Raw genomic sequence first — 56589 nt, 5'->3', positions numbered from 1 at the left:
AACTCGGCGGCATTGGCCGCCTTGACACTGCCGCCATAAAGCAGCCGAGTCAGACGGGCAATCATAACATCTTCCTTCTGAAGTTGGCTACGGATGAACGCGTGCACCTGCTGCGCCTGCCCGGGTGTCGCAGTGCGGCCGGTGCCGATCGCCCATACCGGCTCATAGGCGATCACGGCCGTGTCGAACGCGGCGATGCCGCCATCGGCGAGCACGGCTTGCAGCTGGCGTGCGATCACCGTCTCGGTTTCACCGCTTTCGCGCTGCGCCAGGGTCTCGCCCACGCAGAGGATGGGCGTGAGGCCGCCGGCACGCGCCGCGTTGAACTTGCGCGCCACCAGCTCGTTGCTTTCGCCGTGGTACTGGCGTCGCTCGGAATGACCCACGATCACCCACTGCGCGCCGCAATCAGCCAGCATCGCAGCGGACACTTCGCCGGTGTACGCGCCCTGCCCTTCGTGCTCACTGAGATCCTGGGCGCCCACGCCGATGTCGGCATCGGCGCAGGCCGCGGCCACGGCGCTCAGATAGGGAAACGGCGGACAGACCACCACGTCGATGCCACCCGGGCCGGCGGCGGCGACCTCGCCGCACAGGGCGGCAGCCATCGAGCGGCTGCCGTGCATCTTCCAGTTCGCCGCGACGAGCTTCTTGCGCATGTTCGACGTCATTCCATTCGTACAAAACCGAGATTTTACAGGACGATAGCAAGACTGGTATTGCTGCAGCGCAACGTTCAAGATGCAGGGATATTCCCAGGAGAAACGCATGGCGCCTGCCCGCCCCCTCAGCCTCGTCACCGGCGCCTCTGCCGGCATTGGCGCCTCCTTCGCGCGGGCACTGGCAGCGCGCGGCCACGACCTGGCGCTGACTGCGCGTCGACGGGAGCGGCTGGAGAGCTTGGCCGTGGAGCTGCACCAGCAGCATGGTTGCACGGTGACTGTGCTGGCGGCCGATCTCGCCGATCCCGCCGCGCCAAAGGCCCTGTGCGAGGAACTGGCGCAGCGCGGGCTTGCAGTGGACTGGCTGATCAACAACGCCGGCTACGGTGTGCCAGGCAGCTTCGCGGCGAGCGACTGGCGCACGCACGCGGACTTCCTGCAGGTGCTGCTGAATGCTCCCGTCGAACTGGCCTGGCGCCTGCTGCCCGGCATGCATGAGCGCGGCTATGGCCGCATCGTCAACGTGGCCTCGCTGGCCGGCCATGTGCCGGGTACCGCGGGACACACGCTGTATGCGCCTGCCAAGGTCTTCCTGATCAAGTTCTCGCAGGGGCTGGCACTCGAAAGCCGCGAGCGCGGCGTGCACGTGTGTGCGTTGTGCCCCGGCTTCACGTATTCCGAATTCCACGACGTCACCGGCACCCGCACGCTGATGAACAAGCTGCCCGGCTTCATGTGGCAGAACGCCGGCGAGGTGGTGGCCGAGGGCATCGCCGCGGTGGAGCGCGGCGATGCCGTGCATGTCACCGGTCGCGTGAACCGCCTCATCAAGGGCATGTTCAAGCTGATGCCGGACCGGCTGGCGTTCCGCCTGTCGGCGCGGCAGGGACGACGCTACCGCCAGGCGGATTGACGAAAGCCCTCCCCCAAACCGTGCTGGGGGAGAGGGAACAAACCGTCAGATCAGCTTGATCTCGCGCAGGCGCTGCTGCAGGTACTCGTGCGAGGTGATCGACGTGTCGTAGCGCTTCGGGTTGTCCGGCGTCACGCACTGCGGCAGCGGGTCGAGCACCACGTCCGGGTTCGGGTGCAGGAAGAACGGCACCGAGTAGCGCGGCTTGCGCGCGTTCGCGTTCCGCGGATTCACCACGCGATGGGTGGTGGACGGATACACGTGGTTGCTCAGGCGCTGCAGCATGTCGCCGATGTTCACCACGATGGCATCGCCCTCGGTGGTGATCGGCAGCCACTCGCCCTCGCGCGTCAGCACTTCCAGCCCTTCCGCGCTCGCCCCCACCAGCAGGGTGATGAAGTTGATGTCCTCGTGCGCGCCGGCGCGCACGTTCGGGATGTTCTCTTCGGTGATCGGCGGGTAATGGATCGGCCGCAGGATGGAGTTGCCCTGGTCGGTCTTGTCCTCGAAGTAGTGCTCGGGCAGGTCGATGTGCAGGGCCAGCGCGCGCAGCACGCGGGTGCCCAGCTGGTCCAGCGCCTCGTACAGGCCGTAGCCGTACGGGTGGAACTCCGGCACCTCCGCCGGCCACAGGTTGGGCGCCATCACGTCGGCGAACTTCGAGTTCCGCGCGAGCTCGCGGCCGACATGCCAGAACTCCTTGAGGTCAGGATGCTTGCTGTCCTTCGCCGTTTCCACCTTGAACGGGGTGTAGCCGCGCGCGCCGCCGCTGCCCGGCACGTGGTACTTCATCTTGGTTTCGGCGGGCAGCGCGAAGAAGCGGCGGAAGGCGTCGTAGGCACCGTCGACCAGCTCGCGCGGAATGCCGTGGCCGCTGATGCAGCAGAAGCCGAATTCGCGGTAGGCCGCACCCAGCTCGGCAACGAAGGCGTCGCGGTCGGTGTCGTAGCGGCGGATGTCAAGAGTGGGAACGTTCTTCATGGGTTCAAGTCCGGTCGGTTGCGCGGTCGATTTGTGTACCGCCACCGCAGGGACGGTTCACGTCGGGCCATTCCTTGGCGACCGGATCCGGGTTGACCTGAGGCAGGCGCGGCGCGCCTGCTGGTTCACGAGCGTTCTGCGGAGGATTTTACGACGTCGGCCAGGCTTTGCGCCAACTGCTGCACTTCGGTCGCGTCGGCGCCCTCCACGGTGACCCGCACCAGCGGCTCGGTGCCGGAAGGGCGCAGCACCACGCGGCCACGGCCGCGCAGGGTCTGTTCCGTGGCAGCCAGTGCCTGCCGCACGGCGTCGCTGTCGAGCGCCTCGCGCGCACCGTCGGCGCGCACGTTGATCATCACCTGCGGCAGCTTGTCCAGCCCCTGCCGCGCCGTGGCGAAATCCTCGCCGGCCAGCGCCTCCAGCACGGCCAGCGCGGAGACGATGCCGTCGCCGGTGGTGGCGCGATCCAGGCACAGGATGTGGCCGGAAGTCTCGCCCCCCAGCACGCCGCCGCGCTCCTTGAGCTGCTGCAGCACGTAGCGGTCGCCCACCTTGGCGCGCACCAGCTCGATGCCGAGCTTTTCCAGCGCCAGCTGCAGGCCGTAGTTGCTCATCAGGGTGCCGACCAGTGGCCCGTGCAGCAGGCCGCGCGCCTGCCAGGCGCGGGCGATCACGTAGAGCAGGTCGTCGCCGTCGGCGAGCACGCCGTGGCGGTCCACCAGCTGCACGCGGTCGCCGTCGCCGTCGAAGGCGATGCCGAGGTCCGCCCCCTGCTCCAGCACCGCACGTTGCAATGCCTGCGGATGGGTGGAACCCACGTCGCGGTTGATGTTGAAACCGTCCGGCCTGTCGCCGATCGCCATCACCTCGGCTCCCAGCTCGGCGAAGACCTTGGGCGCGACCTGGTAGGTGGCGCCGTTCGCGCAGTCCAGCACGATCTTCAGGCCGTTGAGGTTGAAGTCCTCGGCCACCGTGCTCTTGCAGAACTCCGCGTAGCGGGTCACCGCGTCGTCGATGCGGCGGGCCTTGCCCAACTGCTCGGAAGGCACCGTGATGAAGGGCGCGTCGATCTCCGCCTCGATGGCCTGCTCCATCGCGTCACTGAGCTTCTCGCCCTGCGCGGAGAAGAACTTGATGCCGTTGTCATGGTGCGGATTGTGCGAGGCGCTGATCACGATGCCGGCTTCGGCGCGCAGCGAACGGGTGAGGAAGGCCACGGCCGGTGTCGGCATCGGCCCCAGCATGCGCACGTCCACGCCGGCGGAAACCAGGCCGGCTTCCAGCGCGGCCTCGAACATGTAGCCGGAAACGCGGGTGTCCTTGCCGATCAGCACGCCGCGCCGCGCCCCGCCTTGCCGCCGGAGCACCGCGCCGAGCGCGCGACCGAGGCGCAGCATGAATTCGGCGTTGATCGGCCATTCGCCCACCCTGCCACGGATGCCGTCGGTACCGAAATACTTGCATTGACTCATGGATACCTTCCCGAAAGGATTCCCTGTCCCGGCGACGACGCTTCAGTGCACCGCCGTCCTGTCGCTTCTCTCTGTTCCGGCTAGTCGTCGTCCGGCCAGCGCGGCGCCTTCGGCTTCGGATTGCGGCGCGGCGCCTCGTCGCCCGCGTGCACGCCCTGCCACACTGCCAGCGCATCCACGGTCGCAGCCACGTCGTGCACGCGCACCATGCGCGCGCCCCGCTGAACTGCGATCAACGCGGCGGCGACGGAGCCCGCAGCGCGCCCGGCCGGCGCCTGGCGACCGGTCAGCGTGCCGATCATCGACTTGCGCGACAAACCCGCGTACACGCCGTTGCCCAGGTCCGCGAAGCGCTCCAGCGCGCGCAGCAAAGCAAGATTGTGTTCGAGGTTTTTGCCGAAGCCGAAACCCGGGTCGACCATCACCTTGCGTTTGTCGATGCCCGCCAGCTCGCAGGCGAACAGGCGGTCGGCGAGGAAGCGGTGCACCTCGCCCACCACGTCGTCGTAATGCGGCTCGTCCTGCATGCTGCGCGGTTCACCCTGCATGTGCATCAGGCACACCGGCACGCCCAGTTCGGCGACAGCTTCCAGCGCGCCCTCGCGGCGCAGCGCATACACGTCGTTGATCATGCCGGCGCCCGCGGCCACCGCGGCACGCATCACCTCGGGCTTGGAGGTATCGACGGCGATCGGCAGCACCGTGCGCGCGACCAGTTGCTCGATCACCGGGATCACCCGGCGAAGCTCCTCCTCCACCGGCACCTCGGCCGCCCCCGGGCGGGTGGATTCGCCGCCCACGTCGAGCATATCGGCACCCTGTTCCGCCAGCGCGAACCCGTGCGCCACGGCCGCTTCCGTGGTGGCATGCTCGCCGCCGTCGGAGAACGAGTCGGGAGTGACGTTGATGATGCCGGCCACGCGCGGGCGGTCCAGCACCAGTCGTCGACCAGCACAGTCGAGCACGGGCGCGAACATGGCGTCGAGCGCATTCATGCCAGGTCGTGCCCGCCCAGCGCACCCATGTAGCGGCGGTAGTAGCGCAACTCCTCGATGGAGTCGCGGATGTCCGACAGCGCGGTGTGCGCGGACTCCTTGCCGAAACCCTTGCCGACTGCCGGCGCCCAGCGTCGTGCCAGCTCCTTCAGCGTGGACACGTCGAGGTTGCGGTAGTGGAAGAAGCGCTCCAGCCGCGGCATCTGCCGGTGCAGGAAACGGCGATCCTGGCAGATCGAGTTGCCGCACATCGGCGACTTGCCCGCCGGCACCCAGTCGCGCAGGAAGTCCAGCGTGGCCTGTTCGGCGACCGCATGGTCGGCGGTGGCATCGAGCACCTGCTGCCACAGGCCGGACCTGCCGTGCTGGTTGCGGTTCCAGGCGTCCATCGCCTCCAGCCGGTCCAGCTCGTGGCGGATCGCGAACACCGGCCCCTCGGCCAACACGTTGAGTTCCTTGTCGGTGACGATGGTGGCGATCTCCAGGATCGAATCGGCATCCGTGTCGAGGCCGGTCATCTCCAGATCGATCCAGATCAGGTTGTCGTCGTTGGCTTGGCTCATGCGCCCTCCTGGGCGCGCAGTCTATCAGCACGCCATGCGATCATCGGCCCATGCAGACTTTCTTCTGGCACGACTACGAGACCTTCGGCGCCGACACCCGGCGCGACCGTCCGGTGCAGTTTGCCGGCATCCGCACCACGATGGACCTGGAAATCGTCGGCGAGCCGGTGATGTTCTTCGGCCAGCCGCCGCGCGACAGCCTGCCCCAGCCCGAGGCCTGCCTGATCACCGGCATCACGCCGCAGCAGGCCGTACGCGAAGGCGTCGGCGAGGCCGAGTTCGCCGCCCGCGTGCACGAGCAGCTCGCCGCGCCGGGCACCTGCGGCGTGGGCTACAACTCGCTGCGCTTCGACGACGAGGTAACGCGGCAGCTGCTCTACCGCAACTTCTTCGAGCCCTATGGCCGCGAGTGGGAGAACGGCAACTCGCGCTGGGACCTGATCGACCTCGCGCGCATGTGCGAGGCGCTGCGGCCCGAGGGCATCGTCTGGCCGACCCGCGAGGACGGCACGCCCAGCTTCAAGCTCGAGCACCTTGCCGCCGCCAACCACCTGCAGCAGGAACGCGCGCACGACGCGCTGTCCGACGTGCACGCGCTGATCGACCTGGCCCGGCTGATCCGCGTGCGCCAACCCAAGCTGTGGGATTGGTTCTACGCACTGCGCCGCAAGCAGCGCGTGTTCGAGCTGCTCGACGTGGCCGGCATGACGCCGCTGGTGCACGTGTCCTCGCGCTACCCGTCCAGCCGGCACTGCCTCGCGCTGATCGCGCCGCTGGCGCTGCACCCCAGCCGGCCCGGCGAGGTGATCGTCTGCGACCTCATCGACGATCCGGCCGAGTGGCTGCAGCTCGACGAGGACGAGATCGCCGACCGCGTGTTCACCGCGCGTGCCGACCTGCCGGAGGGTGTCGAGCGCATCCCGCTGCGCACCGTGCGCGCGAACCGCGCCCCGGCACTGGCGCCGCTCTCCGCGCTGAAAGGCGTGGACCTGGCGCGCCTGCAACTCGATCCCGGACGCTGCCTCGCCCATCGCGATGCGCTGGCCGCCGTCGACGGACTGGCGGCCAGGGTCGCCCGCGTGTTCGCCCGCGCCGCCGAACTGCCGCCTGCGGAAGATCCCGAACTGGCGCTGTACGGCGGCTTCCTGCCCGACGCCGACAAGCGCCTCCTGCGCGAGGTGCGCGCCACGCCGCCGGAACAGCTGGCCACGCGCGCCTTCCCGTTCCGCGATCCGCGCTATGCGGAGCTGCTGTTCCGCTACCGCGCCCGCAACTGGCCGGAAACCCTGGACGCCGACGAACGCGAACGCTGGGAAAGCTTCCGCCGCCGGCGCCTCACCCGCGAGACGCCGCTGACCACGCTCACCCTTGACGACTACTTCGCCATGCTCGCCGCCCTGCGCGCCGATCCCGCACGGCAGGACAAGCTGCCCCTGCTGGACCGGTTGCAGGCCTGGGGCGAGCAGCTGGCCGCCGAACTGACCTGACCGAGCCCCCATGCCCCACGCCTACTTCAGCCCCGCCACGTTCAAGTTCCTGCGCGCGCTCGACCGCAACAACAGCCGCGAGTGGTTCCAGGCCCACAAGAGCGACTACGAGCGCCACGTTCGCGAGCCGTTCCTGCAACTCATCACCGACCTGCAGGCGCCGCTGGCGAAGATCAGCCCGCACTATCGCGCCGACCCGCGCAAGAACGGCGGCTCGCTGTTCCGGATCTTCCGCGACACCCGCTTCTCCAACAACAAGCTGCCGTACAAGCCCTGGCAGGGCGCGCGCCTCTTCCACGAGCGCCGCCACGAAATCCCGGCGCCCTCGTTCTACATGCACATCCAGCCCGGCGACTGCTTCGCCGGCGGCGGCATGTGGCATCCCGAGCCCGATGCGCTGAAGAAGATCCGCGCCTTCCTCGCCGACAACCCCGCCACCTGGAAGAAGGCCACGCAAAGCCCCGCCTTCCGCGAGCACCTGCAATTCTGGGGCGAGTCGCTGAAGCGCCCGCCGCACGGCTACGACCCCGGCCACGAGTTGATCGAGGACCTGAAGCGCAAGGACTTCGCCTGCGGCGAAGCCTTCGACGAGGCGCTGGCCTGCTCCACCGAGCTGCTGCCGTGGACAGTGGCCTGCTTCAAGCGCGTGGCGCCGATGGTGGACTACCTCTGCGCCACGCAAGAGCTGGAGTTCTGAAGCCCCGGCCTCGATCCTCAGGCAGGCTCAGGAACGACCGGTTCTCGCGGCCAGCAACCACGCGCTCACGCCCACGCTTACCAGCGCCGTGATCGTCACGTACTGCGCCGGCGCCATGCGCCCGGCGTGCACGGCGAGCCAGCCGATCATCGCGGCGGTACTGGCGCCGAACACGGCGTAGGCCACGTTGTACGAGAACGACAGGCCTGAGAATCGCACTGGCGGCGGGAACGCCTGCACCATCACCACCGGCACCACGCCGACCACGCCCACCAGCAGGCCGGCCAGCGCGTACAGCGGCAGGAAATGCGCACCGCCCGCGGCGAGGTCCGCGAACAGTGTCCAGGTTCCGGCGATCAACAGCAGCGAACCGGCGAGCAAGGTCTGCAGCGAGCCAAGGCGGTCGGCTAGCCAGCCGTAGAGCATGCAGCCCACGGTGAGTCCGCAGGCGGCCAGCGCATTGCCGAGGAAGGCCAGCCGCGAGGGAATGCCGAAGCTCTTCGGCGCCAGCGACGGCAGCAGCAGGATCAGCACCACCACGGCGGCGGTGAGCATCCAGGTCACCAGCATCGATACCGCGACGCCGCGGCGGTGTGATGCCAGCACCACGCGCAGCGGCAGTTCGCGGCTGAGCTGCCGGCGCTCGCGCATTTCGGCGAATACCGGCGTCTCGCTGAGCCAGCGGCGCAGCCACACCGCCACGAAGCCGAACACCCCGCCGAGCAGGAACGGCAGCCGCCAGCCCCAGTCCAGCAGTTGCGCCGCGCCCAGCCGCGCATTGAGCCACGCGGCCAGCAGCGAACCGATCAGGATGCCCACGGTCAGTCCCGCGGTGAGGCTGCCGCAGGCGAAGCCCACCCGGCCGGCCGGCACGTGCTCGGCCACGAACACCCAGGCGCCCGGCACCTCGCCGCCCACCGCGATGCCCTGCACGATGCGCAGCAGCAGCAACAGCAGCGGCGCCAGCATGCCGACCTGGGCGTAGGTGGGCAGCAGGCCGATCGCCAGCGTGGGCAGCGCCATCAGGAACACGCTGAGCGCGAACATGCGCTTGCGCCCGGAACGGTCGCCGAAATGCGCCATCACGATGCCGCCCAGCGGACGTGCCAGGTAGCCGGCGGCGAAGATGCCGTAGACCTTGATCTGGGCCAGCCAGGGCGTCGTGCCCTGCGGAAAGAACAGCTCGCTCAATGGCATCGCGAGGAACACGAACACCACGAAGTCGTAGAACTCCAGCGCGCCACCCAGCGCGGACAGCAGCAGGGTGCGCGCATCGCGGCGGTCCAGCCGGCGCGCTGCCGCGTCTGTCACATCCGGTGTCGACAATGTCGTGGCTTCGCTCATGAGGGGAACCGCGGCCCGATGCAGAAAGGATTCGGCAACATAGCTCAGAGCCTGTTCGATGTCTCCGCATGACCCGCGTTGCGGAGACATCGAACAGGCTCCCAGCACACGACACTACGCGATGCCGCCCGCATCCCCTATGCTCGCCCGGTCCGGCAGGATGCCGGGCCACAGGGCGAGCCGGTCAGCCTGCGCGCGACCCGCCCGGCGCCGTTTTCAGGGGAGAGGAAACGTCGTTCGACCCTGGCCTCCGGCCAGTCATCCGGCATGCGTCGCACGCGGCGACGCTCGTGTCCAATCACGCAATCGAGAAGGAGTTTTCGATGAACCTGGGCAAACGCATGGCCGCCGAATTCTTCGGCACGTTCTGGCTGGTACTGGGAGGCTGCGGCAGCGCGGTATTGGCTGCGCACGTCGCCGGTGCAGACGGTTATCCATTCGGCATCGGGTATGCCGGCGTGGCGCTGGCCTTCGGCCTCACCCTGCTCACGATGTGCTACGCCATCGGCCACATCTCCGGCTGCCACATCAACCCGGCGGTGACCTGCGGCCTCGCCGCCGGCGGCCGCTTTCCGGTGAAGGAAGTGATCCCGTACATCATCGCGCAGGTGATCGGCGGCCTCGTGGCCGGCGCGGTGCTGTACGTGATCGCCTCGGGCAAGACGGGCTTCGACCCCGTCGGCGGCGGCTTCGCCTCGAACGGCTTCGGCGCGCATTCGCCGGGCGGCTATTCGATGGGTGCCGCGGCGGTATGCGAGATCGTGATGACCGGCTTCTTCATCTTCATCATCATGGGCGCCACCCACAAGAGCGCGCCGGTGGGCTTCGCCGGCATCGCGATCGGCCTCGCGCTGACCCTGATCCACCTGATCAGCATCCCGGTCACCAACACCTCGGTGAACCCGGCGCGCTCGACCGGCGTGGCCCTGTTCCAGGGCGGCTGGGCGGTGGAGCAGCTGTGGTTCTTCTGGGTGATGCCGATCATCGGCGGCATCATCGGCGGCCTGATCTACCGCTACCTGTGGAGCGACCGCCCCGCCCTGCCCGATATCAAGGGCGACCAGGTCTGAGCGAAGCATGCGCGCCACGCGGCCTCCGGGCCGCGTGGCGCGATCATGGCCTGGCTACGCTTCGTAAAGCTCGATCGGCAATCCGTCCGGGTCTGCAAAAAAGACGAAGCGCCTGCCGGTGTATTCGTCCACCCGCGCCGCTTCGCAGGCCACGCCGCGCGCAGTCAACTCCGCCACGGCGGCGTCCACGTCCGCCACCGCGAATGCGAGGTGGCGCAGTCCCTGCGCCTCCGGCCAGGAAGGGCGCGGCGGCGCATCGGGAAAGGAGAACAGCTCCAGTTGCACGCCGGGGCCGACTTCCAGGTCGCACTTCCAGGAATCGCGCGCCTCGCGGTAGACCTCGCGCACGATGCGCAGCCCCAGCGTCCCACCGTAGAACGCCTTCGAACGCGGATAGTCCGAGCAGATCAGGGCGACGTGATGGATGCCGCGCAGCAGGGGCTCCGGCACGGATCAGGCCTCCGCAAAGGGAAACGCCAGCACGTCGGCAATGGCGTCGGTGCCGGCCAGGCACATCAGCAGGCGTTCCACGCCCAGCGCCACGCCGGCGCAGTCGGGCATGGCTCCCAGCACGGCAAGCAGGTTCGCATCCAGCGGCAGCTCGCGCTGGCCGCGTTCGCGGCGGCGCGCGTTGTCATGCTCGAACCGCGCCCGCTGCTCCGCCGTGTCGTTGAGTTCGTGGTAGCCGTTGGCCAGTTCGTACGGGCCGAGGTACAGCTCGAAACGTTCGGCCAGCGGCGGATCTCCGGGGCGCACCCTGGCCAGCGCGCACTGGCTGGCCGGATAGTCGTGGATCACCGTGATGCGGTCGCGCGGGAACCCCGGCTGCAGCTTGTGGGTGAGCAACAGATCCAGCCAGTCGTCGCGGGTGAGCCCGGCGGGATCGATGCCCTGGCCGGCCAGCGGCGCGCGCAGCTCGTCGAGGGGCGCGTGCGCCGGGTCCAGCCCCAGTTCGTCGATGAACAACTGGCGGTAACCCTCGATCAGTACCTCGGCGCGACGACCCAGCATCGCCAGTGTCGCCGCCACCAGTTCGATGGTCTCGTGCATCAGGCGGCGATGGTCCCAGCCCACCCGGTACCACTCCAGCATGCTGAACTCGGGATTGTGCCGTCCGCCCGCCTCGCCGTTGCGGAACACCCGCCCCAGTTCGTAGCAGTCGCCCACGCCCGCGGCGAGCAGGCGCTTCAGCGGATATTCCGGCGAGGTGCGCAGCCAGCGCTCGCGCGCGCCGGCATCGACGTGGCCGCTGAACTGCGTGCTGAAGCTCTCGATGTTCGGTTCGGTGTTGCCGGCGGCGGAAAGGATCGGCGTTTCCACCTCCAGCACCTGGCGTTCGGCGAAGAACGCGCGGATCAGCGCGTAGATGCGTGCGCGCAAGCGCAACGCCTCGTGCAGGCCCGGGCTTTTCATGGCGTGACTCCGTGCTTGGCCAGCAGGGCCAGCAGTTGCACCTCGTCCCATACCGGCACGCCCAGCTCGTTCGCCTTGTCGAGCTTGGAGCCGGCTTCCGCGCCGGCCACCACGAAGCTGGTCTTCTTCGACACGCTGCCCGCGACCTTCGCGCCCAGGGCTTCGAGCTTCTCCTTCGCCTGGTCACGGCTCATCGTGGGCAAGGTGCCGGTGAGCACCGCGGTCTGGCCTTCCAGCGGCAGGCTGGCCGTCCGCGCCGCCTGCGGGATGACATCGAGCAGGCGCTGCATCGCGGCCTCGGCCTCGCGCAACGCGGCCAGCCGCGGTGCGTCAGCCAGATGCGCTTCGAGGTTGATCGCCGCCGCCTGCGGCAGGCCGGCGGTGATCCACTGCGCCTGCCCCGCGCCGAGCAGGCGTTGCATCGTCGGATACTGCGCGGCCAGCAGCGCCGTGCTCTTGGGTCCGAGCTTGTTGACGTTCGCCATGTCCAGCAGCACGGCCAGGCCCAGCCGCTCGCGCAGTTTCGGCGAGGGCTCGCCCTCGTCGCCGAAATGCACGCCCTCGGCAAGCAGCGCGTCGACCACCTGCTGGTTGCCCGGCTGCGCGAAGAAGCCGGCGATGGACGCCGCCACCTCGCCGCCGATGTCCGGCAGCACGCGCAGCACCGGCGCCGGCATGCTGCGCACGAACTCCAGCCGGCCCAGCCACGCGGCCAGCGTCTTCGCCGTGCTCTCGCCGATATGCATGATGCCCAGCCCGAACAGGAAGCGCGCCAGCGTGGTGTTCCTGCTGGCCGCGATGCCGTCGAGCAGGTTCTCCGCCCACCTGGTGGCGATCTTGCCGGCCTTGACCGTCTCGGGCGTAGTGTTGTCGCGCTCGTCGGCGCGGCGCTTCATTTCCAGGAAATCGTCCAGCCTGAGCCGGTAGAGATCGGCCGGCGTGTGCACGTAATCGAAATCCACCAACGCATCGACGTAGCGTTCGCCGAGGCCGTCAATGTCCATCGCGCGGCGCGAGGCGAAGTGGATCAGCGCCTCCTTGCGTTGCGCGGCGCAAATCAAGCCTCCGGAACAGCGGTACGCCGCCTCGCCCTCTTCGCGCAGCAGCGCCGAGCCGCATACCGGGCAGTGTGCGGGCATCGTCCACGGTCGCGTGCGCGGCGGGCGCAGTTCGGGCATCACGCGCACCACCTCGGGAATCACGTCGCCCGCGCGGCGCACGATCACGGTGTCGCCCACGCGCACGTCCAGCCGCGCTACCTGATCGGCGTTGTGCAGCGTGGCGTTGGTGACGGTGACGCCGGCCACCTGCACCGGTGCCAGCCGCGCCACCGGCGTGGCGGCGCCGGTGCGGCCGATCTGGATCTCGATCGCCTCGACCGTGGTGGTCTGCTCCTGCGCCGGGAACTTGTGCGCGATGGCCCAGCGCGGCGCGCGCGCCACGAAACCCATCTCGCGCTGCCCCGCGTAGTCGTCCAGCTTGTAGACCACGCCGTCGATGTCGTAGGGCAGGCTGTCGCGCTTCGCGCCGATGCGCCTGAAATAGGCGATCAGCCCCGCGAAGCCGCGGGCCGTGCCTGCCTCGGGCGACACCGGGAAACCCCACTCGCGCAATTGCTGCAGCGTGGCCGAATGCGTGGACGGCAGCTCGCCATCTTCCACGATGCCCACCGCGTAGGCGAAGAAACTCAGCTTGCGCTTCGCGGTGATCGCCGGATCGAGCTGGCGCAGCGAACCCGCCGCGCCGTTGCGCGGGTTGGCGAGCGTCTTCTCGCCATGCGTGCGGGCGTACTCGTTGAACGCCTCGAAATCCTTGCGCAGCATGATCACCTCGCCGCGCACCTCCAGCACCCCGGGCCAGCCCGCGCCACGCAGGCGCAGCGGAATGGCGCGCACGGTGCGCAGGTTGGCGGTGACGTCCTCGCCGGTCTCGCCGTCGCCGCGGGTGGCGCCCTGCACGAACACGCCGCGCTCGTAGCGCAAGCTGATCGCCAGACCGTCCAGCTTGGGCTCCACCGAGAACAGCGGCTCGCTCCGGTCCAATGCCTGCTCGATGCGCCGCTCGAATTCGGCCACCTCGTGGAAGCGCATGCGCTCGTCCTCGCCCGGCTGCTCGAAGGCATTGGACAGCGACAGCATCGGCATCGCGTGGCGCACCTCGGCGAAGCCGCCGCTGGCACGCGCGCCGACCCTGCGGGTGGGCGAATCGGGCGTGGCCAGTCCGGGATGCGCCGCTTCCAGCGCCTCCAGCTCGCGCATCAGGCGGTCGTACTCGGCGTCGGTGATCTCCGGCTCGTCGAGCACGTGGTAGCGGTAGTTGGCCTGCTCGATGCGCTCGCGCAGGTCGGCGGCACGGGTTTTGCTGTCGGCGGGGACGGGGGATGCGCTCATGCAGCGAAGTTTAGCGATCCGCGGCTCCGCCGGGCGCTCGCGATAAGCGAATCAAAAGCCGGCGGGCGCAGGCTGTCCGCTCAAGGCGGTCCCGCGCCTGGCCGCCGGGAGGGTAATCCGATGCGCAGCCTGCGTGGTGCGGCCGGCCTGCTGACCTTCTTCATGCTGTCCGCCCCAGCCTTCGCCAGCGGCGGTCCGCTGGGCATCGATCACCGCCTGCATTACGACAACAGCGGCATCTGGAAGCGCAGCAATCAGAACATCCTGATGTACGGCAGCATCGTGACGGTGGCCGGCGGTGCGCTGGCCTTCGGCGACCAGGACGAGCTGGGCGACACGTTCTGGCGTTCGGTGGACGCGATGGTGATCTCCGGCATCGGCGCGCAGGCGCTGAAGTACACGTTCCAGCGCGAGCGCCCCTCGCAGACGTCCGACCCGGACCGCTTTTTCCAGGGCATCCACGCGCAGAGCTTTCCCAGCGGCGAGGTCACCGCGATCACTGCCGCGGTGACGCCGTTCATGGTGAACTACGGCCCCGACCACCCCGCGGTCTATGCGCTGGCGCTGCTGCCGGCCTACGACGCCGTGGCGCGCATGAAGACGCGCGGCCACTGGCAGACCGACGTGCTGGCCGGCGCCGCGCTGGGTGCGGGCGTGGGCATCTGGGCCGCGCACCGGAAGTCGTCACTGATCATCGGCTGGCTGCCGGGCGGCTTCCAGGTCGGTTTCGTGCACCACTTCAAGCCGTAGGGGCGGCTGGCACGTCATTCCGGCGCAGGCCGGAATGACGCCGGGCGCCCTCAGCGGTGCAGCTCCCCCGCCGCCTCGGGCTGGTAGTCGACCGACAGCACGGTGAGGCGACGTTTGCGGCCGTCCGGCGTGGGCCAGTCGATGTGCCTGCCCTTGGCCAACCCCAGCAGCGCACTGCCCACCGGCGCCAGGATCGACACCGTGCCGGGCTTGCCGGCCGCGTTCGGGTAGACCAGGGTCATCCGCAGTGGCGCGGCGCCTTCCTCGTCGGTGAAGCTGACGGTGGAGTTCATCGTCACCACGTTGCCCGGCATCTCGGCAGGTTCCAGCACCGCGGCGCGATCCAGTTCCTCACGCAACGCGGCATGGGCCGCCGCCAGCTCTGGCGGCAGGCGATCGAGCAGAGCCTCGATTCGCTCCAGGTCGAGGCGGGAAACGGTGATGGCGGGTTTGCGGCTCATGGTCCTTGTCCTGTCGCAAGCAAAGCGGGTCGCGCAAAAACACGCGCCGGGGCGATGGGCACCCCGGCGCGCAGTGGTCCTGGTTGTACCACCACCCAGAATCTTGGGGTGGCGATCGATGAAACAAGGCTGACTTTGCGCAGGATCGCGGCGGAAAGCAAGCTGTCATAGCAGCTATCATTGGCGCAATGCCACAGCAAGCCGCCGAGTCTCTTCCCCCCGCCGATGCCGCCGCAGCGGCGACCACGCTCAAGGCGGAGCCGGAAATCTCCTCGCGTCAGCGCTATCGCGGCCTGCTCTGGCTGGTGGCCGCGGCATTCTTCATGCAGGCGCTGGACTCCACCGTGGTCAACACCGCGGTGCCGGCAATGGCCGACGCGCTCAGGGAAACCCCGCTGGGCATGCGCAGCGCGCTGACCAGCTACGTGCTGACCCTGGCGATCCTGATCCCGGCCAGCCCATGGCTGTGCGACCGCTTCGGCACGCGCCGCGTGTTCGGTGCCGCGATCGTGCTGTTCGGCCTCGGCTCGCTGCTGTGCGGACTGTCGCAGACGCTGGCCCAACTGGTGGCCGCGCGCGTGCTGCAAGGCGTGGGTGGCGCCGCCCTGATGCCGGTGGGGCGCTACGTGCTGGTGCGCAGCATCGACAAGCGCGAATTCGTGGGCGCGATGAGCACGGTGGCCACCTTCGGCCTGCTCGGCTCGGTGCTGGGCCCGCTGCTGGGCGGCGCGCTGGTGGAATACACCTCGTGGCGGCTGATCTTCCTGATCAACGTGCCGGTGGCGATCGCCGGCGTGTGGATGAACCGGCGCGACATGCCGGAATACCGGCTGGACCACGCCAATCCCTTCGACCTTACCGGTTTCCTGCTGTTCGCCGCCGCCTCCGCGTTGCTGCTCGCCGCATCGGAACTGGCCGGCGCCGACCCGGTGCCGTGGCTGGAAATCGCCGCCTGCGGCGGCATCGCCCTGCTGCTCGGCGTGGTCTACATCTGGCACAGCCGGCGCACGGAGCATCCGGTGGCGGATCTCTCCCTGTTGCGCGTGCGCAGCGTGTCGGTGGCGCTGGCCGGCGGCCTGTCCACCCGGCTGGGCATCTCCGGCATGTTCCTGCTGCTGATGCTGTTCCTGCAGGTAGGCTGCGGCTGGTCGCCGCTGGCGGCGGGCCTGATGATGGTGCCGCAGGCGCTGGGCTCGATCGCCGCGAAGTGGGTGATCAACCGCGTGCTGGTGCACTACGGCTATCGCCGCCTGCTGCTGGGCAACACCCTGATCGTGGCGATGCTGCTGGCCGCGTTCGCGCTGTTCGGGCCAGGCACGCCGGCCTGGCTGATCGCCACGCTCACGTTCGGCTATGGCTGCTTCACCGGCCTGCAGTACACCACCATGAACACGCTGATCTACAACGACCTGGACATCCGCCACGCCTCGATGGCCTCGTCGATGGCTTCCACCGTGCAGTACCTGGCGATGAGCTTCGGCATCGCCCTCTCCACCCTGCTGATGCAGGCGCTGTTGCGCGGGCACACGGCCGAGGATTTCGTGGTCTCGTTCCGCTGGACCGTAGTGCTGCTGGGCCTGATCACCGCCGCCGCCAGCCGCGTGTTCGGCCGGCTGCGCCCCGACCGCCCGGCCGAGGCATTGCCCTCGACCGGCTGAACGCCGCGCAGACCGGGATACTCCGGCCAGCCCTGCACGGGCAGCATGTAGCATGCAGGCTTCGCATTCGCCTGGACGCGTCGCATGCATCACGCCAGTGACATCCTGCTCACCCTGTTCATCGTGTTCGTCGCCGCGCAGGTCGGCGGCGAGGTCGCGCAGCGGCTGAAGCTGCCCGGCGTGGTCGGCGAGATCGCCGCCGGCTGCGTGGTCGGTCCCTCGCTGCTGGGCTGGATCACACCGGAACAGGTCGCCACCGGCACGCCGCTGGACGTGCTGGCCGAGGTCGGCGTGGTGCTGCTGCTGTTCTCGGTGGGCCTGGAAACGCGGCTGGAGGACCTGAAGAAGGTCGGCAAGGCGGCCTTCCTGGTCGGCGTGATCGGCGTGATCGTGCCGTTCGGCATGGGCGCGCTGTGGGCGCACGGCAGCGGTTTCGGCTGGGACAAGTCGATGTTCGTGGCCGCCGCCTTCGTCGCCACCTCGGCCGGCATCACCGCGCGCGTGCTGCAGGAGCTGGGCGCGCTGCAGCGGACGGAAAGCAAGGTGATCCTGGGCGCCGCGGTGATCGACGACATCCTCGCCATGCTGCTGCTGGGCGTCGTGGTGTCGCTGCAGGGCGGCGAAGGCTTCCAACCCGGCCATCTGCTGGTGGTGCTGGGCGAAGCGGTGGGTTTCATCGCGGTGATCGGCTGGGGCGGTACGCGGGTGATGCGCTGGAATTCCAGCTGGCTGGACAAGCCGCGCCACGCGCAGTCGCCGCTGCTGATCGCGCTGGCGCTGTGCCTGGGCCTGGCCTACGTCTCCACCCTGTTCGGCCTCGCCGCGATCATCGGCGCCTTCCTCGCCGGCATGATCGCCTCGGAAACCCGCCAGCAGCACACGCTGGAACAGCAGACCCAGCCGCTGCTGGCCCTGCTCACCCCGTTCTTCTTCGTGGTCACCGGCAGCAAGATCGACCTGCACGAACTGGCCAGTGCCGACGCGTTGTGGATGCTGCTGGTGGTCACCGTGATCGCCATCGTTTCCAAGCTGGTCGGCGGTGGCCTCGGCGCCCTGTCGCTGGGCAGGCGTGGCGCCACCATCGTGGGCTTCGGCATGGTGCCGCGCGGCGAAGTGGGCGTGGTGATCGCCAGCCTCGGCCTCGCCGCCGGCGTGTTCAGCAACCGCGTCTACGCGATCATCGTGGCGATGTCCCTGCTCACCGCGATGGTGACGCCGCCGGTACTGGCCTGGCTGCTGCGGCACGCGCCGGCAAACGACAGCGCGGCCGGAACGGATGTATCGTCACGATGATGCCGACAGGATCTGCCGGACATGACATCCGGCGACCTCGTTCACGCCTCGTGCGGGCAGCCGCAGCATAAACTTGCGCCCGGTCGCACCGATTCCGCGCCGTTCACCCAAGGAGCTCCCATGAACGCCAAGTCCCTGCTCGCCCTTTCCCTCACCGCCATGCTCGGCGTTGCCGCCAGCGGCACTGCCGCCGCGCAAAGCAGCGGCGTGCTCGTGCGCAACGACGGCATCTACCTGCGCTGCGACCAGTGCGGCACCGTGCAGCGCGTGGAACAGAACATCACCCAGGGCGGCGGCCACGGCACCGCCGGCGCGATCATCGGCGCCATTGCCGGCGGCGTGCTCGGCAACCAGGTCGGCAAGGGCAACGGCAAGAAGCTCGCTACCGTGGGCGGCGCCGTGGGCGGCGGCTTCGCCGGCCACGCGATCGGCAACAACACCGGCAGCAACACCAGCTGGCTCGTGCGCATCAGGATGGGCAACGGCAGCTACCAGAACATCCAGGTCAAGGACGCCAGCGGCATCCGCCAGGGCGACCTGGTGCAGGTGGACGCGAACGGGAACATCACGCGGATACGGTGAGGGTTGCCGGGCCGTGGAAAGACGAAACGCCCCGAGAGGGGCGTTTTGTTTGGATGGCCCAGGGGGCGGTATTTAATTTCCTCCGACCCTGTTCTTGGATGCCTCAACCACTCGCTTTCGCGACAGCCTCTGCCACCTTCCCCTCGATCCATTCCGGAAGCATTAGGTCATGCCAGCGCGCCACTGGATGATTGGTCCATTTCCCTGTTGCCCTGGGCAATCGCCAACACTTGTTGCTTCGATCATCGCAAATCCCGATTCCCCGAGGCGTCAACGCCAAGCTGAGATGGGGCAAATCAACTTCCCCCCAATCCCCTCGGTCGCGGATGACTTCGCTGATCCCGATTTGTGCAATCGCATTCACTCCCATGGCCACTTGGTTAGAAGCCAACGTAACCCGCGTTGGCGTTGACGCGGTAGTGATTCCTCCGGGCACATACACCGCGCCGTCCACGACGACATAGGACGAAACACCTGCGACTCGGAGTTTTTTGATGTCCTCCTCCTGAAACGGTGACGTTGAAGGGAGGACCCCCTTCAAACGAAAGCGTTCCGCCTCCTTGGGCCAGCTGTGCACGAACGCCTCGACCAGTGCCCGGTTCTCCATGGCTCCATGGGTTCCGATGTCAAGACACGCAATCGCGTTGTCGAACACGACGACAAACAGCAGTTGTTTGGAACGTCCTGAATAGTATTGGCCGGCCCCATTAGCTGGTGGCGCGAGGTGAAAGTGATGGATACCCCATTCTGCCCATAAGAGATCCGTTCTGTGTTGCCGCTTGGTGCCACTGGTGTCGTGATGCTTGGTCAAGCCTTTTCCCTGAAAAGGGTTGAGATCCTCACCGGCCAGACTGCGCTGTTCAAACGCACCAAGCTCGCGTCCGACTTCACCCGACAGACGCTTCGGAAAACTCCTTGAATACACCAACGGGCGAGGTTTCGGATCCACAAACCGAAGCCGGAAATCCAACCACCGCAGGAGAGCCCTATCCAGATGTTGGATGGCCATGGAATGGGTCAATCCGCAAAAGCGGATCAACGATGCGGCGATCGTCTCGATGTCCGCTCGAAACTTGATCGCGAGTTCATCACGGAATGGCGGCTTGTCTTCCATCGTGCTGACGAACCCTGTTGATGGCTGCTTCTCTCTGCCTTTCCTGCTAGATAACGGCGGACGTCAGTCACGTCTGACGCCCGCTGTCAGCATCTATGACAATCAGAAATGGCACAGACCCGTCGCGCCCCCATTGGGCGACTCGTCTATTTTGAAGCCTTTCGCCTGCTCTTGCTTGGACCAGCCAATGTCTGCTCGATCTCGGTGGCCCACACCACGAGATTCTCCCCGCAGACTTGGCACCAATCGCGCAGTTGCAGCCCATCCAGGCGGATGGCATCCCTCTCCACCGAGGTCACGTAGTTTTGGGGTCGCCCCAGCCGTTCGGCCAGCTCCACTTGGGTCAGACTGTGGCACTGGCGCAGGGTGGATAAGAACAGGACAGATTCACTTACTGCATAGAGATGGCGGAGAGAGTGGGATTCGAACCCACGGAAGGTTTGACCCTTCGCCGGTTTTCAAGACCGGTGCCTTAAACCGCTCGGCCATCTCTCCGAATTGCTCTGCTGGCTGGCCTATCGCAGCTAGCGCGCATCCTATCAGGTATGCCCTGCCCCCTGCCCCGCGCGGCCCTTGTGCGACAGCGCCACCAGTGCCCAGATCGTGATGGCGACCGGGATCAGTGCGCCGAGCAGCGGCAGCAGCACGGCAGGATGGCGAATCGACATCGGCACTAGCTGTGTAGCGGTGGCGTAGGCCACGATGCCTATACGCAGGGCGCGGCGGCGGCGGGCGATCCAGGGGCTGGCGAAGATCAGCAGCAACGCGATGCTGCCGAGCACGATGTCGAGCGTGGGCACCGACCACACGGTGGCGAAGCCGAGGCGGGTGAGGATCACCGAGCCGAGCACCGCGAGCAGGAAGTAGCTGCTCCAGTACTCGACCTTGTCCCAGCCGCGCTCGCCAGGCGCGTTCACGCGATGCGCTCCTGCCCGCCCATGGCCGGGCGCAGCGCTTCGGGCACGGTGATCGAGCCGTCGGCGTTCTGGTAGTTCTCCATCACCGCCACCAGGGTGCGGCCGACGGCGAGACCGGAGCCGTTGAGCGTATGCGCCAGCTCGGGCTTGCCGGTGGCGGGGTTGCGCCAGCGCGCCTGCATGCGGCGGGCCTGGAAATCGCCGCAGTTGGAGCAGGAGGAAATCTCGCGGTAGGTGTTCTGGCTGGGCAGCCACACTTCGAGGTCGTAGGTCTTGATCGCGGCGAAGCCCATGTCGCCGGTGCACAGCAGCACCTTGCGGTACGGCAGGCCGAGCAGCTGCAGCACCTTCTCGGCATGGCCGACCATTTCCTCCAGTTGCGCGTGCGATTCCTCGGGCTTCGCGATCTGCACCATTTCCACCTTCTCGAACTGGTGCTGGCGGATCATGCCGCGGGTGTCGCGGCCGTAGCTGCCGGCCTCGGCGCGGAAGCACATGGAATGTGCGGTGAGCCGCATCGGCAACGCATCGGCCTCGACAATGCTGTCAGCGGCGAGATTGGTCAGCGCCACCTCGGCGGTGGGGATCAGGTAGCGCTTGCTGTCGCCCACCCGGGTGCTGAACAGGTCGTCCTCGAACTTCGGCAGCTGGCTGGTGCCCTGCATGGTCTCGGCGTTGACGATCAGCGGCACGTTGCACTCGAGGTAGCCGTGCTCGCCGCTGTGCAGGTTGAGCATGAACTGCGCGAGCGCGCGGTGCAGCCGCGCCAGTTGGCCACGCAGCACGGTGAAGCGCGCGCCGGAGAGCTTGGCGCCGGCGTCGGCATCCAGCCAGCCGTGGCGGGCGCCGAGATCGACGTGGTCCTTCACCTCGAAGTCGAAGCTGCGCGGCGTGCCCCAGCGCAGCTGCTCGGCGTTCTCGCTCTCGTCCTTGCCCAGCGGAACGGACTCGTGCGGGAGGTTGGGGATGCCCAGCGCGATGTCGGCGAGCCTCGCCTGCACCTCGGCCAGTGCGGCCTCGTTGGCCTTGAGCTTGTCGCCGATGCCGGCGACTTCGGCCATCAGCGGCGCGGTGTCCTCGCCCTTGGCCTTGGCCTGGCCGATCGCCTTGGAGCGGGTGTTGCGCAGGTTCTGCAGCTCCTGCGTCTCGGTGGCGAGCCGCTTGCGCTCGTTTTCCAGCGCCTCCACGGCGGACACGTCGAGCTCGAAGCCGCGGGTTTCCTTGAGGCGCGCCGCGGTTTCGGCGAGGCGCGAACGCAGCAGGGCGGGGTCGAGCATGAGGCGGGTCCGGAAGGCGGTCGAAGGTCGCGATTATCGCCGCCGCGCGCGATCTGTCGCAATGCGAGGCGCTTTACGGGAGCGCGCCCCGTGCACGACACGACGCCGTAGGAGCGGCTTCAGCCGCGATTTCCGCAACACACGCCGATCGCGGCTGAAGCCGCTCCTACGCGCGCGGGCACGGGTATCAGCGTTTGCCGCGTGCCTTGCGGCGGGCTTCCCGCAGCGCCAGCAACTTCTCGCGCAGCTGCAGCTCCAGCCCGCGTTCCACCGGTTCGTAGAACACGGTGCCGTCCAGTTCGTCGGGCAGGCATTGCTGGTCCAGCGCGATGCCGCCTTCGGCGTCGTGGTCGTACTGGTAGCCCTTGCCGTAGCCCAGGCCCTTCATCAGCTTGGTGGGCGCGTTGCGCAGGTGCATCGGCACGTCCAGCGTGCCCGTCTCGCGCACCGCGGCACGGGCGGCGTTGAAGGCCTGGTAGGCGGCGTTGCTCTTCGGCGCCACCGCCAGCCAGATCGCCAATTGGGCCAGGCCCAGCTCGCCCTCGGGACTGCCGAGGCGCTCGAAGGTGTCCCAGGCGTCCAGCGCCATGCGCCAGGCGCGCGGTTCTGCCAGGCCCACGTCCTCCACTGCCATGCGGGTCATGCGGCGCGCGAGGTAGCGCGGATCGCAGCCGCCGTCGAGCATGCGCGTGAGCCAGTACACGGCGGCATCCGGGTCGGACGAACGCACGGATTTGTGCAGCGCCGAGATCTGGTCGTAGAACTGCTCGCCCTGCTTGTCGAAGCGGCGCGTGCGGTCGGCCAGCACCTGTTCCAGCGTGGCCTGGTCGATGCGGCCGCCTTCGGCCAGTTCGCCGGCGATTTCCAGCAGGGTGAGCGCGCGGCGCACGTCGCCGTCGGCGGCCTGGGCGATCAGCTGCAGCGAGGCGTCGTCCACCTGCAGCTGCTGCGCGCCGAGGCCGCGCTCCGCGTCCGCCAGCGCGCGCTTGAGCGCGGCGACGATGTCGTCCGCCGCCACCGCCTCCAGCACGTGCACGCGGCAGCGCGAAAGCAGCGCGGAGTTCAGCTCGAACGAGGGGTTCTCGGTGGTGGCGCCCACGAACAGGATCACGCCGCGCTCGATGTGCGGCAGGAAGGCGTCCTGCTGGACCTTGTTGAAGCGGTGCACCTCGTCCACGAACAGCACGGTGCGCCGCCCCTGGGCGAAATTGCCTTCGGCCTCGGCCAGCGCCTTGCGCACCTCGGGCAGGCCGCTCATCACCGCGGAAATGGCGCGGAAATCGGCGTCGGCATAGCGCGCCACGAGCAGGGCCAGCGTGGTCTTGCCGCAACCGGGCGGTCCCCACAGGATCATGGAATGCACGCGCCCTGCTTCCAGCGCACGGCGCAGTGGCTTGCCCTCGCCCGCCACGCGCACCTGCCCCACCACCTCGTCGAGGGAGCGGGGACGCATGCGTTCGGCCAGGGGCTTCAACGCTTCGGGTTCGGCGAACAGGCCGGGAGACTGGGGCAACATGGGGCTCGATGTGTCCGGTGAACGCGCATTATCGCGCGCTCGCCGTACATGTTGCCTCAAGGGCCGCCGGAACCCGGCGGCGCGGACTTGCGTAGCAGGCTGGCCGCCATGCGATCGGCGAACGGGAGGGCCGCCGGCGGACGCGGCGCCATCGCCGGTGCCGGCTGCCGCGCCCGGGCGGAACAGGGGGAGGCACGTCGTGCGCCGGGGCGGGCGCCTGCATCGGCGAGACAGGGCGGACATCCCCCACGACGGTGACCGGCGTCGGGCCCGGTTCCGGCTGACCGGGCTGGGTGGCCCGGGCTGCGGCGATGGCGTGCCAGTCGATGCCTTCGTCGTGCCTGGGCTTTGGGGCAGCGGATGCCGCTTTCGACTCCAGCCCGTCGAGGCGACGGGTGGCGGCATCCAGGTCGCGACGGAGCCTGGAAGTGCGGGCCCACAGCAACCCCGCTGCGAGTCCTGCGACTGCCCCGAAAACGCCCCGCCCCACGAGGCTGCCGATGATCGCACCGGCGATCGCCCATGCTGCGTACATGCGCCTGTTCCCTCACCTTCCCTGTCCGGGCCGAGTCTGGCATGAAATCGCCAGGTCCAGACAGGTCGCCCTCCGGAGCAATGGCGTGCCTCGCGGCGACGCGGATGCGGGGGCGTCGGGTGCGCCCGAACCGGAGGCGGGCGAGGGACGCTCAGCGTGCCCGTCCCGGGGTTCCGTTGCGCACGCCCCCGGGCCTGCCTGCCCGGATCATGGCCGCGCCGGCTATGATGCGGGCAGGAACGGCGCACCACGCAAGGAGCCGCTCATGTGCGGGGGAATCCACCGTCATGCTGACCCGCTCCGCCATCGCCGAAAGCGTGGCGGCAAGCCGGAGGCATGCGTGTGAAACGTGGTGCGGGCATGCGCGCGGCCCTGCTCGCCCTGCTGATGCTGCTGCCCCTGGCGGGCCTGCGCGCAGCCGGCATCCCCGATCCCTGGCGGCCGCTGGAGCGACAGTGGTTCGACGACGTGGGAATGGCCGAAGGCCTGCCCCATTCCATCACCACCGCGCTGGCGCAGGATCGCGACGGTCTGATCTGGATCGGCACCATGGGTGGCCTGGTGCGCTACGACGGTTATCGCGTGCAGGTGTTCGAGCTGGCCGACGCCGCGGCCGCCGGCCTGCCCGACACCTACGTGCGCAGCCTGCTGGCGCTGCCGGATGGCGGCCTGCTGGTGGGTACCAATGCCGGGGGACTGGCGCGCTTCGATCCGCAGACCGGGCGCTTCCACAGCTACCCGGTCGGCCCGGGCGGCACCAGCAACCGGAAGATCTATGCCCTGGCGCCGGACGGCGGGCAAGGTGTGTGGATCGCCACCGACAGCGGACTGGACCACCTGGACCTGCGCAGCAACCGCATCGAGGCGGTGGACATCGGGACGCGGGTCGCTCCGCGCAACTTCACCGTGTACCAGGACCGTGCCGGCAACCTGTGGCTGGGCAGCAACAACGGCCTGTTCGTGCGTTACGCGGGCAGCCACGACTTCGTGCGGCCTGACCATCCCGCAGGCGTGGTCGACAAGGTGCTGCACGACGAGATCTGGGCCGTGCGCGAAGACGCCGAAGGGCGACTGTGGGTGGGCAGCGTGCAGATGGGGGCCGTCTATCGCGAAGCCGGCGGCAGCTGGCGCACGGTCCCCGGTTTCAGCGGCTACGACGGCGCGGCGCGGCAGGCGACCGTGCGCGACTTCCTCGAAGTGGCGCCGGGCCGGATATGGATCGCCACCGACGGCGACGGCATCGTGACCTATACCCCGGGCGACGCCGATACGCGCGTGCTCGACCACGACACTTCGCTGCCCTCCTCGCTGCCCGGCAACTCCGTGCGCGCGCTGCTGCTGGGGCACACCGGCAGCGTCTGGGCGGCCACCGACCTCGGCGCGGCACGCAGCAACGCCAGGGCCGACATCGCGTTCTCGCTGCTGCCCTCGGCGGATACCGCCCACTCGCTGGCCAACCCCAACGTGCGCAGCATCCATGTCGATGCGCGCGGCCGGATCTGGCTGGGCATGGCGGCGGGCGAGATCGACATCATCGACCCGGTCACCGCCACCGTGCGCCACCTGCGGCTGACCGGCAAGCAGCTGCGCCGCGACGTGCAGAGCCTGGCCGAGGCGCCCGACGGCTCGATCTGGATCGGCACCCAGGGCGTGGCGCAGATCGATCCCGACACGCTGGCCGTGCGCGACTCGATCCTGCCCGCCCTGGGCGACACCCCGGTGCTGAGCCTGCTGCGCCTGGACTCCTACATGCTGATCGGCACCTACAACGGCGTGTACCGCTACGACACGCGCAACGGCCAGCTGGTCCATTACCGCCATGTCGCCAATCAGCCCGGCAGCCTGACCAACGACACCGTGCGCCAGATCGCGCGCGTCGGCACGGCGGTGTGGTACGCCACCAACAACGGCGTCAGCATCGCGAACGATCCGCTGCAGACCGGCGACTTCGTGAATCTGTCCCAGCGCGACGGCGATCCCGCCAGCCTGCCGCAGAACCTGGTGGATTCCATCGCCGTCGACACGCGCAAGCGCGTGTGGGCAGGCACGCTCGGCGGCCTTGCCATGCTGCCGCGCGGAAACGCTCCGCCCTACCGTTTCCAGCGACTCGGCACGGCCGCCGGGCTGGCCAGCGACAAGATCACCGCCCTGTTGCCCGACGATGCCGGCAACCTCTGGGTGAGCAGCTCCAACGGCATTTCCGTGGTCGATGGTCGCAGCCTGCGCATCCGCAATCTCGGCATCCGCGATGGCCAGCGCATCTCCAGCTACATCTACGCCGCTGCCGCGCGCATGCCCGACGGTACGCTGCTGTTCGGCGGTCTCGGCGGCCTCACCGTGATCCGGCCGCTGTGGCACAGGTCCGGCACTCCCCCGGTCCCGCTGCGCATCACCAATGCCTTGGTCAACGGACACCCGCTGCCATTCGGTCACCTGCCCGACAACCACGGCGTGATCGCGCTGTCCGCGCATGAACGCAGCCTGCGGGTCGACTTCTCCCTGCTCGATTACCAGGGATTGCAGGAGACCACCTACAGCTATCGCATGGTCGGCTTCGACGACGCCTGGATCGAGGTGCCCAAGGGCGCCACACCCAGCGCGATCTACACCAACCTGCCGCACGGCCACTACGTGCTGCAACTGCGAGCCGTGCCGCGTGGCCTGCATGCGCACATGGCCGAGAGCACACTGGCCATCACCGTGGCGCCGCTGTGGTACGAGACCCTGTGGGCGCGCCTGCTGGTCATCGTGCTGCTGCTGGCGCTGGTCGTGCTGCTGGTGCAGTTGCGCACGATCTACCTGCGCCGCCGCGCCGTGCAACTGCAGGCGCAGATCGACGAGCATACCCGCGAGCTGCGCGCGGCCAACCGTCGCCTGGACCTGCTGGCCGGCACCGACGAGCTGACCGGCGTCTGCAATCGTCGCCGCTTCCTCAAGCTGGCCGAGGGCGTGCGTCGCACCACCGGTTCGGTGCCGGCGTGCATCGCGCTGCTGGACCTGGATCGCTTCAAGCGGATCAACGACGAGTACGGCCACCTCGCCGGCGACGAGGTATTGCGCGCTACGGCCGGCGTGATCTGCCAGCAGCTGCGTGCCGGCGACCTGGTCGGCCGCTACGGTGGCGAGGAACTGGTGCTCTGCCTGCCGAACAACTCCAGCGAGCAGGCCATGGCGATCGCCGAACAGATCCGCCTGTCGCTGCGCGGCACGCGCATATGGCACGAAGGCCATGCCATCACCATCACGGTGAGCATCGGCGTCGCCGAACTCAGGCTTGGCGAGGGCATGACCTCGTGGCTGTCGCGCGCCGACAGCGCACTCTACGCATCCAAGCACCGCGGCCGCGACTGCTGCTCGCTGGCAGGCTGAGCCCGTTCGCAGCCTCCAGTCGCACCCCGGGCGACGCAGTCATTCGCCGGCAGGGCCTGTCGTGCCCGGCGCATATTGGCGATACAGCCCGTAGCCCAGGCCGCAGGCCCCGGTGAGCGCCGCGGGGATCAGCAGGCTGTGTTCGTGCATCGCCCGGAACAGGCCGGCACCGGCGGCGCTGCCGAGCATGAAGCTGGTCGCCACCAGCACGCAGACGCGCAGACGCAACCTGTCCACCGGCAGGCCACGCAACAGGTGGCCCAGGTAGATGCCCAGGTCGGTGAAGATGCCGGTGACGTGGGTGGTGCGGATCACCGCACCGCTGTAGGCGCTGACCATGCCGTTCTGCAACCCCATGCCGACCGATGCCAGGTACAGCCCCGCGGAACGGGAGGCGTCGAGCAGGGGCACGGCGGCAAGCAGCAGCAACGACTCCAGCACCAGCGCCACGCCATAGCGCCGACCGAGTTTCAGCGTGCTCTGCTGCACGATCATGCCGCTCAGCATGGTGCCGAGCACGAAGGCCGCGATGGCCAGCGCCCAGTGCACCGCCTCGCCGGCATCGCCCTGGCCCAGCGCGATGCCGAGCAGGCTGGTGTTGCCGGTCATGTTGCTGATGGATTCGTGCCTGAAGCTCAGATAGCCCACCGCATTGACCTGGCCAGCGATAAAGGCCAGCACGGCCGTGCCGAACCAGGCCCAACGCGGCAATTGGCGCAGGACGGGCATCAGCGCAGCCTCTTTGCTCAGTTCTTCAGCGGCTGCACCTGCAGCACCGGCGCGTCACCGATCACGTCGGCGCCCTTGGGCGGCACGAAGTTGAACACCGTTGGCGGAATCGCCACGTTGCGCTGCCAGTTCGAGAAGCGGATGTCGGTGGTGGAGCCGAGCTGGTCCTTGAAGGTCATCCGCGCCAGGCCGCTCGCGTCGAAGCCGAGGTCGGCATAGGCGAACTGCGGATCCTTCGCGGTGGAGGTGAGGCGCAGCCATGCCAGGCCATCGTGCTCGCCCTGCTCGGTGACCTTGAACTCTTTGTCCATCTGCTTGAGGTCGGTGAGCACGGTGAGCGGGCTGTGCGCCTCCTCGCTGCTCTGGATGCGCACGGTGACCTGCTCCAGTTCGGGGTCGTACATCCACACGCGGCTGCCGTCGGCCACGATGGTCTGCTTGTACGGCGTGGCGGTTTCCCAGCGGAACTGCCGCGGCGCCTCCAGCGCCAGCGTGCCGGCGCTGGTCTTGCCGGCATTGCCGTTCGGATCGACCAGGGTCTGGGTGAAGCTGCCGGTGAGCGAATGCAGGCCCGTGGCGAAGGCGTCCAGCCGCGCGCGGGCCGTGCCGGTGGCGGCCTGGGCCGCGCCAGCCAGCGACAACAGGAACGCGGCGACGACGATAGTGAAGCGTTTCATGGGAGCCCTGTGCGCAATGCGATATGCGCATTGTAGAGGGGAAGGCTTAACCGTTGGCTCCGGCATGCGACGCTTCGGCCTCTCTCCCCGGCGGGGAGAGGGAGAAAGCCGCTCAGCCTTTCGGCGGCGGCGGTGCCAATACTTCGCGGTTGCCGTTGTGCTGCGGGGCGCTGACCACGCCGTCCTGCTCCATCTGCTCGATCAGGCGGGCGGCGCGGTTGTAGCCGATGCGCAGGTGGCGCTGCACGCCGGAGATCGAGGCGCGGCGGGTCTGGGTGACGATGGCCACGGCCTTGTCGTAGAGCTGGGCGTCGGCGTCGCCGCCTTCCTCGCCCTCCTGCGGCAGGCCGGCGTCGTTGATGAACTTGCCGTCGCCGGTGGCCTGCACTTCCTCCAGCACGCCCTCGATGTACTGCGGCGCACCCTGCGCCTTCAGCCAGGCCACCACGTTGTGCACCTCGTGGTCGTCCACGAAGGCGCCGTGCACGCGCTCGGGCGTGGCGGTGCCGGGCGGCAGGTAGAGCATGTCGCCGTGGCCGAGCAGCGCCTCGGCGCCGGACTGGTCGAGAATCGTGCGCGAGTCGATCTTGCTCGACACCTGGAACGCGATGCGGGTGGGGATGTTGGCCTTGATCAGGCCGGTGATCACGTCCACCGACGGGCGCTGGGTGGCCAGCACCAGGTGCACGCCGGCGGCGCGCGCCTTCTGCGCGAGGCGGGCGATCAGCTCCTCCACCTTCTTGCCGACGATCATCATCATGTCGGCGAACTCGTCGATGATGATCACGATGTAGGGCAGCGGCTCCAGCGGCTCCGCGGCGAGGTTCGGCATCTCGGGGTTGGGGCGGAACAGCGGATCCAGCAGCGGCTGGCCGGCGTTCTCGGCGTCCTTCACCTTCTTGTTGAAGCCCGACAGGTTGCGCACGCCCACCGCGGCCATCAGCTTGTAGCGGCGCTCCATCTCGGCCACGCACCAGCGCAACGCGTTGGCGGCTTCCTTCATGTCGGTGACGACCGGCGCCAGCAGGTGCGGGATGCCCTCGTACACCGAGAGCTCCAGCATCTTCGGATCGATCATGATCATGCGCACGTCTTTCGGGCTCGCCTTGTACAGCAGCGAGAGCACCATCGCGTTCACCGCGACGGACTTGCCCGAGCCGGTGGTGCCGGCCACCAGCAGGTGCGGCATCTTCGCCAGGTCCACCACCACCGGCTTGCCGCCGATGTCCTTGCCCAGCGCCAGCGCCAACGGCGACTTGGTCTGGTCGTAGCGGTCCGAACGCAGGATCTCGGAGAGGTACACGATCTGCTTGCGCGTGTTGGGAATCTCCAGGCCGATCACGTTCTTGCCGGGGATCACGTCCACCACGCGCACGCTGACCACGGAGAGGCCGCGCGCGATATCCTTGTCCAGGCTCGACACCTGCGAGCCGCGCACGCCGGCGGCGGGCTCCAGCTCGAAGCGGGTGATCACCGGGCCGGGGTACACGCCCACCACCTTGGCCTCGATGCGGAAGTCCTTGAGCTTCAGCTCGACCTGGCGCGACAGCACTTCCAGGGTTTCCTCCGAGTAACCCGGCCCCTGCTCCGGCGCCTCGTCCAGCAGGGACAGCGGTGGCAGCTCGCCGGGCGCGGAGGCGCCGGTGAACAGCGGGATCTGCGTTTCCAGCTTGGCGCGCTCGCTCTTGGCCACCGGCGCGGGCGGCGTCTCGATGCGCACCGGCTCGCGCCTGGCCTGCTTCACCGCCTCGACCTTCTTCGCCGTGTCGCGCTCGGCGCGCGCCTGCTGCGCCTTGAGCACCTCGGGCGCCTCGCGCAGCTTGCCGCGCAGCCATTCGCCCAGCATCAGCACGCCCTTGCCGGTCCAGTCCATCAGCTTGAACCAGGACAGCCCGGTGGCCAGCGTCACCGCCACCAGGAACAGCGCCAGCAGCAGCAGCGGCGCCCCCTTGTCCCCGAACGCGGCGAGCAGGCCGCGTGCCACCGCATGGCCGATCACGCCGCCGGCGCCTTCCGGCGCCATCGTGCTCTGCGGGAAATTGAGCCAGCACAGGCCCGGCGCGGTGATGAAGAAGAACACCGCACCGATCAGGCGCAGCGAGGATTCCCAGGGATGTACCGGCTGCACGCCGCGCTGGCGCAGCACCTGCACGCCGAGCAGCAAGAGCAGCAAGGGGAAGAAATAGGCCACGCCACCGAACAGGTAGCGCAACAGGTCGGCGACATAGGCACCCACCGTGCCGCCCAGGTTGTGCACGTGCGCCCCTGCGCCGACGTGCGACCAGCTCGGATCCTGCGCGTCGTAGCTGAACAGGCACACCAGCAGGTACAGCGCCAACGGCAGCAGCACCAGCGCCCCCGCCTCGCGCAGGCGGCGCTTCAACTCGTCGCTCAGGGCGACCGTTTCCTTCTTCTGTTTGACGTTTGCGCTGCGCGCCACCGGGACGGGCTTCCTTGGTTGTCGGGATTCCCGGCAAGTCTACACAGGGAATCCAGAAAAACCGCCCTCCTGGCGATTTTCCGGTCAGCAGGTCCGCTGCGCGGGTGAGCCGCTTCCTCCGATCAGGCACTTGCGCGCCTGCCGCGACTCTCCCGGACGACGGAGGGAATCGGCACGCCACGGCTTGAATCGGCCGTCCGCCTTCCCCATCCTTGCTGGCCTGCATCCGTGCCCGCCACGGCGATGCAACCTTCGCGGCGGCTGTGGCGAATAGCCACGCAAGCCGCCGGCCACCCTGAGGAACCTACGCATGACCGCCACCCCCAAGCACACCCGCCTGCTGATCCTCGGCTCCGGCCCCGCCGGCTACACCGCGGCGGTGTACGCCGCGCGCGCCAACCTGAAGCCGACCATGATCACCGGCCTGCAGCAGGGCGGCCAGCTGATGACCACCACCGACGTTGACAACTGGCCGGGCGACGTGGAGGGCCTGCAGGGCCCGGCGCTGATGCAGCGCATGGCCGAGCACGCCGAGCGCTTCCATACCGAGATGATCTTCGACCACATCCACACCGTGGACCTGAGGCAGCGCCCGTTCCGCCTCAAGGGCGACTCCGGCGAATACACCGCCGACGCCCTGATCGTGTCCACCGGCGCCACCGCCAAGTACCTCGGCATCGCCAGCGAAGAGAAATTCAAGGGCAAGGGCGTGTCCGCCTGCGCCACCTGCGACGGCTTCTTCTTCCGCGAGCAGGAAGTGGTGGTGATCGGCGGCGGCAACACCGCGGTCGAGGAGGCGCTGTACCTTTCCAACATCGCCAGCAAGGTCTACCTGGTGCACCGCCGCGACAAGCTGCGCGCGGAGAAGATCATGCAGGACAAGCTGTTCGAGAAGGCCGCCGCCGGCAAGATCGAACTGGTGTGGAACCACACCGTGGACGAGGTGCTGGGCGACGACTCCGGCGTCACCGGCGTGCGCGTGAAGGACGTCAACTCCGGCGCCACCCGCGACATCGCCGCCACCGGCTTCTTCGTGGCGATCGGCCATACGCCGAACACCGGCATCTTCGAAGGCCAGCTGGACATGCACGACGGCTACATCAGGATCCACAGCGGCCAGAGCGGCATGGCCACGATGACCTCGGTGCCCGGCGTGTTCGCCGCCGGCGACGTGGCCGACCACGTGTATCGCCAGGCGATCACCTCGGCCGGCTTCGGCTGCATGGCCGCGCTGGACGCCGAACGCTGGCTGGAACAGCAGAAGCCGGCGGGCTGAAGCAAGCTGCCGATATCCACCAACGACTCCGTTCACGCTGAGCGTAGCTTGCGACAGCAAGCGCAGTCGAAGCGCCGCGGAGAGTCCCCCCTTCGACTTCGGCCCTTCGGGCCTACGCTCAGGGCGAACGATGGTTGGCTGTTGGGAATTGAGGCTAATCAGGGCGAAGAACGAAACATGAGCACCGCCACGCTGCACTACATCCACGACCCGCTGTGCGGCTGGTGCTACGCCGCACAGCCGCTGGTGGGCGCGGTGCAAGCGCAGCTGGGTGACCGCCTCGCGCTGCGCCTGCACGGCGGTGGACTGTTCGGCGAGCCGCGCCATGTCGATGCCGAGCTGGCGCAGCACATCGTGCACTCCGACGAGCGCATCGCCCAGCTCAGCGGCCAGCCGTTCGGCGAGGCCTACAAACAGGGCCTGCTGGCCGACGACGGCACCGTGCTGTATTCGCTGCCGCCGATCGCCGCCATGCTGGCCGCCGGGTCGCTGGATGCCGCGAGGGCCTACCCGATGCTGGTGGCGATCCAGAACGCGCACTACCAGCGCGGCCTGCGCGTGGTCGAACCCGCCGTGCTCGCCGAACTGGCCGAGGAAATCGGGCTGGACGGCGTGCGTTTTGCGCTGGCCTTCGCCGCCGCCGACGGCCATGCCGTGTTCGAACACGTCGAGGCCAGCCGCCGCCTGCTGGACGAAGTGGGCGGCCAGGGCTTCCCCACCCTGCTGCTGGAAATCGACGGACGCCGCGCGCTGCTGCCGCACCACCACTACTACGGCCGCCCCGACGCCTTCGTGCAGATGCTCGCCGCGCAGTTGCCGGCGTTGCACTAGGCAACGCATTCCCCGTAGGAGCACACCCTGTGCGCGATTGGCTTTCGGCTCCGGTCAAACCGCCAGAGCCAATCGCGCACAGGGTGCGCTCCTGCAGTGGCTAATATCGCCTGCATGCCCGAAGCACGCTTCCACCGACGCATCGCCGAGATTCCCGTTGCCGACTGGGATGCGCTGCGCCCAGACGGCAATCCCTTCCTGACCCACGCCTTCCTGCACGCACTGGAAGACAGCGGCTGTATCCGCCCGGACTGGGGCTGGCAGGCGCACCACCTTGGCCTGTACGTACGCGACCGGCTGGTTGCTGCCGCGCCGCTCTACCTCAAGGGCAACTCGCACGGCGAGTTCGTGTTCGACTGGAGCTGGGCCGCCGCCTGGGAGCGCGCCGGTGGCGACTACTATCCCAAGCTGCTCTGCGGCGTGCCCTACTCGCCGGTGACCGGCCCGCGCCTGCTTGCCGGCGGCAGCATCGGATTGCAACACGCCCTGGTGGCTGCGATGCGTCGTGAGGTGGAACGCCTGCGGCTGTCATCGATACACGCCAACTTCCTCCTCGACGATGAAGCCGCCGCGTTCGACGCGGACTGGCTGGCACGCTCGGACGTGCAGTTCCACTGGCACAACCGCGGCTGGCGCGACTTCGGCGATTTCCTCGCCGCGCTCAACCACAAGAAGCGCGCGAACATCCGCCACGAGCGTGCCAGCGTTGCCGCCGGCGGCCTGCGCGTGGAATGGCGCGGCGGCGATACGCTGGACGAGGCCGAGTGGAATGCGGTGCATGCGCTCTACCTCGCCACCTTCGACGCCAAGGGCAACCATGCCGCGCTCACCGCGGATTTCTTCCGCCGGCTTGGCACGCTGGGCGGCATGGCACAGCTGGCACTGGCGCACGACGAGGCCGGCATCGCGGCAATGGCGCTGTTCCTCGAGGGGGATGGCGTGCTGTACGGCCGATACTGGGGCAGCCGCGTCGAGCTGCCGGGCCTGCATTTCGAGCTGTGCTACTACCGCGGCATCGAACACGCGATCGCCCGGGGCCTGCAACGCTTCGAACCCGGCGCGCAGGGCGAGCACAAGCTGGCGCGCGGCTTTCTTCCCGTGCTCACCCGTTCGCGACACCTGATCCTGCACGAGGGCTTTCGCGCCGCCGTGCGCGAGGCGCTGCAACAGGAGGCCGCATCGATGGATCTCTACGCAGGCGAATGCATGGCACACAGCCCCTATGCCCGGCACTGACATGCCATCATGGCGCGGCACGCAACCCAAGGATCGACATGGCATCGCTGCCTGACAACATGCGCCCGAATGATTCCGCAGACGATCTGGCCGCCCTGCAAGGCATCTGGGAGCAAGTCGGCTTCGAGGAAAATGGCGTAACCGATCCACCCGACGATCACGGTGCCCCCGGCGCACTCACCTCGATCCACGGCAACCGTTTCGAGGTGCGCACCGTCGCGGGCGAACTGCTGCTGGAAGGCGGCTTCACGTTCGACGCATCCACCACGCCAAGGTCCATCACCTGGGTCGATTCGATCGGAGCGGATGCAGGCAAGCAGCTGCCCGCCATCTATCGGCTCGAAGGCGATCATTTCGTCTTCGTGGCGGCTGACGAAGGCATGCCGCGACCGGCAGCCTTTCGCACCAGCATGGGCCTGACCATGCGCAGCTTCGTCCGCAAGCGGTAGATTCGATTCCTGGCCATCACGCTGATCGGCAATGATCCGCCTGCCCCTGCTCGATCCCGCTGCTCCGGAACGCTTTCCCGATCCGCGCAGCGCGCTGCCCGAACCGAACGGGCTGCTTGCGTTCGGCGGCGACCTTTCGCCCGAGCGGTTGCTGGCGGCCTATGGCCGCGGCATCTTCCCGTGGTTCGGCGAGCAGGAGCCGATCCTGTGGTGGTCGCCTGATCCGCGTTGCGTGTTCTACACCGAGTCGCTGCGCATCAACCGCAGCCTGCGCCGGCAACTGCGCGGCAAATCGTGGCGGGTGAGCGTGGATCGTGCGTTCGAGGCGGTGATCCGTGCCTGCGCCGCGCCGCGCGATGGCCATGCGGGCACCTGGATCCTGTTCGACATGATCGAGGCCTACACCCAACTGCACCGGCTGGGCCACGCGCACAGCGTGGAGGTATGGGACGGCGCGCGGCTGGTGGGCGGCATCTACGGTGTGGCGGTGGGCCAGCTGTTCTGCGGCGAGTCGATGTTCAGCGCCGAGAGCGGCGGCTCCAAGCTCGCCCTGATGGCACTGGCCGGGCTGCTGCGGCAATGGGGCTGGCCGCTGATCGACGCGCAGGTAGCCAATGCGCACACCCTGGGCCTGGGCGCCGGGGAGATACCGCGCGAACGCTTTCTGCATGAGGTGGCGCGACTTGCCTCCCTGCCCGGCCGCGTGGGCAATTGGGCCGATGCCGAGGCATTGCTGCTCCAGCCCGCCGGGATTCAGGCGACGGGCTGAGGCGAAATGGCCGGCACCACGTCCGGCGTTGCCGCCAATCGCTTCAAGGTCGCGTAGTTGTCGAGGAACAGCCCGACCAGCCGCGGGTCGAGCTGGCTGCCCGCGACCTCGCGCAGATAGTCGAGCACACGGTCCTCCGGCCAGGCCGGCTTGTAGACGCGTTCGGTGATCAGCGCGTCCCAGACATCGATCACGCTGAAGATGCGCGCGGCCAGCGGGATCTCCTCGCCGCGCAGTCCCTGCGGATAGCCGCCGCCGTCCCAGCGCTCGTGGTGGCTGTACGGCACGTCGCTGGACCCGCGCAGGAAGTCCACCTGCTGCAGCAGTTCATGACCGATCCTCGGATGCTGGCGCATCAGCGCCCGCTCTTCCTCGTCCAGCGGGCCCGGCTTGGTGAGGATCGTGTCGGGCAGCGCCAGCTTGCCGATGTCGTGCAGCAGCGCCCCCAGCCGCAGCTCGTCGAGCACACGGCCCTGCACCCCGTCCAGCCGCGCGAGTTCCGCCGCCATGCGCGCCACGCGCTCGGAATGGTGGCCGGTCTCCTGGTGGCGCACGTCCATCGCAGCCACCAGCACGCGCAGCGCCTGCTCGCGCCCCGCGCGCAGGCGGCGGTTGCTGCGCTCCAGGCGCCGCACGTCATGGCGGATCATCCAGAACAGCATCGCGCCGGTGACCAGCACGAAGAACCAGCCCTTGAGCGTCTGCAGCTCCATGCGCAGATCCGCATCGGACACCAGCAGGCCGACGACGCGGTCGGAGCACCAGATCCACACGGCAGCGACCAGCACGTAGATGCCCGCAATGCGCAGCGGCGGACTCGTCCGCATGTCAGCGTTCCCCCTGGCCTGGCTGAAAGGCGTATTCCGCCACGCTTCCGCACGGCGGTCGAGGCACGATATCCGATCCTGCGATGGGCGTCTCAGCAGCCTCCAGTGCCGCCTCTCCCGTTGGCCGGAGAGGGGCAGCTCCATCGCAAGCGACGAGGCAGTTTCGGACGCCTGCCGCAAGTTGGGGAGAAGACTTTGAACAGTCTCCAAATGCGGACGGACGGTGGCCCGATGCGGTCCGGTTCAGCGCCGGGCTTCGGCCATCAGGATCACCGATGCCGGCTTCCCTGTCGGCGGGTGCAACGGCTCGACCATGCGCCTGAGTTGCAGGCCGGCCTGCGTCAATGCATCGAGCCAACCCGCCAGCGTGCGGAAATACCATGGCGCGGCCTGCCCGAAGCCTTCGCCGCAACCGACCCACGACCCTGCGCGCCAACCATCGGCGTAAGCATCGTCGCCACAGGCAACGAACGGATGCAGGGTCTGCACGACCAGCACGCCGCCCGGCGTGAGCAGGGATGGCACAGTGCGCAGCAGGGCATCGACGGATTCGCCGCCAAACAGGGAAAAGTTGCAGGCCACCACATCGGCGCGTTCGCGCAGTGCACCGTTCGCCACGTCGGCGTAGTCCATCTCGAGGAAACGGCCGCCACCAGCGGCGCGCGCCGCCTCGACCAGCGCCGGTACCGCGTCGATGCCGAGCACGTCGACGCCCTGCTCCGCCAGCCCACGCACCAGCCAGCCCTCGCCACAGCCGAGGTCGATGACGCGGCGCGGCCGGTGCGCCAGCACGGCGTCGAGGATGGCGCGATCGGTGGCCAGCCGGCGGCTGGCAATGGCCTGTTCGCGTACCGCGCGCGTCCACGGCGCGGCGTTGGCGTGCCAGGCTTCGAGAATGGCTTGCTCGCGCTCGTCCACTTGCACCTCGCCGGATTCACCCGCAGCAGGTGCGGGCGGCAGTTCAGGCCTTGCGCACGAACTCCGACTTCAGCTTCATCGGGCCGATGCCGTCGATCCTGCAGTCGATGTCGTGGTCGCCTTCCACCAGGCGGATGTTCTTGACCTTGGTGCCGACCTTGACCACGAGGGACGAGCCCTTGACCTTGAGGTCCTTGATTACCGCGACGCTGTCGCCGTCGGCCAGGCGGTTGCCGTTGGCGTCCTTCACCACCAGCCCGTCGCCCTCGGCGGCGGCTTCCGCCTCCCTCGACCATTCGTGCGCACACTCGGGGCAGACCAGCAGGCCGCCGTCCTCGTAGGTGTAGGCGGAGTTGCACATCGGGCAATGGGGCAGCTCGCTCATGCCCGGTTCCAGCGTGTCGTCATCGAAATCTTGAAGTGGATCGGTCACATTCAGCCGGCGCGGCTGGCGTACTTGCGCGCCACGTAGTCGTCGAGGATGCTGACGAACTCGCTGGCGATGTGGTCGCCGCGCAGGGTCATCGCCTTCTCGCCGTCGATGAACACCGGCGCCGCCGGCGCCTCGCCGTTGCCCGGCAGCGAGATACCGATATTGGCGTGCTTCGACTCGCCCGGCCCGTTCACCACGCAGCCCATCACCGCCAGCGTGAGGTTCTCCACGCCGTCGTACTTCACCCGCCACGCCGGCATCTGTGCACGCACGTGTTCCTGCACGGTCTTCGCCAGTTCCTGGAAGAACTCGCTGGTGGTGCGGCCGCAGCCCGGGCAAGCGGTGACCAGCGGCGTGAACGAGCGCAGGCCCATGGTCTGCAGCAGTTCCTGCGCCACGATCACCTCGCCGGTACGCGAAGCGCCCGGCTCCGGCGTGAGCGAGATGCGGATGGTGTCGCCGATGCCTTCCTGCAGCAACACGGCGAGAGCTGCGCTCGAAGCGGTGATGCCCTTGGAGCCCATGCCAGCCTCGGTCAGGCCCAGGTGCAAGGCATAGTCGCAGCGTGCCGCCAGGTCGCGGTACACCGCGATCAGCTCCTGCACGCCGGACACCTTGCACGACAGGATGATGCGGTCGCGCGGCAGGCCGATCTTCTCGGCCAGCACGGCGGAATCCAGCGCCGAGCGGATCAGCGCCTCGCGCGCCACGTGGCCGGCGTCCCACGGCTCGGCGCGCGCGTGGTTCTCGTCCATCAGCGTGGCGACCATGCTCTGGTCCAGCGAGCCCCAGTTCGCGCCGATGCGCACCGGCTTGCCGTACTGGATCGCCTTCTCGATGATCGCGCCGAACTGCGCGTCCTTCTTCTTGCCGAAGCCCACGTTGCCGGGATTGATGCGGTACTTCGCCAGCGCCTCGGCGCAGGCCGGCTCGTGCTCCAGCAGCTGGTGGCCGTTGTAGTGGAAGTCGCCGATGATCGGCACCTCCACGCCCATCATCGCCAGCCGCTCGGCGATGCGCGGCACCGCCGCGGCAGCGGCCGGCGTGTTCACCGTGATGCGCACCAGTTCGGAACCGGCGCGGGCCAGTTCGGCGATCTGCTTCGCGGTGGCGGCCGGATCCTCGGTATCGGTGTTCGTCATCGACTGCACCACGATGGGTGCGCCGCCGCCCACCGTCACCTTGCCGATCTGCACGCCAACGCTGGGGCGACGCGCCGCCGGCTCGGCTTCGCGCGGTTTCGGGGTAGAAGATTCGTTCATGCAGGCAACCGGGAAAGATTCCGCCGCTCGACGTCGCGGCGCAGGCGACAAGCATAACGGAATGCCCATGACCGCACGGCGAAACCGGATCGCCCGGCATGGCACACTCCCGCCATGCCCGCGACTTCGCCGCTGCTGTCCCCCGCCACCCGCCTGCTGGCCGAACAGGCGCTGAGCCGCAGCGCGGGCGCGCCGCTGCTGGGCGGCAACGCGGTGGAGCTGCTGATCGACGGCGAGGCGCATTTCGCCGCGTGGCTGGAAGCGGTCAGCAGCGCGCGACAGCACGTGCTGCTGGAGAACTACATCATCCGCGACGATGAGATCGGCCGCGCGTTCCGCGACGCGCTGGCCGAGCGCGCGCGATCCGGCGTGTTCGTGGCCGTGGTGGCCGACTGGATGGGTTGCCTCGGCGCCTCGGGCCGCGCGTTCTGGCAGCCGCTGCGCGCGGCCGGCGGCCAGGTGCGCATCTTCAACCCGCCGAAGCTGGGACAGCCGTTCGGCTGGATCAGCCGCGACCACCGCAAGCTGCTGGTGGTGGACGGCACGCAGGGCTTCCTCTCCGGCGTATGCATCAGCGCGAAATGGCTGGGCGATGCACGGCGTGGCGTGTCGCCGTGGCGTGACACCGGCGTGGCGTTGCGCGGCCCGGTGGTGGCGGAGATGCAGACGGCGTTCGCGCACAGTTGGGCCGAGACCGGCGCCGGGCTGCCCGCCCTCGCGCCGACCGGGCCCGGCGCGGCCGGCGACGTGGCCCTGCGCCTGATCGCCACCCAGCCGTCCAGCGCCGGCATCTACCGGCTCGACCAGATGATCGCCGCGCTGGCGCGCCGCACACTGTGGCTCACCGATGCCTACTTCGTGGGCACCGCGCCCTACGTACAGGCGCTGACGGCTGCTGCGCGCGACGGTGTGGACGTGCGCCTGCTGGTACCCGGCAGCAGCGACATTCCCATGGTGGCCAGCCTGTCGCGCTCGGGCTACCGGCCGCTGCTGCAGGCCGGCATCCGCGTGTTCGAGTGGAACGGCTCGATGCTGCACGCCAAGACGGCGGTGGCCGACGGCCAGTGGGCGCGCGTGGGTTCCTCCAATCTCAACCTTGCCAGCTGGCTGAGCAACCGCGAGATCGACGTGGCGATCGAGGACGCCGGCTTCACCGCGCAACTCGCTGCGCAGTACGAGCGCGACCTCGCCCACGCCACCGAAATCGTGCTGAGTCCGCGCCGGCATCGTCGCGACAAGCTGAGCGGTGCCACCGGGCGCCCGCCGCGCGCGCATCACGACGGCGGCAGTTCCAGCCGCGCCGCCACCGGCGCGATCCGCCTGGCCAACCGCATGGGCGCAGCGCTGGTGGACCAGCGCGTGCTGGGCCGCGCCGATGCCGGCCCGCTGGCGCTGGGTGCGCTGGCCCTGCTGCTGCTCGCGGCGGTGGCGTGGTGGTGGCCCGCGGTGCTGGCCTGGCCACTGGGCCTGCTGTGCGCGTGGCTGGCCTTGAACCTTGCCATCCGTGCCTGGCGCGAACGGCGCCGCAAACCGGATGCAACGGACTGAATCGCGCCGCTCCACATATCAGACATTACCTGCATAACATCCGCCAAGCTGCTGTTATGGAAGGCTGCTTTCACCCGGGAAAGACGTGCTAGGCTCGCCCTCTCATGCACGCGCCCGACGACCACGCCGCTCCGCCCCGCCACATCCTCACGCCCAGCACGCTGAACCGGCTGGTGCGCGGGCTGCTGGAAGATGCGCTGCCGCTGGTATGGATCGAGGGCGAGCTGTCCAACGTGGCACGCCCCGCCTCCGGGCATCTCTACTTCACCCTGAAGGACAGCGGCGCCCAGGTGCGCTGCGCGATGTTCCGCCCGAAAAGCGCCGCGCTGCGCTTCAAGCCCGTCGACGGCATGCAGGTGCTGCTGCGCGCGCGGGTGGGCCTGTACGAACCGCGCGGCGAATTCCAGCTGGTGGCCGAATCCATGGAACCGGCCGGCGAAGGCGCGCTGCAGCGCGCCTTCGAGCAACTGAAGGCCAGACTCGACGCCGAAGGCCTGTTCGATCCCGCGCGCAAGCGCCCCCTGCCCCGCTATGCACGGCGCATCGGCGTGATCACCTCGGCCACCGGCGCGGCGATCCGCGACGTGCTGAGCGTGCTGTCGCGCCGCTGGCCACTGGCGGACGTCGAGCTGCTGCCGGTGCCGGTGCAGGGCCGCGAGGCGCCGCCCGCCATTGTGGCGATGCTGCGGAAGGCCTCGGCCAGCGCCCGCTACGACGTGCTGCTCGTCACCCGCGGCGGCGGTTCGCTGGAAGACCTGTGGGCGTTCAACGACGAAGCCGTGGCGCGCGCGATCCATGCGAGCGCGGTGCCAGTGGTGAGCGCGGTAGGCCACGAGGTGGATTTCAGCATCGCCGACTTCGTGGCCGACCTGCGCGCACCCACGCCCTCGGCCGCCGCCGAGCTGCTGGTACCCGACGCGCAGGCCATCCTGCGCCACCTGCGCCAGCTGCAACAACGCATTGCCACGCTGGAGCAGCGCCGGGTGCAGGCCCTGGGCCAGCGTGTCGACCATCTGTTCGCGCGCCTGCAGGCGCAGCGTCCGCAGGCGCGACTGGCGCGCGACCGCGAACGCCTTGCCCACCTGCGGCATCGCCTGCTGGCTGTGCTGCGCGAGCGCCGACAGCGCGAACTCGCCATGCTGGATCGCCAGCACGCGCGCCTGCTGGCCCAACATCCGCAACGGCGCCTGCCGCTGCTGCGGCAGCGCCTCACCGCCCAGTCGCAACGCCTGCGCCAGGCCATCGTCCGCACGCTGGAACATGAACGCCAGGCGCTGCAGCAAGCCTCCCGCACGCTGCATGCGGTGAGTCCGCTGGCCACGCTCGAGCGGGGTTACGCGATCCTGTTCGATGCCGAGGGCAAGGTGCTGCGCTCCGTGCTGGGCGTCGAATCCGGCGCCGGGCTGCGTGCACGGCTGGTGGATGGGGAGTTGACGGTACGGGTGGAAAAGCGCGAACCGCCGAAGCCAGCCGGCTAGGTGGACCCGCTCCCGCTTTCCCGGCCGAACAGGCTCCGAACGGCGGTGATATGGTGGCACCTCTTCTCTTCCCAGCGCCGAGGTCGTCCATGCGCACCATCCCGGGTCTTGTCCGCCGGTTCTGTCTGATCGCGCTGCTGGCCTCGGCAGGCGCACCGGCATTCGCGCAGGATGCATTGCCCGCCGATCTGTCCGCCAGGATCGACCGGATCGCGAACGAGGCGCTGGCCAAGTCGGGGGTGCCCAGCGCTTCGGTCGCGGTAGTGCGCGATGGCAAGATCGTCTACGCCAAGGCTTACGGCAGCGCGCGGCTCGATCCGAAAACGCCCGCCATGCCGGCGATGCGCTACAGCGTCGGCTCGATCAGCAAGGAGTTCACCGCCGCGGCGATCCTGATGCTGCAGCAGGAAGGCAAGCTCAGCCTCGACGACAAGGTCGCGAAGTTCTTTCCCGGCCTCACCGACGCCGACCACATCACGATACGGCAGATTCTTTCGCATACGGCCGGCTACCAGGATTACTGGCCGCAGGATTACCTGATGCCGATGATGCGCCAGCCGACCACGCCCGCGAAAATCATGGACGGCTGGGCGAAGAAGCCACTGGATTTCGCACCCGGCTCGCAGTGGCAATACAGCAACACCGGCTACGTGATCGCCGGCGCCATCGTGCAGAAGGTCACCGGGCAGGATCCGTTCGAATTCCTGCAACAGCACATATTTCCGGCGCTCGGCATCACCGATGCCTACGACACCAACCAGCACGCGCTGCCCGCCGGCGACGCACGCGGTTATTCGCGCAACGCGCTGGGACCATTGCGCCCCGCGCCGAAGGAAGGCGTGAACTGGATGTTCGCCGCGGGCGAGCTCGCGATGACCGCGAGCGATCTCGCCAAATGGGATATCGCGATGATCGACAAGACGCTGCTCTCGCCGGCGTCGTGGCAGGCCATGCAGACCGAAGTCGTGCTCGACGACGGACTGGGCTCAGGCTACGGCCTCGGCGTTTTCATCGGCCGCATGGACAGCCACCGCATGATTTCGCACGATGGCGAGGTGATGGGCTTCACCGCCGGCAACTACATTTTCCCGGACGACCGCGCCGCGGTCGTGGTGCTGACCAACCAGGATGCGGTCGGCGCCTTCGGGGTGATCGCCACCGGCATCGCCAAGGCCATGTTCGAAGTGCATGACGCCGCCTCGACGAAGGCACTCGCGCAAGCCAGGACGATCTTCACCGGCCTGCAGCACGGCAAGGTCGACCGCAGCCTGTTCAGCGCCAACGCCAACAGCTACTTCGACGCCACCGCACTGCGGGACTACCAGACCAGCCTCGCACCGCTCGGCAAACCGGTCTCGTTCACGCTGCGCGCCACACGCATGCGCGGTGGCATGCAGATGCGCGCCTACACCGTCGCGTTTCCCAAAACCAAGCTTTCCGTCTCCACCTACATGCTGCCGGACGGCAAGCTGGAGCAGTACATCGTGGCGTCGACGGACTGACGGCGGCGCGGGAAAGCAGCGGGCGATGTGAAGCGGGTCCATGACGGGCAGGTGCCCCCGTTGCGGACCACCTGGTGCACGCCGCACCGGCGCCCCGCCTCACACCTCCTGAACACCGCGGCGCCCTATGCTCGCGGGATCGCAGCCGCGAGTCCGCGCCATGTTGAACCAGACCTACCCCTACTACCTCGCCAACCAGCCGCAGACCTCGAAGGCCATGCTGGACGTCTTCGACAAGTACAGCGGCAAGCTGGCCACCCGCGTGGCCATGCCCGACGCGAAGGCCACCGAGAAGGCCATCGCCGCCGCGGTGAAGGCGGCGAAGCCGATGCGCGAATTCAAGCCGTGGGCGCGGCAGGCGGTGCTGCAGCACTGCGTGGACCGCTTCAGTGCACGCCGCGATGAACTGGCCGAGGCGCTGTGCATCGAGGCGGCCAAGCCGATCAAGGACGCGGCCGGGGAAGTGACGCGGCTGATCGAGACCTTCCGCATCGCCGCCGAGGAGGCCGTGCGCATCAACGGCGAGACCCTGAACCTGGAACTGGCCGCGCGACTGGACGGGTATCACGGCTACACGAAACGCGTGCCGCTGGGCCCGGTGTCCTTCATCACGCCGTTCAACTTTCCGCTCAACCTGGTGGCGCACAAGGTGGCGCCGGCGATCGCGGCGGGCTGCCCGTTCGTGCTGAAGCCTTCGGAAAAGACGCCGATCGGCGCGCTGATCATCGGCGCGGTGCTGGCCGAAACCGACCTGCCGCAGGGCGCGTTCTCCATCCTGCCGCTGGACGGTGCGCACGCCGCGCCGCTGGTGGAGGATGCGCGCTTCAAGCTGCTTTCCTTCACCGGCGGCCAGATCGGCTGGGACCTCAAGGCCCGCGCGGGGCACAAGAAGGTGACGCTGGAGCTGGGCGGCAACGCGGCCTGCATCGTCGATGCCGACCAGGGGCCGAAGCTGGACAAGGTGGTGGAACGGCTGATCTTCGGCGCGTTCTACCAGTCCGGCCAGAGCTGCATCGGCGTGCAGCGCATCTACGCCCATGCCGACGTCTACGAGGCGCTGAAAAGGAAACTCGTCGCGGCCACGAAGAAACTCAAGGCCGGCGACCCCAGGGACAAGAGCGTATTCCTCGGCCCGATGATCGACGAGGCCGCCGCCGAGCGCCTGCACGGCTGGGTCATGGAGGCGAAGCAGGCCGGCGGGAAAATCCTCTGCGGCGGCAAGCGCCACGGCAACATGCTCGACGCCACCCTGATGGAGAACGTACCGGCCGGCGCCAAGGCGAATCGCATGGAGGCGTTCGGCCCGTTCGCGCTGCTTGCGCCGTTCGAGGAGTTCGACGAGGCCATCGCGATGGTCAACGACTCCGACTACGGCCTGCAGGCCGGCATCTTCACCGACAGCCTGGAGCACGCCATGCGCGCCTGGGACGAACTGGAACAGGGCGGCGTGGTGGTAAACGACATCCCCAGCTTCCGCGTGGACAACATGCCCTACGGCGGCGTGAAGCTCTCCGGCCTCGGCCGCGAGGGCGTGCGCTACGCGATCGAGGACATGAGCGAGCTGCGGCTGATGGTGATGAAACGCTGAGCCTGCACCGGGCCTCCGGATGCGTCCACGTGGGCAGTGATGCATGCCAAACGGCATGGCTGCATTCCGTGCCCGCCTGCCGGCGGCTCAGAGCATGCCCAGCTCGACCCGGTTGCGGCCAGCGTGCTTTGCCCGATACAGCGCCGCATCGGCTACCGCCAACAGCGACGCATCCTGGTCGCCTGCCTGCTGTACGAAACCGACCCCGATGCTCACCGTGAGCCGGGTTTCCGCCTCGGGCGCCGGCATCCGCAATGCCGCGACCGCCGCACGCATTGCCTCGCCCATCATCCTGGCGCTTTCCGGCGTGGCGACTGGAAGAATCGCCACGAACTCCTCGCCGCCGTAGCGTGCCAGGCTGTCGCCGCCGCGATTCAGGCAGGCGCTCAAGGCACCCGCTACCGCACGCAGGCAGCGATCGCCGGCCTGGTGGCCAAGACTGTCGTTGACCTGCTTGAAATGATCCACGTCGATCAGCAGCAAGGCCAACCCGTCATCACGCCGCCGGACCCGCTGCCAGGCACGGCGCAACGAGGCTTCGAACTGCCGTCGATTCGCCAGGCCGGTAAGCGGATCGTGCAGGGCCAGCTCGTTGAGCTGGGCGCGCTCCTCGAACGCCCCCACCTGCGCCAGGATGCTGCGCAGGCCATAGCCCAGCGCGGCGATCGCGAAGCCAGCCACCGCATGGCGCGGCTCGCCGTGGAGGATCGCGGCGGACACCGCCAGCAGGCTGGCCGGCAACAGCAGCGGACTGCCGGCGCGCACCGCCCAGACCAGCCGGGCCGGCACCACCGCCGGCCTGGCGGCTTTGTGCCAGGAGCAGGCCAGGCCAAACAGCAGCAGGAACGGCAGGTCGATCAGCAGATCGACCGGGGTACCGAAATCCACATCTGCATCAAAGTGGTTGTTGAATGCGGCAACGGCCAGATACACGCAGGCGTACCAGCTCAGCGCCTTGAAGAACATTCGCGACTCGCCGCCCCCGGTGGCAGCCAGACGGATCAATGCAAAAGCGGCGATGTAGATGTTCTCGATATCGAACATCAGGCGCAGGTTGACCACGCCCTGCGCGTCGGCGCCATGCATCGTGGCAAAGGAAAAGGTCTGCACGAAGAACAGGTAGCCCAGCACCGCGGCCAGCACGCCGTCGATCAGCCGCAGCCACCAGGCATCCTTGCCCGGGCTGGCGAGAATGAAGGTCAACGGCACGCCGTACAACACGTACAGCAGCATGCTGAGTCCGGGCGCCACGTTCGAATTCTGCTGGATGACGTCCTGCCACATCCCGGCGAACATGCCGCCTGCCCACAGCAGCATCGCCAGCGCCAACGCCAGCCAGTTGCCGGCGGCAGCATCGCGACGGCGGCTGCGAAGGAAACAGGCCACGCCCGCCAGCAGCGGCGTGGCGGAAAGGAACGCGTAGGAAAGCGGCTTGGCGGCGCCACGGTCGATCCACAGCGCCAAGGCGTGACAGAGCACGTAGAGCAGCAGAAAGCTCGAAAAGGGCGCTCTCAGACGAGGCATGCCGTGCAAAGATACGGGAGGATATCGGCGCCCCACAAGAGCCATGTGGTTCCGTTTCCGGATACGCCGATGCCACCGTGCAACGTGTCAGGCGCAACCAATCCAGGGGCAGTCAGTCCGCCGGAGGCGCGCTGCTTTCCGCCGGCGCGCCAGCGCGATGGCACCACGCATACCAGCGGTACAAGGCCATGCCGGCATATTCGTGCAACGCCTGGTCGGTGAGACTCAGGTTGCCGGCCAGGGGCAGCAGCGACCACGCATTGCGTGCGTAGTCCGCCCGCACCGGCGTGACCGCGATGCCGAAGTGGCGGAACGCGAACTCGGCACGCCGCAGGTGCAATGCCGAACTGACCAGCCAGACCCGCTGGGCGCCGATGCGCGCCAGCGGCGCCTGCGCGAACTCGGCGTTCTGCCAGGTGGTGCGGCTGCGTGGTTCGAGCACCATGTCGGCCGCCGGCAAACCGAGCCGCGCCAGCGCCTTGCCATAGACCTGCGCCAGTGGCTCGCCCGTGGCGTAGGCGTCCCCGCCGCTGACCAGCACCGTGCAGTGCATGCCGGTGGCACGGCAGGCGTTGTACAAGGACATCGTTTCGGCCACCCGCACGTAGCCTACCGGGCCGGGTTCCGGCCCATCGCCGGGCGGGTTGTTGGTGTTGGCGGTGAGCAGCACGATCGCGTTGCTGGGTGCCCAGTCCAGCGCCGGGCGATGTGCATACGGCGCCTGCCAGCCACCCAGCAGCAGATGGGGCACCGGGCCGCAGCCGATCGCGAACACGGCCACCATCGCCAGCGCCACGCCTGCCAACCGCAGGCGACGCCGGCCCAGGCGCCCGGCCAGCCAGGCGCAGGCAAGCAGGGCGATCAACAAGGACAGGATCATGGTCGCTCCAGCGACGGGCGGTGCCGCCATTATGCCGACGGACTGCGGCGCTACGGTGCGCCCGGTTCCGTGGCCGGCACGTTCCAGCCCAGCGCGTTGTAGACGTGGTAGCGCACCACGCCGACATATTCGTGCAGCGCCAGGTCGGTCACCGCGAAGTTCCATGACTGCGGCCACCAGTCCATGCGCTCCTTCAGCCAGTCACTGCGCACCGGCGTGGTCACGATGCCGAAATGCGCGAAATACAGGCTGGCGCGGCGCAGATGCGTGGCCGAGGACACCAGCAACACGTGCTGCGCGCCGTAGTCGTGCAGCAGTGGCGCGCTGAACCGGGCGTTCTGCCAGGTGTTCATGCTGCGCGGTTCCAGCAGCAGGTCGGTGGCCGATACGCCCATGCGTTCCAGCGCGGCGGCGTATACCGCGGCTTCCGACTCGCCGATGTGCCGCGCGTCGCCGCCGCTCACCTCCAGTCGGCAGTCCATGCCGCTGGCCTTGCATTCGCGATACAGCGCCAGCGCCTCGTTGATGCGGCTGTGCGCAGGCTCTCCCGGCTCCGCCGTGCCGTCCGCCGCGCGCTGCGCACCGGCACCCAGCAGCACGATGGCATTGCGCGGCGCCCAGGTGATCGCCGGGCGCCGCGCATACGGCCCCTGCAGGCTGTCCAGCAACCACGCCGGCAGCAGGCCGCAGCCTGTCGCCAGGAACAGCAATACAGCCAGCCACAGCGCGACAGCGGCCGTGCGCCGCCACTTCAGCGCGCGCAATGCCAAGCCCAGCAGCACGAGCACGATCAACACATCCATCGACATCGCATCCACTCCATCCACCAAGGCTGCCGACGCAAGCCTGCGGCCAAAGATCCGAGGGTAATGCAAGGCATGACGCCGTGGCGCGCATCGCCTACGCTGCGCCACATGAGCGAAACGCCACACACTCTCGTCGCCGCCTGCCGTCACACCGAGGACATCAAGAAAAGCCGCTTCCTTGCCCTGGCCGCGCCGGTCGCCACGCCGGAGCAGGCGCTGGCCTTCGTGCGCGAGGCGTCCGCCGCGGATGCCACGCACAACTGCTGGGCCTACCGCATCGGCCAGGACTACCGCTTCAACGACGACGGCGAGCCCGGCGGCACCGCCGGCCGGCCGATCCTGCAGGCGATCGAGGGCCAGGGTTTCGACCGTGTCGCGGTGGTGGTGACGCGCTGGTACGGCGGCATCAAGCTCGGTGCCGGCGGCCTCGCCCGTGCCTACGGCGGCACCGCGGCGGAGTGCCTGCGCACGGCCGAACGCGTGCCCATCGTGGCAATGGCGCGCCTGGTCCTAGACTGCGATTTCGCGGAACTCGCCCTGCTCAAGGCGCGCCTGCGCGAACTGGGCGCCGAGCCGGCGCGGGAGCACTTCGGCGCCGACGGCGTGACGCTGGAACTCGAACTGCCCACGCGGCGCGTCGCCGAAGCCGAACGGCGCATCGCCGACCTCAGTCGCGGCCGCATCACGGTTCGCCGCATGGATTGAACGTCCTGCCGCAGCGCCCGCAAACCGCCATGGTCCGGACTTGAGGAACACCGATGCGCTGCGCACACTGCGCGACCACACGCAGGCGCCGGCATCGGACAAGGGGTTCGATGCCCGTCGCCCTGCCCACGGGGGAACCCATGCAACGCCTGCCCGGCCTCGACCTGTTGCGCGCCATCGCCATCGTCTGGGTGATGCTGTTCCACTCGTGGATGATCGGAGGCGTCGGCGCACCGCTCCAGCCCGTGGCCGATTACGGCTGGATGGGCGTGGACCTGTTCTTCGTGCTCAGCGGCTACCTGATCGGCTACCAGCTGCTGGAACCGCTGAGCCACGGCGAACCGCTGCGCCTCGGCGCGTTCTACCTGCGCCGCGCCTTCCGCATCCTGCCCGCCTTCATGACCGTGCTGGCCGTGTATCTGCTGTTTCCCGCCTGGCGCGAAGCGCCGGGCATGCAGCCGGCGTGGCAATTCCTCACGTTCACGCTGAACCTGCTGATCGACTACCAGCATAACCAAGCGTTCTCGCATGCGTGGTCGCTGTGCGTGGAAGAGCATTTCTACCTGCTGTTTCCATTGCTGGCCTGGTGGTTGGCGCGGCACCCGTCACGAGTGCTCGTCGCCAGCAGCGCCGCGCTCGTGGTGGCAGCGGGCCTGCTGCTGCGCGGCTACGCTTCGCTGCACGGCAAGGACTGGCTGGAAAGCATCTACTACCCGACCTGGACGCGGCTGGATGGCCTGCTGGCCGGCGTGCTGCTGGCGACGACCCACGTCTACCAGCCAAAGTGGTGGGGCGCCATGCAGCGGCGCGCCAATCTGCTCGCCTGCGCGGGCCTGCTGCTGGTCGGCGCCGCGATCTGGCTGTTCCGCGACAAGACCGCCTTCAGCGCCAGCGTGTTCGGCTTCCCGCTGCTGTCCCTGGGGCTGGCCCTGCTGGTGGCTGCTGGCGCGGGCGCCACAAGCTGGCTGGGTCATTGGCGCCTGCCCGGCACGGGCTGGATCGCCACCATCTCGTACAGCCTCTACCTGAGTCACAAACTGGCCATCCACGCAGTGCACGGCCTGTTGCTGCGCTGGCCCGCCGTGCACGGGCTTGCCGCCTTCGCGATGTACGCGCTCGCGATAGCCGCCACCGGCTCATTGCTCCACTACGCCATCGAGCGACCGTTCCTGCGCCTGCGCACGCGACTGGCCCGTGCCGGTTCGCGCAGAATCGTCGAAGCGCAGGCGGCCGCGGCCTGAGCGCGCTTCGCGATTGAATCGCTCCGCGCCAGCCCCATGTGGAACGGATCGCGGCCCGCCGCTCGTTCCACACGACAATTCATGAGCGATACCGCCCAGCCCCGTCCCACCCGCCGCCTTGGCACCTTGCGCCAGCTGTGGCCCTTCCTCAGGCCGCACTGGCGGCTGGCACTGGGCTGGCTGGTGTCCCTGGGCGTGTCGTCCACCGCCACCCTGGTGCTGCCCATGGCCGTGCGGCAGATCATCGACCGTGGCTTCGAGCACACCGACCCTGCCGCGATCAACGCCACCTTCGTGGGCCTGTTCACGGTGGCCCTGGTGCTGGCTGTCGCCACCGCTGCGCGCTACTTCTGCATCACCCTGCTGGGTGAACGCGCGCTCGCTGCGCTGCGCAGCCAGCTCTATGCCCATGTGATCCGGCTCGACGTGGGCTTCTTCGAGCGCAGCCGCGTGGGCGAGCTGAACTCGCGCCTGGGCACCGACACCGAGGTGGTGCAGGCGCTGATCGGCTCGGGCATCTCGGTGGCGCTGCGCAGCGTGGTGATGCTGCTGGGTGCCAGCGCGATGATGATCTGGACCAGCCCGCGCCTCGCCGGGCTCACCGCGCTGGTGATCCCCGCGGTGATGCTGCCGATCCTGGTGTTCGGCCGGCGTGTGCAGAAGCTGTCGCGCGCCAGCCAGGACCGCCTCGCCGACGCCGCGGCGATCGCCAACGAGACGCTCAATGCCGCGCCCGCAGTGAAAGCCTATGCGCGCGAGGACATCGAGAGCACCCGCTACGCCGGCGCGATCACCCGCGCGCTGGCTTCCGCGCGCCGGCGCATCGGTATGCGCGCATGGCTCACCGCCGCGGTGATCGTGCTGTTCTTCGGCGCGATCACCCTGGTGCTGTGGGCCGGCGCGCGCGACGTGCTGGCCGGTACGCTGGGTGCCGGCGTGCTGGGCCAGTTCGTGCTGTACGCGATCTTCGCCGCCGGCTCGGTGGCGGGGCTTTCCGAAGTGTGGGGCGACGTGATGCGTGCGGCCGGCGCGATGGAGCGCATCGGCGAGCTGTTCGCCGAGCACGCCGACATCGCCAGCCCCGCGCAGCCGCAGACGCTGCCGCGCCCGGTCAGCGGCGCGCTCCGCTTCGAGCACGTGCGCTTCCACTACCCTACCCGCCCCGACGCGCCAGCGCTGCACGACTTCAGCCTGGCCATCCGCCCCGGCGAGACGGTGGCCCTGGTCGGCCCTTCCGGCGCGGGCAAGAGCACGGTGCTTGCGCTGTTGCTGCGCTTCTACGACCCGCAGTCCGGCCGCATCAGTTTCGACGGCGTCGATCTGCGCGCGCTGGCGCTGCCCGAACTGCGCGGCGCGATTGCGCTGGTGCCGCAGGAGACCGCGATCTTCGCCGGCAGCGCCGCCGACAACATCCGTTTCGGCCGCCAGGACGCCGGCGACGACGAGGTGATCGAAGCCGCCCACGCCGCCGAGGCGCACGACTTCATCAGCGTCCTGCCCGAAGGCTATGCGGCAGAGCTGGGCGAACGCGGCGTGCGTCTGTCCGGCGGCCAGCGCCAGCGCATCGCGATCGCCCGCGCGATCCTGCGCGATGCGCCGCTGCTGCTGCTCGACGAGGCCACGTCCGCGCTGGACGCGCAATCCGAGGCCGCGATCCAGCAGGCGCTGGCGCGGCTGGAACAGGGACGCACCACGCTGGTCATCGCCCATCGCCTCGCCACCGTGCAGCGCGCCGATCGCATCGTGGTGATGGACGGCGGCCGCATCGTGGCGCAGGGCACGCACGAGAGCCTGCTGGCCGAGGGCGGGCTGTATGCGGAGCTGGCGCGGCTGCAATTCGTGGCGTAGGAGCGCACCCTGTGCGCGATGCTTCTGATGCTTGATCGAAGCAAGAGCCATCGCGCACAGGGTGCGCTCCTACGGTTGGGCATCCACTGCCTGCTTGATCGCTGCGACGAACGCGCGCCGCCCGGCCACCAGTTCCTTCGAGGTCGCGGCCGGCCACGAGGCCACCTGCGCGATCACCAGCTTGCGCGCGGGATCGACATAGACCATCTGCCCGAAGATGCCGATGGCTGCGTAGCTGCCGTCCGTGTCCGTCCACCACAGGTAACTGTAGCCACGGTCCGGCGCATCGGTGCTCGCATGTTCGCGCGTGGCGCCGTGCAGCCAGGCCTGCGCGATCGCCGGCTTGCCGTCGATGCGCCCGCCGCCAAGCATGAACTGGCCCAATCGCGCGTAATCGCCCAGCGTGGCCGAGAGACCGCTGCCGCCGGTGTCGCTGCCGTCGCACTCGTCCTTGCCCCAGTACGCGTCGGAAGCCATGCCGTACGGTTTCCAGACGGCCTCGGACAGGTACGCCGCCAGCGAACGGTGCGTGGCCCGCTGCACCAGGATGCCGAGCAGGTCGGTCTCCGCCGTGTTGTAGTTCCAGTGCGTGCCGGCCGGCCACTGCCGCGGCTGCTTCATCAGGTACGACAGCACGTGCGCGCGGCCGTCGACGCAGGCGCCGAGGTACATCTGCGCCACGTCCGACTTCGCGTCGTCGTAGTCCTCGTTCCAGCGCACGCCCGAGGTCATCGTCAGCAGTTGCTCCACCGTGACGTCGGCATAGGCGCTGCCGCGCAGTTCCGGGATATAGGTGGCGAGCGTGTCGCCCATGCCGTGGATGTAGCCCTGCTGCAGGGCGACCCCCAGCAGCACGGAAGTCACCGATTTGGCCACCGAGAACGAGGTCCAGCGCTGCTGCGGCCCGAAGCCCAGCGCATAGCGCTGCAACCGCACGCGGCCGTCCTGCAGCACCATCACTCCGGCGACGTGGTACTTCGCCATGTACCGGGCCAGCCTTGCCGCTCCTTCGCTCCCGTCCACTGCCAGCGGCTTGCCCGCCGGCAGCGCATGCGTGCGCGCGCCGTGCGCCGCGCGATCGCTGGGAAAGCGCTCGTACATCCGCCGGAACTGTGCATCACGCTCGGCCTGCGGCCAGAACAGCACACCTTCGAGCTGCCGGCCGACACTTGGCTTGGCCGGCTCGCTCGCGGCCGACGGCAGTGAAACACCCAGGCACAGGGCGAGAACGGTCAGGCTGGTTCGAAGGCTTGCAAACATGTCGATGCGTGCCGGCATAGTGGCGAAGCCGCGATTCTACCGGCCACGGGCCACGCGGGGCTTGTCATGCATCAGCCGTACGACACCCGTCGGGCGTGATCCAGCGTTTCCATGGTGCCCGGACCCGGAATCGAACCGGGATACCCGTAAGGGTGAGGGATTTTAAGTCCCTTGCGTCTACCAGTTTCGCCATCCGGGCGGCGAGCGGAATGCCTGCATGCAGGCGGCGCGGATCGTAGCATGCGCTCGCGGCGCAGCCGTCGCGGACACGCGCGCGATACACGGGTTTCGCGCACAAAATCGCCGGGAGCGACTTTCGACATCGCGTCAGCGGTGCTGCGAAGGGAGACCACCAAAAATGGCGGTCGCAAAAAAACCCGCCGTTCGGCGGGTTTCGGGCTGGCGCATGGCCAGCGGGACAATGGAGGCCTAGGTCGGAATCGAACCGGCGTACGCGGATTTGCAGGGCGGCTACTTTATTTAATTTTCAACGACTTATGCGACCTGCCACTGGCTTGACACCCGTTAGCCACCGCTCCCACCCCCTATCATCCTTAAGCAAATGTGTCTAGTCATCGTGGACATCAGTTAGCTCGGCCTCACTTTTCGAACTCTCTGCGAAGAGTGGCGAGAACCTCTCCGTACGTTTCTTTGATATTCCCGCGCGCGAACCGGATGTACTGAACGCCTTGAACATTTGAGAATTCTTCTACGCCCTCCTCAAGTAGCATGATTGCTCGAGCGAAGCCAAGGCGTCCCTGGAACAAGCCGGCTTCGTGGATAACGTTCTGTCGTGCGCGCTGTGCGCCATCAGCCTGTTCGTCTTCCGCAGTCATGACCAAGATGGCAAAAGAACTTTTTTCAACCATCTCTTCGAGAATGTCCCGAATGCTGTGACCGGCGCGTGCGCCGGTCTCGTACGCTTCAATCTTGCAGCCGTGCTTTTCCTGCAAGTGGTCCTTCAGATCTCGCCACAGCTGGCTTCGACCATGGCCCACAAAAATCACTGGAGAGGATGCAATGCGAGGAGGATCAGGAATACGGCTGCGTTCACGTGCCGCTTCGAAGACAGCAAAAACTGACTCCACCCGTGCTCTGGAATCAGCTTGAACGTTGACGCGGGCTTGCGCCCGCTTCGTCCAAACTATTAGCGCTCCGATTCCGACGATGAGGTGCAGAGTTGCATCGTTGTGATAGATGCGATAGTCAGCAAGGAACTCTTCAAGAGAATCGTACTTCCACTCGGACTCGTCGTGCTCGACGGAAAGATTGACGTAGTTAGCCGTAATCTTCTCGTTACCGTACAGCCGAACGAGTTCAACAGTCGCTTCGCGTATCACTTCCGCTGCGAATCGAGTGTGAGTGTATGTCTTGGCTTTCTGCATGCTGGCTGACCTGACGAGAAGGTATTGCTGCGAGACCTGACGCTGGAGTTTAGCGACGGCGAAGCCGTCCGCCTTGAACAAGTTGTTGGGCACGCTCTTCAACAATGCGTACTCCATCTATATGTGAGTTTAGTAGCGAACACAACAATGTGACCACGAGCATCAGCGAGGACTGACGTCATCGGACAGATAGTGCGTGTACGGGAGTTTTTTCACTCGCTGAATCGTGGCAGCAATGCCATTTAAAAACTCACGTCATCGGTTTTCTCGGATGCTTACGCCAGTTTGCCACTCGATGACGAGTGTCAAATGATGGTTTTGACCCCAAATCACAGGATTTTGCGCAAAAAAATAGGCGCCATAGGCGCCTAAGTCTTTGATCGTAAAGCGGGACAATGGAGGCCTAGGTCGGAATCGAACCGGCGTACGCGGATTTGCAGTCCGCTGCATGACCACTCTGCCACCAGGCCATTGTCCGGCCGTTGCGATCATGAACGATCGCCACCTGCTTGAAAAAACAAAACCCCGGCGTAGCGAGGTTTTGCTGGAAAACTGGAGCGGGAAACGAGACTCGAACTCGCGACCCCGACCTTGGCAAGGTCGTGCTCTACCAACTGAGCTATTCCCGCTTGAGGAGCCGCAAATGATAGCAGAACGATGACGGATGTGAAGCCCTCGGCCCGCGCTCCGTTGCGCCGCATTCCAGGCCGCATGCGCGGTCCGGAAACGACGAAGCCCCGGCGTACCAGGGCTTCGTGCGTGAATCTGGAGCGGGAAACGAGACTCGAACTCGCGACCCCGACCTTGGCAAGGTCGTGCTCTACCAACTGAGCTATTCCCGCTTGGGAGGGCGCATTCTAATACGCGAACGCGTCGCGTCAAGACTTCCCCGCCTGCCCTGTTCAACCGTCGCCGGGCGCGCCCGGCCGCCGCGGCGCGTCGCCGCGCAGGGTGGGCCAGGCCGCATGCAGGTAGTACAGGCCCGACCAGATGGTGAGCACGCCGGCGAGCACCAGCAGCGCCTCGCCGATGTGGTACAGGCGCAGCGCGGTGGCCTCCTTCTCGTGCTGCACGATCAGCACCACCAGCGCCACGATCTGCATCACCGTCTTCAGCTTGCCGATGAAGGCCACCTTGACCGTGGCGCGCATGCCGACTTCGGCCATCCATTCGCGCAACGCCGAAATGCTGATCTCGCGCCCCACGATCACCGCCGCGGTCACCGCCATCACGATGCTGGACCAGCCCTCCGGGTGCGACTCCACCAGCAGGAACAGGGTCACCGCCACCATCAATTTGTCGGCCACCGGGTCGAGGAAGGCACCGAAGGCCGAGGTGAGGTTCATCCGCCGTGCCAGAAAGCCATCCAGCCAGTCGGTGACGGCGGCAAGCACGAACACGATCGCGGCGGTGATGTTGTGGCCATGGAACGGCAGGTAGAACACCAGCACCATCACCGGCAGCAATGCCACGCGGAACAGGGTCAGCCAGGTGGGAAGGTTGATTTGCATGGGAGGA

48 protein-coding genes and 5 tRNA genes (1 of these 53 only partly in view) are annotated in these 56589 nt (G+C 68.1%); 21 read left to right on the top strand and 32 right to left on the bottom strand.

All coding sequences use genetic code 11. The features are described from left to right. Positions 1-659, bottom strand: partial view of a triose-phosphate isomerase gene (gene tpiA, locus ABQJ54_RS00540; RefSeq protein WP_367852329.1) — the 5' portion only. 91 nt of this gene lie to the left of the window's left edge; 659 of the gene's 750 nt are visible here — the first part of the coding sequence; the start codon lies at positions 657-659; its stop codon lies beyond the left edge, outside the window. A gap of 109 nt (positions 660-768) precedes the next feature. Here tpiA and ABQJ54_RS00535 point away from each other — a divergent pair, with 109 nt between their 5' ends. Further along, positions 769-1575 (top strand): SDR family NAD(P)-dependent oxidoreductase, encoded by an 807-nt coding sequence (locus ABQJ54_RS00535; RefSeq protein WP_367852328.1) that lies wholly within the window; start codon positions 769-771, stop codon positions 1573-1575. 45 nt (positions 1576-1620) lie between these two features. Here ABQJ54_RS00535 and ABQJ54_RS00530 read toward each other — a convergent pair whose 3' ends face one another. From ABQJ54_RS00530 to orn, 4 genes are all read right to left on the bottom strand, one after another. Further along, complete coding sequence (locus ABQJ54_RS00530; RefSeq protein ID WP_367852327.1) at positions 1621-2556, bottom strand: isopenicillin N synthase family dioxygenase; 936 nt, start codon at positions 2554-2556, stop codon at positions 1621-1623. Positions 2557-2681: 125 nt separating this feature from the next. After that, a complete protein-coding gene (glmM, locus tag ABQJ54_RS00525; RefSeq protein WP_367852326.1) occupies positions 2682-4028 on the bottom strand; it encodes a phosphoglucosamine mutase in 1347 nt (448 codons plus the stop codon). Positions 4029-4108: 80 nt separating this feature from the next. Next, a complete protein-coding gene (gene folP / locus ABQJ54_RS00520; RefSeq protein ID WP_367852325.1) occupies positions 4109-5023 on the bottom strand; it encodes a dihydropteroate synthase in 915 nt (304 codons plus the stop codon). Further along, positions 5020-5586, bottom strand: coding sequence for an oligoribonuclease (orn, locus tag ABQJ54_RS00515; RefSeq protein WP_367852324.1), 567 nt, complete (start codon positions 5584-5586; stop codon positions 5020-5022). The genes folP and orn overlap by 4 nt, the downstream gene beginning before the upstream one ends. A 50-nt stretch (positions 5587-5636) precedes the next feature. Between orn and sbcB the strand changes: the two genes are divergently transcribed. Together sbcB and ABQJ54_RS00505 are read left to right on the top strand one after the other, a co-directional pair. After that, positions 5637-7073 carry an exodeoxyribonuclease I gene (sbcB, locus tag ABQJ54_RS00510; RefSeq protein WP_367852323.1) on the top strand — a complete coding sequence of 479 codons (1437 nt, stop codon included), beginning with the start codon at positions 5637-5639 and terminating at the stop codon, positions 7071-7073. A 10-nt stretch (positions 7074-7083) separates the two neighbouring features. Further along, positions 7084-7770, top strand: a complete 687-nt coding sequence (locus ABQJ54_RS00505; protein WP_367852322.1) for a DUF2461 domain-containing protein — start codon at positions 7084-7086, stop codon at positions 7768-7770. 27 nt (positions 7771-7797) lie between these two features. Here the strand turns inward: ABQJ54_RS00505 and ABQJ54_RS00500 are convergent, their stop codons facing one another. Further along, positions 7798-9114, bottom strand: coding sequence for an MFS transporter (locus ABQJ54_RS00500; RefSeq protein WP_367852321.1), 1317 nt, complete (start codon positions 9112-9114; stop codon positions 7798-7800). Positions 9115-9437: 323 nt separating this feature from the next. On the opposite strand from ABQJ54_RS00500, the gene aqpZ reads away from it, so the two are divergent. Beyond that, a complete protein-coding gene (gene aqpZ / locus ABQJ54_RS00495) occupies positions 9438-10184 on the top strand; it encodes an aquaporin Z (protein ID WP_367852320.1) in 747 nt (248 codons plus the stop codon). A 54-nt stretch (positions 10185-10238) separates the two neighbouring features. On the opposite strand, the gene gloA2 is transcribed toward aqpZ, so the two are convergent. The 3 genes from gloA2 to ligA are packed head-to-tail and all read right to left on the bottom strand — an operon-like array spanning position 10239 to position 13987. Beyond that, entirely contained in the window at positions 10239-10622 is a 384-nt protein-coding gene (gloA2, locus tag ABQJ54_RS00490) for an SMU1112c/YaeR family gloxylase I-like metalloprotein (protein ID WP_367853538.1), read from the bottom strand. 15 nt (positions 10623-10637) lie between these two features. Continuing rightward, positions 10638-11597: an EF-P lysine aminoacylase EpmA gene (epmA, locus tag ABQJ54_RS00485; RefSeq protein WP_367852319.1), complete on the bottom strand. Its 960-nt coding sequence runs from the start codon at positions 11595-11597 to the stop codon at positions 10638-10640. Continuing rightward, a complete protein-coding gene (gene ligA, locus ABQJ54_RS00480) occupies positions 11594-13987 on the bottom strand; it encodes an NAD-dependent DNA ligase LigA (RefSeq protein ID WP_367852318.1) in 2394 nt (797 codons plus the stop codon). The genes epmA and ligA overlap by 4 nt, the downstream gene beginning before the upstream one ends. A gap of 162 nt (positions 13988-14149) precedes the next feature. Between ligA and ABQJ54_RS00475 the strand changes: the two genes are divergently transcribed. After that, entirely contained in the window at positions 14150-14737 is a 588-nt protein-coding gene (locus ABQJ54_RS00475; protein ID WP_367853537.1) for a phosphatase PAP2 family protein, read from the top strand. Between the two features lie 50 nt (positions 14738-14787). On the opposite strand, the gene rnk is transcribed toward ABQJ54_RS00475, so the two are convergent. Continuing rightward, the gene (gene rnk, locus ABQJ54_RS00470) at positions 14788-15198 is read right to left on the bottom strand and encodes a nucleoside diphosphate kinase regulator (RefSeq protein ID WP_367852317.1); all 411 of its coding nucleotides are present in this window, start codon (positions 15196-15198) and stop codon (positions 14788-14790) included. 188 nt (positions 15199-15386) lie between these two features. Between rnk and ABQJ54_RS00465 the strand changes: the two genes are divergently transcribed. From ABQJ54_RS00465 to ABQJ54_RS00455, 3 genes are all read left to right on the top strand, one after another. Next, a complete protein-coding gene (locus ABQJ54_RS00465; protein ID WP_367852316.1) occupies positions 15387-16856 on the top strand; it encodes an MFS transporter in 1470 nt (489 codons plus the stop codon). Positions 16857-16940: 84 nt separating this feature from the next. Beyond that, positions 16941-18149, top strand: a complete 1209-nt coding sequence (locus ABQJ54_RS00460; RefSeq protein WP_367852315.1) for a cation:proton antiporter — start codon at positions 16941-16943, stop codon at positions 18147-18149. 120 nt (positions 18150-18269) lie between these two features. Continuing rightward, positions 18270-18731, top strand: a complete 462-nt coding sequence (locus tag ABQJ54_RS00455; RefSeq protein ID WP_367852314.1) for a glycine zipper 2TM domain-containing protein — start codon at positions 18270-18272, stop codon at positions 18729-18731. 103 nt (positions 18732-18834) lie between these two features. Here the strand turns inward: ABQJ54_RS00455 and ABQJ54_RS00450 are convergent, their stop codons facing one another. The 5 genes from ABQJ54_RS00450 to ABQJ54_RS00430 all read right to left on the bottom strand — a co-directional run bounded on the left by ABQJ54_RS00450 (position 18835) and on the right by ABQJ54_RS00430 (position 23555). Next, a complete protein-coding gene (locus ABQJ54_RS00450; protein ID WP_367852313.1) occupies positions 18835-19845 on the bottom strand; it encodes a hypothetical protein in 1011 nt (336 codons plus the stop codon). 405 nt (positions 19846-20250) lie between these two features. Continuing rightward, a tRNA-Ser gene (locus ABQJ54_RS00445) sits at positions 20251-20340 on the bottom strand. A 44-nt stretch (positions 20341-20384) separates the two neighbouring features. Then, a complete protein-coding gene (locus tag ABQJ54_RS00440) occupies positions 20385-20762 on the bottom strand; it encodes an LrgA (protein ID WP_367852312.1) in 378 nt (125 codons plus the stop codon). Further along, the gene (serS, locus tag ABQJ54_RS00435; protein ID WP_367852311.1) at positions 20759-22039 is read right to left on the bottom strand and encodes a serine--tRNA ligase; all 1281 of its coding nucleotides are present in this window, start codon (positions 22037-22039) and stop codon (positions 20759-20761) included. Before serS ends, ABQJ54_RS00440 begins: the two co-directional genes overlap by 4 nt. A gap of 187 nt (positions 22040-22226) precedes the next feature. After that, a complete protein-coding gene (locus ABQJ54_RS00430) occupies positions 22227-23555 on the bottom strand; it encodes a replication-associated recombination protein A (protein WP_367852310.1) in 1329 nt (442 codons plus the stop codon). An 871-nt stretch (positions 23556-24426) separates the two neighbouring features. Here ABQJ54_RS00430 and ABQJ54_RS00425 point away from each other — a divergent pair. Then, positions 24427-27459, top strand: coding sequence for a ligand-binding sensor domain-containing diguanylate cyclase (locus ABQJ54_RS00425; protein ID WP_367852309.1), 3033 nt, complete (start codon positions 24427-24429; stop codon positions 27457-27459). A gap of 39 nt (positions 27460-27498) precedes the next feature. On the opposite strand, the gene ABQJ54_RS00420 is transcribed toward ABQJ54_RS00425, so the two are convergent. From ABQJ54_RS00420 to ABQJ54_RS00410, 3 genes are all read right to left on the bottom strand, one after another. Then, complete coding sequence (locus ABQJ54_RS00420; RefSeq protein ID WP_367852308.1) at positions 27499-28188, bottom strand: YoaK family protein; 690 nt, start codon at positions 28186-28188, stop codon at positions 27499-27501. A gap of 17 nt (positions 28189-28205) precedes the next feature. Further along, the gene (lolA, locus tag ABQJ54_RS00415) at positions 28206-28865 is read right to left on the bottom strand and encodes an outer membrane lipoprotein periplasmic chaperone LolA (RefSeq protein ID WP_367852307.1); all 660 of its coding nucleotides are present in this window, start codon (positions 28863-28865) and stop codon (positions 28206-28208) included. A 112-nt stretch (positions 28866-28977) separates the two neighbouring features. Further along, positions 28978-31305 carry a DNA translocase FtsK gene (locus ABQJ54_RS00410; protein WP_367852306.1) on the bottom strand — a complete coding sequence of 776 codons (2328 nt, stop codon included), beginning with the start codon at positions 31303-31305 and terminating at the stop codon, positions 28978-28980. Positions 31306-31615: 310 nt separating this feature from the next. On the opposite strand from ABQJ54_RS00410, the gene trxB reads away from it, so the two are divergent. From trxB to aat, 5 genes are all read left to right on the top strand, one after another. Then, positions 31616-32581, top strand: a complete 966-nt coding sequence (trxB, locus tag ABQJ54_RS00405; protein ID WP_367852305.1) for a thioredoxin-disulfide reductase — start codon at positions 31616-31618, stop codon at positions 32579-32581. Positions 32582-32758: 177 nt separating this feature from the next. Beyond that, on the top strand, positions 32759-33412 hold the full coding sequence (locus ABQJ54_RS00400; protein ID WP_367852304.1) for a DsbA family protein: 654 nt from the start codon (positions 32759-32761) through the stop codon (positions 33410-33412). Between the two features lie 114 nt (positions 33413-33526). Next, positions 33527-34648: a GNAT family N-acetyltransferase gene (locus ABQJ54_RS00395; RefSeq protein ID WP_367852303.1), complete on the top strand. Its 1122-nt coding sequence runs from the start codon at positions 33527-33529 to the stop codon at positions 34646-34648. Continuing rightward, entirely contained in the window at positions 34615-35097 is a 483-nt protein-coding gene (locus ABQJ54_RS00390) for a TIGR03067 domain-containing protein (protein WP_367852302.1), read from the top strand. Before ABQJ54_RS00395 ends, ABQJ54_RS00390 begins: the two co-directional genes overlap by 34 nt. Before the next feature lie 31 nt (positions 35098-35128). Then, complete coding sequence (gene aat, locus ABQJ54_RS00385) at positions 35129-35866, top strand: leucyl/phenylalanyl-tRNA--protein transferase (RefSeq protein ID WP_367852301.1); 738 nt, start codon at positions 35129-35131, stop codon at positions 35864-35866. Here aat and ABQJ54_RS00380 read toward each other — a convergent pair. The 4 genes from ABQJ54_RS00380 to ispG form a co-directional block, all read right to left on the bottom strand. Beyond that, positions 35851-36693, bottom strand: coding sequence for an HD-GYP domain-containing protein (locus tag ABQJ54_RS00380; protein WP_367852300.1), 843 nt, complete (start codon positions 36691-36693; stop codon positions 35851-35853). The genes aat and ABQJ54_RS00380 overlap by 16 nt on opposite strands. Positions 36694-36936: 243 nt before the next feature. After that, positions 36937-37611 carry a class I SAM-dependent methyltransferase gene (locus tag ABQJ54_RS00375; protein ID WP_367852299.1) on the bottom strand — a complete coding sequence of 225 codons (675 nt, stop codon included), beginning with the start codon at positions 37609-37611 and terminating at the stop codon, positions 36937-36939. A 43-nt stretch (positions 37612-37654) separates the two neighbouring features. Beyond that, the gene (locus ABQJ54_RS00370) at positions 37655-37996 is read right to left on the bottom strand and encodes a zinc ribbon domain-containing protein YjdM (protein ID WP_367852298.1); all 342 of its coding nucleotides are present in this window, start codon (positions 37994-37996) and stop codon (positions 37655-37657) included. Positions 37997-38046: 50 nt separating this feature from the next. Beyond that, complete coding sequence (gene ispG, locus ABQJ54_RS00365) at positions 38047-39306, bottom strand: flavodoxin-dependent (E)-4-hydroxy-3-methylbut-2-enyl-diphosphate synthase (protein ID WP_367852297.1); 1260 nt, start codon at positions 39304-39306, stop codon at positions 38047-38049. A gap of 114 nt (positions 39307-39420) precedes the next feature. Between ispG and ABQJ54_RS00360 the strand changes: the two genes are divergently transcribed. From ABQJ54_RS00360 to ABQJ54_RS00345, 4 genes are all read left to right on the top strand, one after another. Continuing rightward, positions 39421-40854 (top strand): phospholipase D-like domain-containing protein, encoded by a 1434-nt coding sequence (locus ABQJ54_RS00360; protein ID WP_367852296.1) that lies wholly within the window; start codon positions 39421-39423, stop codon positions 40852-40854. 104 nt (positions 40855-40958) lie between these two features. Next, entirely contained in the window at positions 40959-42332 is a 1374-nt protein-coding gene (gene xseA / locus ABQJ54_RS00355) for an exodeoxyribonuclease VII large subunit (protein ID WP_367852295.1), read from the top strand. An 89-nt stretch (positions 42333-42421) separates the two neighbouring features. Further along, positions 42422-43834 carry a serine hydrolase domain-containing protein gene (locus ABQJ54_RS00350; protein ID WP_367852294.1) on the top strand — a complete coding sequence of 471 codons (1413 nt, stop codon included), beginning with the start codon at positions 42422-42424 and terminating at the stop codon, positions 43832-43834. A gap of 160 nt (positions 43835-43994) precedes the next feature. After that, on the top strand, positions 43995-45422 hold the full coding sequence (locus ABQJ54_RS00345; RefSeq protein ID WP_367852293.1) for an aldehyde dehydrogenase family protein: 1428 nt from the start codon (positions 43995-43997) through the stop codon (positions 45420-45422). Positions 45423-45509: 87 nt separating this feature from the next. On the opposite strand, the gene ABQJ54_RS00340 is transcribed toward ABQJ54_RS00345, so the two are convergent. The 3 genes from ABQJ54_RS00340 to ABQJ54_RS00330 all read right to left on the bottom strand — a co-directional run bounded on the left by ABQJ54_RS00340 (position 45510) and on the right by ABQJ54_RS00330 (position 48629). Continuing rightward, the gene (locus ABQJ54_RS00340; RefSeq protein WP_367852292.1) at positions 45510-46946 is read right to left on the bottom strand and encodes a GGDEF domain-containing protein; all 1437 of its coding nucleotides are present in this window, start codon (positions 46944-46946) and stop codon (positions 45510-45512) included. A gap of 112 nt (positions 46947-47058) precedes the next feature. Next, positions 47059-47826: a YdcF family protein gene (locus ABQJ54_RS00335; RefSeq protein WP_367852291.1), complete on the bottom strand. Its 768-nt coding sequence runs from the start codon at positions 47824-47826 to the stop codon at positions 47059-47061. Positions 47827-47876: 50 nt separating this feature from the next. Then, positions 47877-48629 carry a YdcF family protein gene (locus ABQJ54_RS00330; RefSeq protein WP_437343302.1) on the bottom strand — a complete coding sequence of 251 codons (753 nt, stop codon included), beginning with the start codon at positions 48627-48629 and terminating at the stop codon, positions 47877-47879. A 111-nt stretch (positions 48630-48740) separates the two neighbouring features. On the opposite strand from ABQJ54_RS00330, the gene ABQJ54_RS00325 reads away from it, so the two are divergent. From ABQJ54_RS00325 to ABQJ54_RS00315, 3 genes are all read left to right on the top strand, one after another. Continuing rightward, positions 48741-49337: an IMPACT family protein gene (locus ABQJ54_RS00325; protein ID WP_367852289.1), complete on the top strand. Its 597-nt coding sequence runs from the start codon at positions 48741-48743 to the stop codon at positions 49335-49337. Positions 49338-49477: 140 nt separating this feature from the next. Continuing rightward, on the top strand, positions 49478-50578 hold the full coding sequence (locus ABQJ54_RS00320; protein ID WP_367852288.1) for an acyltransferase family protein: 1101 nt from the start codon (positions 49478-49480) through the stop codon (positions 50576-50578). An 81-nt stretch (positions 50579-50659) separates the two neighbouring features. After that, positions 50660-52426, top strand: coding sequence for an ABC transporter transmembrane domain-containing protein (locus tag ABQJ54_RS00315; protein ID WP_367852287.1), 1767 nt, complete (start codon positions 50660-50662; stop codon positions 52424-52426). Positions 52427-52495: 69 nt separating this feature from the next. Here ABQJ54_RS00315 and ABQJ54_RS00310 read toward each other — a convergent pair whose 3' ends face one another. The 7 genes from ABQJ54_RS00310 to pgsA all read right to left on the bottom strand — a co-directional run bounded on the left by ABQJ54_RS00310 (position 52496) and on the right by pgsA (position 56582). Continuing rightward, complete coding sequence (locus ABQJ54_RS00310) at positions 52496-53686, bottom strand: serine hydrolase domain-containing protein (RefSeq protein ID WP_367852286.1); 1191 nt, start codon at positions 53684-53686, stop codon at positions 52496-52498. Between the two features lie 112 nt (positions 53687-53798). Beyond that, a tRNA-Leu gene (locus ABQJ54_RS00305) sits at positions 53799-53885 on the bottom strand. Between the two features lie 400 nt (positions 53886-54285). Continuing rightward, positions 54286-55164, bottom strand: coding sequence for a TIR domain-containing protein (locus ABQJ54_RS00300; RefSeq protein WP_367853536.1), 879 nt, complete (start codon positions 55162-55164; stop codon positions 54286-54288). 303 nt (positions 55165-55467) lie between these two features. Then, positions 55468-55541: transfer RNA gene (locus tag ABQJ54_RS00295), tRNA-Cys, on the bottom strand. A gap of 83 nt (positions 55542-55624) precedes the next feature. After that, positions 55625-55700: transfer RNA gene (locus ABQJ54_RS00290), tRNA-Gly, on the bottom strand. A 137-nt stretch (positions 55701-55837) separates the two neighbouring features. Further along, positions 55838-55913: transfer RNA gene (locus tag ABQJ54_RS00285), tRNA-Gly, on the bottom strand. A gap of 60 nt (positions 55914-55973) precedes the next feature. Next, entirely contained in the window at positions 55974-56582 is a 609-nt protein-coding gene (gene pgsA / locus ABQJ54_RS00280; RefSeq protein WP_367852285.1) for a CDP-diacylglycerol--glycerol-3-phosphate 3-phosphatidyltransferase, read from the bottom strand. Positions 56583-56589: the final 7 nt, after the last annotated feature.

Source organism: Rhodanobacter lycopersici (assembly GCF_040812335.1).
Classification (GTDB): Bacteria; Pseudomonadota; Gammaproteobacteria; order Xanthomonadales; family Rhodanobacteraceae; genus Rhodanobacter_A; species Rhodanobacter_A lycopersici.
The sequence above is the reverse complement of the archived record's forward strand: the minus strand, read 5'-3'. Positions and strand labels throughout refer to the sequence as shown.

Bases quoted from the DNA above. Each gene is read 5' to 3' on its own strand.
- ABQJ54_RS00535 (WP_367852328.1), top strand. From the start codon at position 769: ATGGCGCCTGCCCGCCCCCTCAGCCTCGTCACCGGCGCCTCTGCCGGC.
- ABQJ54_RS00530 (WP_367852327.1), bottom strand. From the start codon at position 2,556: ATGAAGAACGTTCCCACTCTTGACATCCGCCGCTACGACACCGACCGC.
- glmM (WP_367852326.1), bottom strand. From the start codon at position 4,028: ATGAGTCAATGCAAGTATTTCGGTACCGACGGCATCCGTGGCAGGGTG.
- folP (WP_367852325.1), bottom strand. From the start codon at position 5,023: ATGAATGCGCTCGACGCCATGTTCGCGCCCGTGCTCGACTGTGCTGGT.
- orn (WP_367852324.1), bottom strand. From the start codon at position 5,586: ATGAGCCAAGCCAACGACGACAACCTGATCTGGATCGATCTGGAGATG.
- sbcB (WP_367852323.1), top strand. From the start codon at position 5,637: ATGCAGACTTTCTTCTGGCACGACTACGAGACCTTCGGCGCCGACACC.
- ABQJ54_RS00505 (WP_367852322.1), top strand. From the start codon at position 7,084: ATGCCCCACGCCTACTTCAGCCCCGCCACGTTCAAGTTCCTGCGCGCG.
- ABQJ54_RS00500 (WP_367852321.1), bottom strand. From the start codon at position 9,114: ATGAGCGAAGCCACGACATTGTCGACACCGGATGTGACAGACGCGGCA.
- aqpZ (WP_367852320.1), top strand. From the start codon at position 9,438: ATGAACCTGGGCAAACGCATGGCCGCCGAATTCTTCGGCACGTTCTGG.
- epmA (WP_367852319.1), bottom strand. From the start codon at position 11,597: ATGAAAAGCCCGGGCCTGCACGAGGCGTTGCGCTTGCGCGCACGCATC.
- ligA (WP_367852318.1), bottom strand. From the start codon at position 13,987: ATGAGCGCATCCCCCGTCCCCGCCGACAGCAAAACCCGTGCCGCCGAC.
- ABQJ54_RS00475 (WP_367853537.1), top strand. From the start codon at position 14,150: ATGCTGTCCGCCCCAGCCTTCGCCAGCGGCGGTCCGCTGGGCATCGAT.
- rnk (WP_367852317.1), bottom strand. From the start codon at position 15,198: ATGAGCCGCAAACCCGCCATCACCGTTTCCCGCCTCGACCTGGAGCGA.
- ABQJ54_RS00465 (WP_367852316.1), top strand. From the start codon at position 15,387: ATGCCACAGCAAGCCGCCGAGTCTCTTCCCCCCGCCGATGCCGCCGCA.
- ABQJ54_RS00460 (WP_367852315.1), top strand. From the start codon at position 16,941: ATGCATCACGCCAGTGACATCCTGCTCACCCTGTTCATCGTGTTCGTC.
- ABQJ54_RS00455 (WP_367852314.1), top strand. From the start codon at position 18,270: ATGAACGCCAAGTCCCTGCTCGCCCTTTCCCTCACCGCCATGCTCGGC.
- ABQJ54_RS00450 (WP_367852313.1), bottom strand. From the start codon at position 19,845: ATGGAAGACAAGCCGCCATTCCGTGATGAACTCGCGATCAAGTTTCGA.
- serS (WP_367852311.1), bottom strand. From the start codon at position 22,039: ATGCTCGACCCCGCCCTGCTGCGTTCGCGCCTCGCCGAAACCGCGGCG.
- ABQJ54_RS00430 (WP_367852310.1), bottom strand. From the start codon at position 23,555: ATGTTGCCCCAGTCTCCCGGCCTGTTCGCCGAACCCGAAGCGTTGAAG.
- ABQJ54_RS00425 (WP_367852309.1), top strand. From the start codon at position 24,427: ATGCGTGTGAAACGTGGTGCGGGCATGCGCGCGGCCCTGCTCGCCCTG.
- ABQJ54_RS00420 (WP_367852308.1), bottom strand. From the start codon at position 28,188: ATGCCCGTCCTGCGCCAATTGCCGCGTTGGGCCTGGTTCGGCACGGCC.
- lolA (WP_367852307.1), bottom strand. From the start codon at position 28,865: ATGAAACGCTTCACTATCGTCGTCGCCGCGTTCCTGTTGTCGCTGGCT.
- trxB (WP_367852305.1), top strand. From the start codon at position 31,616: ATGACCGCCACCCCCAAGCACACCCGCCTGCTGATCCTCGGCTCCGGC.
- ABQJ54_RS00400 (WP_367852304.1), top strand. From the start codon at position 32,759: ATGAGCACCGCCACGCTGCACTACATCCACGACCCGCTGTGCGGCTGG.
- ABQJ54_RS00395 (WP_367852303.1), top strand. From the start codon at position 33,527: ATGCCCGAAGCACGCTTCCACCGACGCATCGCCGAGATTCCCGTTGCC.
- ABQJ54_RS00390 (WP_367852302.1), top strand. From the start codon at position 34,615: ATGCATGGCACACAGCCCCTATGCCCGGCACTGACATGCCATCATGGC.
- aat (WP_367852301.1), top strand. From the start codon at position 35,129: ATGATCCGCCTGCCCCTGCTCGATCCCGCTGCTCCGGAACGCTTTCCC.
- ABQJ54_RS00380 (WP_367852300.1), bottom strand. From the start codon at position 36,693: ATGCGGACGAGTCCGCCGCTGCGCATTGCGGGCATCTACGTGCTGGTC.
- ABQJ54_RS00370 (WP_367852298.1), bottom strand. From the start codon at position 37,996: ATGAGCGAGCTGCCCCATTGCCCGATGTGCAACTCCGCCTACACCTAC.
- ispG (WP_367852297.1), bottom strand. From the start codon at position 39,306: ATGAACGAATCTTCTACCCCGAAACCGCGCGAAGCCGAGCCGGCGGCG.
- ABQJ54_RS00360 (WP_367852296.1), top strand. From the start codon at position 39,421: ATGCCCGCGACTTCGCCGCTGCTGTCCCCCGCCACCCGCCTGCTGGCC.
- xseA (WP_367852295.1), top strand. From the start codon at position 40,959: ATGCACGCGCCCGACGACCACGCCGCTCCGCCCCGCCACATCCTCACG.
- ABQJ54_RS00350 (WP_367852294.1), top strand. From the start codon at position 42,422: ATGCGCACCATCCCGGGTCTTGTCCGCCGGTTCTGTCTGATCGCGCTG.
- ABQJ54_RS00345 (WP_367852293.1), top strand. From the start codon at position 43,995: ATGTTGAACCAGACCTACCCCTACTACCTCGCCAACCAGCCGCAGACC.
- ABQJ54_RS00340 (WP_367852292.1), bottom strand. From the start codon at position 46,946: ATGCCTCGTCTGAGAGCGCCCTTTTCGAGCTTTCTGCTGCTCTACGTG.
- ABQJ54_RS00335 (WP_367852291.1), bottom strand. From the start codon at position 47,826: ATGATCCTGTCCTTGTTGATCGCCCTGCTTGCCTGCGCCTGGCTGGCC.
- ABQJ54_RS00330 (WP_437343302.1), bottom strand. From the start codon at position 48,629: ATGGATGTGTTGATCGTGCTCGTGCTGCTGGGCTTGGCATTGCGCGCG.
- ABQJ54_RS00325 (WP_367852289.1), top strand. From the start codon at position 48,741: ATGAGCGAAACGCCACACACTCTCGTCGCCGCCTGCCGTCACACCGAG.
- ABQJ54_RS00320 (WP_367852288.1), top strand. From the start codon at position 49,478: ATGCAACGCCTGCCCGGCCTCGACCTGTTGCGCGCCATCGCCATCGTC.
- ABQJ54_RS00315 (WP_367852287.1), top strand. From the start codon at position 50,660: ATGAGCGATACCGCCCAGCCCCGTCCCACCCGCCGCCTTGGCACCTTG.
- ABQJ54_RS00310 (WP_367852286.1), bottom strand. From the start codon at position 53,686: ATGTTTGCAAGCCTTCGAACCAGCCTGACCGTTCTCGCCCTGTGCCTG.
- pgsA (WP_367852285.1), bottom strand. From the start codon at position 56,582: ATGCAAATCAACCTTCCCACCTGGCTGACCCTGTTCCGCGTGGCATTG.